This is a genomic window from Lolliginicoccus lacisalsi (assembly GCF_014841105.1).
In the GTDB taxonomy this organism is placed as follows: Bacteria; Actinomycetota; Actinomycetes; order Mycobacteriales; family Mycobacteriaceae; genus Lolliginicoccus; species Lolliginicoccus lacisalsi.
The window spans coordinates 57,672-115,342 of record NZ_JACYWE010000010.1 but is presented as its reverse complement, the minus strand read 5'-3'; the positions used below and the strand labels follow the sequence as shown (position 1 = coordinate 115,342).

The window sequence follows — 57,671 nt, the reverse complement described above, 5'->3', positions numbered from 1 at the left end:
CTAGCTCCACCACTGCGTGAGCAGCACCACAGCTCCGGTTGTGAGCACCAGCACACTCCAGGCCACCGCACCGAGCCCGTGCGCGCGGTCAGCGGCGATCTGCGCGGCGACGGCGATCAGCGCGCCGATGGCATGCCAGGCAACCGATGCCGCGCCCGGCCCCGCGATCTCCCAGTCCTCCGCGAGGAAGGCCACCAGCCCGACCGCGAGCGCGAGGGCCACGATGCCGCCAGCGACGATCCCCGATGCCCACCGCAGCAGCCGCACCGGCCAGGCAGCGCGCCGCCGGCCTGGCCGGGAGCCCGCTTCGGGATAGCGCAGGGGCGACTGTCCCGGGGCTGGCTGGCGACCTCCCGGCTGGCGGGCCCCAGGCTGGCGCGCCCAGTGCAGGGCATCGCGCTCGCCGTCGTCTCCGCGAGCGCCCTCTGTTGCCGGGTAGTACGCCACCGATTCCCCTTTCACGCGAGGCCTGCTCCGCTACCGCTGGATGACCGCGGCCCCCGATGCGCGCGCCACGAGCTCGTCGAACTGCTCCACGTCGGTGGTCCGCGCGCCCAGCGCGATGGTCTTGTTCCCGCCATGGTAGTCAGACGAGCCGGTCGTGATCAGGCCGTGGCGGGCCGCGAGGCGAGCCAGGATCGCAGCGTCCTCCTCCGCATGGTCGGGATGCTGGACCTCGAGCCCGGCGAGCTGGCCGGACTCCGCGAGCGAGCGGATGTGGTCGAGGTCGAGCACGCGCCCTCTCTTCCGCGCCAGGGCATGGGCGAGGACCGGCACTCCCCCGGCCGAGCGGACCATGGCGACGGCATCGTCGAGCCAGGTGTCGGCCATGCGCGCGTAGTAGGGGCCACGCGGCGAGGGGTGGTGGAGGAAAGCATCTCCGATCGTCTCCACGACGCCGAGATCAACGAGCGCGCGGGCGAGGTGGGGCCGCCCCACCACGTTCCCGGCGCCAGCAAGGATCGCGTCGGGATCGACAGGGATGCCATCGGCCCGCATGCGCTGGGCCATGAGCTGGATGCGCTCGCGCCGCGCGAGCTGGGGCCGTTTCCGCTCGGCCGCGAACGCGGCATGCCCGGGATCGAAGAGGTACGCCAGCAGATGGACCGCGACGGGGTAGCCGTCCGCGCCGTGGCCGAGGCAGGACATCTCCATGCCGCGCACGAGGGCGAGGCCCGCGGGCAGCGCCGCCTCGGCCTCCTGCCAGCCGGACGTGGTGTCATGATCGGTGATCGCGACCACATCAAGCCCTGCCCGCGCTGCCGCTGCGACGAGGCCCGCGGGGGTATCCGTGCCGTCGGAGGCGGTGGAGTGGGTGTGCAGGTCGATGCGCATCATCTCATTGTGCCCGCAGGGGCGTTCTCCGGCACCGGCTCAGGTGATGCGCACGGCTGAGCGGGCGGGATCAGTGGTATCGATGCCCGCCTCGGTCCACGCCTCGCGGAGCGCTCCCGCGCCCTTGATGCGCATCCAGGCTGCCTCGGTGGCGGTGATGGGCACGGCGTCGAGGAACTCCACGGGGCTGCTGGGCTCCGGCAGCTCCACGGGAGGCAGGATGCTGGGCCCGAGCAGGACCGCAGTGAACGCCGAGCCTGGCCAGAGCGGCTCGCTGAGATCGATGAGCGCGTCCTCGGCGAGGATGAGCCCCTCCACGGCCGGAGCAGCGGCGATGACGGCGAAGGACCGGAGCACCTCGTCCGCGCCGCCGCGCAGGCGCAGCACGATCTCGGCGCGCGGCCCCCGCAGCGGGTCAGCGAGCATATCGGCGGGGTCGCCCATGGGGCTCGCGCTGCACCCGCAACTCACGTAGTGCACCATGCGGCTCGCGGAGGGCCCGTAGCGCAGCACGGTGACTGGATCCACGCCGAGGAAGGTGACGGATGCAGCGGCTGGCTCGCCGAGATCGAGCGCCCTGGTGACGTGGGCGCGAACGAGCGCGGGCACATCGGGCCCCGAGCCGGTCGAACCGGGGCCTGTTGAACCGGGGCCTGTTGAACCGGGGCCTGTTGAACCGGAATGTGAGAAATCAGGAAAGCTCGGCATGCTGCTAGTGTGCGGCACCGCCAGAGAGCGACGCGAGCAGGTCCCGTCCCTTCTCCGCGGTGCGCGGGTCGCAGAGCACGTCATAGCGCCCCGCGACGAGCTGCATGGTGGATTGGAAGTCACGCTGCCCGCGGGAGGCCGCGTACTGCACCGACTGCATGACGACCCAGAACATGATGCCGAACGTGACGCCGGTGAGCAGCGCGCCCCATAGCTGCTCGGTGAACAGGCCGATGAGCAGCCCGATGAAGATGCCGATCCAGGCGCCCGAGACGACGGCGCCACCGATGACGCGCGGCCAGTTCAGGCGGCCGACGACGCGCTCGACCTGCATCAGGTCCACGCCGACGATCGTCACATCGCGCACGGGGAACTGATTATCGGACAAGTAGTCCACGGCCCTCTGGGCCTCGGCATAGGTGGTGTAGGAGCCGATCGGCCAACCGGTGGGGGGCGTGGGGAGGCCGAGCCGGGCGGCTTTGCTCAGGGGGCTGCTCATCGTTGTCTCCTCGATCGTGAGGGTCCGGCGCGCCCGTGGTCTCCCCCGGGCGTCGCGTCGCGCTGGTGCTGGTATGCACCCTTTAGTGTCTCAACGATCGGCGCAACCGGTTAGTGCCAGCCGTGGGTGAAATGTGATGGCCGTCCCGCTCGGGACCACTATAGTGATACAAGTAGTCTCACATACCTAACGACGCGGGAAGGCCGACCATGAAACCCCCACGCCCGATACGCTCGCTCCCCTCGCCCCGGAGCATCCTCGCGCTGCCCGGGCAGATCCTCGGCGCGCTCGCGCCCGGCCTCGGCAACCGCGCGTCCCCCGCCTCCGCGCCCGACATCACCTTCAGCCGCGAGTACGCGCACGCCCTCACCGAGCAAGCACGCATCGCCGCGACGCCGCAAGCCGTGATGGACGCCGTCACCGACCTCGCGCGCTTCTCGGAGCGGTTCACCCTCCACGCGAGCTGGCGCACGCCGCCGCCTACCAGCCTCACCACCGGCACCGTTCTCGCGCAGACCCTCCGGGTCCTCGGCACGCCCATCCGCATGGACTGGCACATCACCAGCATCAATCCGCGCACGCTCGTCCTCGAGGGCTCCGGCCCGCTCGGCACCCAGGCGGGAATCGGCGTGAGCGTCACCGGCGCGCCCAGCGACACCGCGACCCTCACCATCACCAGCGGATTCCACAGCGACTCCCTCAAGGGGCCGATGGGCTCGCTCGTCGCCCGCGCCCTCAACAACGCCACCAAGGACTCCCTCGCCCGGTTCCAGGCCATGCTCACCCACGGCGGCGACGCCCCCGCGCTCGCCGAGCGGCCTGCCCCCGCCATCCCCGCGGAACGGCCCGGGCCCATCCGCCATGACGCCAGCGGCACGCTCCTCGATCCCTGGACCCCCATCATCATCGGCATCGGCGAGATCACCCACCGTCCCGACGAATCCGGGCCCCGCTCCCCGCTCGAACTCGCCACCGCGGCCGCCCGGGAAGCGCTCGCCGACGCCGGCCTCGACGACTTGCCCGACACACCACGCACCCGCATCAGCGCGGTACCCAGCACCTCCTGGGCCTACGGCCCCCACCACGCCTCGCTCATCGCCACCGCGCTGGGCGCCCCCGGCGCCGACCTCGCCCAGTCCGCCCCGCTCGGCGGCGACGGCCCTCTCCGGCTCACCAACGCCGCCGCGACGGCCATCGCCCGCGGCGAGCTCGACCCCGCCCTCACCATCGGCGCCGAAGCCTTCGCCACCCTCGCCGAGCACGGCCCGCAGGACTGGGACGCCGACCACCAGTCCCCCTTCGCGCCCCTGCTGCTCGGCTCGGACAAGGAAGGGAACAACGCCGCCGAGGAAGCCGTCGGCCTGCTCGCGCCCGCCCCCATGTACGCCCTCATGGACAGCGCCCTGCGCGCCAGCCTCCAGCTCGACCCCCTCGAGCACACCACCCGCGAGGCACGGCTGTGGTCACGCTTCTCCGACATCGCCGCCACCAACCCCGCGGCCTGGCTGCCCGAGCCGCACACCGCCGAGCAGATCAGCACCCCCACCGCCCGCAATCGCCCCGTCGCCACCCCCTACACCAAGCTCATGACCGCCAACCCCGCCGTCGACCAAGGCGGCGCGATCCTGCTCTGCAGCGCCCACGCCGCCGAGCAGGCCGGCATCCCCCAGGACCGCTGGGTATTCCCCCATGCAGGCGCGCACGCCACCGAGGAATGGTTCGTCTCCGCGCGCGACGACCTCGCCACGATCCCCGCGATCAAGCGCATCGGCGACGCGCTGCGCGACCACATCGGCATCGAGCCAGCCAAGGCCGACCACATCGACCTGTACTCCTGCTTCCCCTACGCCGTGATCGCCGCCGCCCGCGAGCTCGACCTCGATCCGGCCGATCCGGCGCGCCCGCTCACCTGCACCGGAGGCCTCACCTTCGCGGGCGGCCCGCTCAACAATTACGCCACCCACGGGCTCGCCGGGGTCGTCCGCGCGGCCCGCCGCGAGCCCGGGAGCATCGGGCTCTCCACCGCGCTCGGCTGGTACGCCACCAAGCATGCCGCCACCGTGGTCTCCACCACGCCACCGGCCACCCCGTTCGCCGATATCGATGCCGCCGCCCGCTGGTCGCGCCCGCCCGCGCGCCCCGCCACCGCCGAGCAGGACGGCACCAGCATCATCGAGGCATGGACCGTCACGCACGGCTCCGACGGCACGCCCGACGCCGTCATCCTCTCCTCGCTCGACAGCAACGGCACGCGGATCCTCACCCGCTCCGCCGACCCCGCTGTCATCGGGCGCGCGCTCGCCGAGGACCTCATCGGCATGGACCTCATCCGGGACGGCGAGCAGGCCACCATCAGCACCGAGAACGGAGCAGGCTTCGCACGCGTGGCGGAGCACGCGCGCGGCACCCGCGTCACGCCTGCTCTCCTGCGCGAATGGAACGGCCCCGTCTGCACCCTCACCCTCAACCGGCCCCGCACGCGCAACGCGATCGATCTGGCTCTGGCCCTCGCCCTCGAGCAGGCCCTCGACGATGCCGAGGCCGATCCGCAGACCCAGGTGGTCATCCTCACCGGCTCCGCCGGCGACTTCAGCACCGGCATGGACCTGCGCGCCGCCGCCCGCGGCGAGTTCCCCGTCGCGCCCCGCCGCGGGCTGCTCGGCATCGCGGCCCTGCCCCCGGCGCTGCCCACGATCGCCGCGGTGGAAGGAAATGCCCTCGCCGGAGGGTTCGAGGTGGCGCTCGCGTGCGACATGATCGTCGCCGCCCGCGATGCCCGATTCGGGCTGCCCGAGCCTTCCCGTGGCCTCGTCGCCGCCGCGGGAGGGGTGCTCCGGCTCGCCCAGCGCATGCCCCGCGCCTCCGCGCTGGAGTTCACCCTCACGGGCGGCGAGATCCCGGCTGATCGGCTTCACCAGCTCGGCATCGTCAACCGCCTCACCAAGCCAGGGCAGGCGCTCCGGGAAGCACGCGAGCTAGCGGGTCAGATCGCGGCGAACGCCCCGCTCTCGCTCGCCCTGACGCGCCGCATCGTCGACGAATCGGCGGGGTGGCCCGCCGACGAGGCATTCGAGCGGCAATCCGACATCGCCTCGGAAGCGACCTTCTCCGACGATGCGCAGGAAGGCATGGCCGCGTTCGACGAGCGCCGGGAGCCTCGCTGGACCGGCCGCTGAGCTCGGGGCGGCCGCTGGTGTTCCGGGCTCGGGGCGGACCCGTTCGTGGCTGTGAGTATGCGATAAACGACAGCTCCCGAGCGTAAACCTGTCGTTCTTCGCACACTCGCGGTCCGGGCAGGCCTCGCCGCCGAGGCCTAGGCACGCGCGCGAGTCAGCCGAGGCCTACGCGCACTCGCGGAAGGCCAGCGTGCCGCTTACCGGTAGCCGGCGATCTCGTTGCTGTGGATACGGCCATGCCGCGAGCATTGCGCCCACCAGCCAACAGGATCGATCTGCACGATCATCCGGCGCCCGCACTGCCCGCAGTAGCGTGGCGGCTCGAGGCCGAGCTGCGCGGCGGTAGGAATGGCAGCATCGGAAGCCAGCTCAGCGCCGGTGTACACGCTGAAGCGCTGCTCGCCACCGAGGGGCCCGCCGTCGCGCGGGGCGATCTCCTTGGCGGCGGGGACCGATGCACCGCGGTCCCGCCGGGCGGGCACGCGAGGATCACCGGCTGTGCTATCCGGGATGCTTGTCATCGTCACCGCTGTGCCCTCCTGCTTGCCTGGAACAGCCCCCTGGCCACCATCAGCGGCCAGGGGGCTAGTACATCATGATCGTGCTAGATGGTGGCGTTGAGCGCCTTGATCGGCATCTCGAGCTCGCCGAGCAGATCGAGATCGGACTCGGCGGGGCGCCCCAGGGTGGTGAGGTAGTTGCCGACGATCACGGCGTTGATGCCGCCGAGCATGCCCTGCTTGGCGCCCAGGTCGCCGAGGGTGATCTCGCGGCCGCCGGCGAAGCGCAGGATGGTGCGGGGCAGCGCGAGCCGGAACGCGGCGATCGACTTGAGCGCCTCGGTCGCGGGCAGCACCTCGAGGTCGCCGAACGGGGTGCCGGGGCGCGGATTGAGGAAGTTCAGCGGCACCTCATCGGGCTCGAGATCGCCGAGCTGGGCGGCGAACTCCGCGCGCTGCTCGAGGGTCTCGCCCATGCCGAGGATGCCACCGCAGCACACCTCCATTCCGGCCTCGCGCACCATGCGCAGGGTGTCCCAGCGCTCCTCCCAGGAGTGGGTGGTGACGCCGTTCGGGAAGTGGGACTTCGCGGTCTCGAGGTTGTGGTTGTAGCGATGCACTCCCATCGCGGCGAGCTGGTCGACCTGCTCCTGGGTCAGCATGCCCAGCGAGCACGCGATCTGGATGTCGACCTCGTTGCGGATCGCCTCGATGCCAGCAGCGACCTGCGACATCAGGCGGGCGTCGGGTCCGCGGACCGCTGCGACGATGCAGAACTCGGTGGCGCCGCTCTTGGCGGTCTGCTTCGCTGCCTCGACGAGGCTGGGGATGTCGATCCATGCGCTGCGCACAGGGGACTGGAACAGCCCGGACTGCGAGCAGAAGTGGCAATCCTCGGGGCAGCCACCGGTCTTGAGGCTGATGATGCCTTCTACTTCGACCTCGGGGCCGCACCAGCGCATGCGCACGTCATGGGCGAGCGCGAGGAGCTCCTCCAGCCGATCGTCGGCAAGCTGGAGCACCTCGAGCACCTGCTCGGTGCGCAGCGGCACGCCACGCTCGAGCACTTGTTCCCGCGCGATCGCGAGAATGTCCGTGGCCGCGCCGGGCTCGCCTGTATCGGTGGTCTGAGCGGGTGCCTGGGTCACTGGGAGCTCTCCTCTTCGGTGTACTGCGCCGCACGATCCTATCCCTGGCCGCGCGGGTATCGGGGGCGACGGTCCGAGCACCTCGTGACCTGCCCCACGCCAATTCAGTGTGCCTTACCGTCTCACTAAAGTGTGAATGCCGCTGCCTACGTGTCGCGTCGATGCAGGTAGAAATCCTGGAATCGCGGTTCGATCCAGTGCCTCGCGGCGCTGGTGAAAGTGTCTCGCTCAGCGAGGGGCATGCCTGCTGGAATCACCCCGACGACGGGCACGCCGGTGACAGCGGAAAGGTCAGTCCGGTTGCAGCGCATGGCGAGGTCTGGCTCCGCGGGCCATGCTCCGATGACGATGCCCGCGATGGCTACCTCCTCGTGGCGCAGTGCCTCCGCCGTGAGCGCGGTGTGGTTGAGGGTGCCGAGCCCGGCCGCCGCCACGATCACTACGGGAGCGGCGAGCTCGCGGGCGACGTCGCGAAGGGTGAAGCCGTCCGCGCCAAGCTGCACGAGCACGCCACCCGCGCCCTCGACGAGCACGAGGTCATGCCGCGCCTCGAGCTCCCGCACTGACTCGAGCAGCTCCGCGAGACGCAGCGCTGGCCGGGAGGAGCGCCTGGCCGCGGTGAGCGGAGCGAGCGGCTCGGGATACCGGGCAAGCTCGACGGCGTGGATGCCTGGCACCCTGCGCTCGATCTCGGCGAGGTCGCCCGGCTCGCCGTCATCGATGCCGGTCTGAGCGGGCTTGCACACCGCGACGCTGGCTCCCGATCCAAGCGCGATGGCCGCGAGCACCGCGGTAGCGGCGGTCTTGCCGACCTCGGTGGAGGTTCCAGTGATGAGCAGGACGCTCAATGCGGCTCCCCTGCCCTGTCGTTGTCTAGAGGGGTCGTTGTCTAGCGGGGTCGTTGTCTAGCGGTTTTCGCCGAGCACGGCGCGCAGCACCTCGACCACGGTGTCGATCTCGTGCGTTGTGAGGTCGGCCCGCGCGGTCAGGCGCAGGCGCGAGGTCCCCGCGGGCACGGAGGGTGGCCGGAAGCAGCCCACCCGCACGCCGAGCGCCGCGCACCGTTCCGCCGCCGCCACCGCGGTAGCGGCATCGCCGAGCACCACGGAGACCACCGCGGACTCCGGGATCTCGGTGACGTCCGCCGCGGCGGCGAGCGCTCGCGCATGGTCGAGGACGGCGGTCGCCCGCTCCGGCTCGCGGCGCAGCACGCGCAGCGCCGCGCGCGCCGCGCCGACCGAGGCGGGGGCGAGCCCGGTGTCGAAGATGAAGCTGCGCGCGGTGTTGATGAGGTGGTCGCGCACCTTCTCGTCGGCGAGCACCATGCCGCCCTGGCTGCCCAGTGCTTTCGACAGGGTGAGGGTGATGATCACATCGGGCTCGCCGGCGAGGCCGCATTCCTGCAAGAGGCCCCGTCCACCGTCGCCGCGCACGCCGACCCCGTGCGCCTCGTCAGCGATGAGGACGGCGTCGGTGGCCCGGCAGATCGCGTGCATGGCGCGCAGCGGCGCGAGGTCCCCGTCGGCGCTGAACACGGAATCGGTGACCAGAAGGGCACGCTCCTCGTCACGCTCCTCGAGGGCGTCGCGCATCGCGTCGAGATCGCGGTGCGCGACGATCTCGGTGCGCGCGCGGGAGAGGCGGCAGGCATCGACGAGGGACGCGTGGTTGGTGCGGTCGGATACTACGAGGGTGTCGCGGTCGCTCAGCGCGGTCACCGCGCCGAGGTTCGCGGCGTACCCGGTGGCGAACACCAGGCCGGTGGCCGCCCCGGTGAACGCGGCGAGCTCCTGCTCGAGCTGCTGGTGCGCGTCGGTGTCCCCGGTGACCAGGCGTGATCCCGTGGAGCCCGCGCCCCAGGCCCGCACCGCCTCGATGGCACCGTCAATGACCTCGGGGTGCCGGGACAGACCGAGGTAGTCGTTGGAGGCGAGGTCGATCATCGCGTCGTGCTCGTGCCGCGGCCGCAGCACGCGCTGCATGCCCCGCTCCCGGCGCAGGGCCGCTGCGCCGTCGAGCCAGCCGAGTGGATCCACGGGGCCGCTCACGAGCCCGGCACGCTGGAGTGAGCAGCGGCCACCGCGACCATCGCTGTGGTGATCGCGGCGAGATCGCTGGAGGTGCTGATATAGGGCGGCATGGTGTAGACGAGCGTCCGGAACGGGCGCAGCCAGACCCCGTGCTCGAGCGCGATGTCGGTGGCGAGCTGCATATCGACGGGCTCGCGCATCTCGATCACCCCGATCGCGCCCTTGCTGCGCACATCAAGTACCCCAGGCAGTTCCCGGGCCGGGGCCAGGCCCGCCGCGAGGGCGCGCTCGATGTCCGCGATCGTGCTCGGCCAGTCCTGCTCGAGCAGCAGCTCGGTGGAGGCGACGGCGATGGCGCATGCCAGCGGGTTGGCCATGAAGGTGGGTCCGTGCATCAGGCCGCCCGCGGGAGAGGCACTGATGGTCCCGGCGATCTCGTCGGTGCACAGCACCGCGGCGAGCGTGAGGTAGCCGCCGGTCAGTGCCTTGCCGATGCACATCACGTCCGGCGCGATGCCGGTCTGCTCGATGGCGAAGAGGCTGCCCGTGCGCCCGAAGCCGGTGGCGATCTCATCGATGATCAGCAGCACGCCATGCTCGTCGCACAGGCGGCGCAGGTCGGCGAGATGGCCGGGATGGTGGAAACGCATGGAGCCGATGCCCTGCACGACAGGCTCGACGATGACCGCGGCGAGCTCGTTGGCGTGGGTGGAGATGAGCCGCTCGAGCTCGGCCGTGTAGGCGGGATCATGGTCGGCCGGGGGGCGCGGCGCGAACACCTGGGGGCGCAGCACGTCGGTCCACATGGCGTGCATGCCACCGTCAGGGTCGCACACGCTCATCGGGGTGAAGGTGTCGCCGTGGTATCCGCCCCGCCAGGTGAGGAGCTTGTTCTTGGCGGGCTTGCCGACGCTGCGCCAGTACTGGAGGCACATCTTGACCGCCACCTCGATGGAGACGGACCCGGAGTCGGCGAAGAACACCTTGGTGAGCGGCTCGGGGGTGATGTCGACGAGCAGCGATGCCAGGCGCGCTGCGGGCTCGTGGGTAAGTCCGCCGAACATCACGTGGGACATGCGGGAGATCTGCGCGCGCGCCGCCTCGTCTAGGCGGGGGTGCTGGTACCCGTGGATGACCGCCCACCACGAGCTCATGGCGTCGATGACCTCGCGGCCATCGGCGAGGCAGAGCCTCGTGCCGCGGGCGCTGTCGACGACCAGGGGCCGCGTCGTGGGAGGGAACGCGCCATACGGGTGCCAAACGTGGGCGGCGTCGGCCTCGCTGATCGCGCGGGCATCCCACTTCGCGACCTGTGTCTGTGCGTAGTCCACCACGATGCACGACAGTATCGCCGCGCGTGGCAGAAATCGAGCCACGAGGGCTCAGGCGCGGCGCAGGCGGCGCTGCATCTCGGTGCCGGGCAGCGCGAGCGGGAGCCCAGCCGCGGTGAACAAGGCCGTATCGAAGAACACATAGGCGTGGGCAAGCCTGCCCTGGCCATCGTGGTCGAGCACCTGGATCTGGAAGGCCTCCCAGCGGTCCCCGGGCGCGGCGATGTAGACGGCGAGCGCGGGCTGCGCGTTCATGATGACCGGGAGCGCGCTCAGCTCCCCGGGCCCGGCCGGGCACTGGATGTCGATCAGCGCACCGATATCGGCGGGACCCTGGTACCAGCCCACGAAGGGTGGCATCTCCCAGATAGCGTCCGCCGTGAACATCTGCACGATAGCGGGGATGTCCTTGCGCTCGAGGGCCGAGGCGTAGCGTCCGATCAACTCTCGGGTGGCCTGGTCATCGGGCTCCGCGAGGGTGTCCTCGTCGAGCGCGAGCTCCGCGAGGTGGGCGCGCGCGCGTTGCATGCTGCTATTGACCGAGGTGGTGGTGGTGCCCAGCGCGTCGGCGATCTCGCTGGCCTTCCATTGGAGGACTTCCTTCATGAGCAGGGCCGCGCGCTGCCGGGCCGGAAGGTGCTGCAGCGCAGCGATGAGCGCGAGCCGGACGCGGGCGTGCTCGGTGGTCGCGGTGGCGGGGTCGGCGCTGGTGCCAGCCGTCGGCCCGGGGAAGGGCTCGAGCCAGGGGATCTCGTGGCTCTGCTCGAGCAGCGCGCGGGGATCGCTGCGTTCCTGGCCGAGCCCGCGCGGCAGGGCGCGGGACTTGCGCGCCTCGCACATGGTCAGGCACACGTTGGTGGCGATCCGGTGCAGCCAGGTGCGCACCGAGGAGCGGCCCTCGAACGAGGAGTACGAGCGCCAGGCGCGGAGGTAGGTCTCCTGCACGGCGTCCTCGGCATCGTGGAAGGAGCCCAGCATGCGGTAGCAGTGCGCGAGCAGCTCCCGGCGCAGCGGCGCGAAGGCCTCGTCGAGCGCGCCAGCGGCTGGCCGGGAAGATCCATCCAGATGCTGATCCAGATTGGTCGACATAATGCATACGGTAGTCCGGCGGTCCGACGATTCTGGTGCTTCGCGAGGGTGATCACGAAATGTTCACCGGAGCCCGGCCCCGCGCGGTCATTGGCTACACGGCGTCAGCATGAACGGGCCCCAAGGTATCGTGAGTATTCGTTATGAACGCGCCGATCACGCGACGCCCCCTCACAGACACCCGGATGCCTGCTCCGGCCATGCAATACCGCTTGGATCTCGACGGGCTGCGCGGGCTCGCGATCCTCCTGGTCGTCGCCTACCACGTCTGGGCGCTCGGCGTCTCCGGTGGCGTCGACGTCTTCCTCGCCCTGTCCGGGTTCTTCTTCGTGGGCATGCTTCTGCGCACGATCCGGCGGGGCACCGATCTCTCCCCGCTGCCCGTGATCAAGCGGCTCGCCCGGCGCCTGCTGCCGGCGCTGCTGACCGTGCTCGTCGCCACCATGATCGCGACATACCTGCTCATCCCGTTCACGCGCTGGGACGAGATCGCGCAGCAGCTCCTCGCGAGCGCGGGCTACTACCAGAACTGGTACCTCGCCATCGCGGCCGGGGACTACCTCGCCGCCGACCCCTCCACAAGCCCATTGCAGCACCTGTGGTCGATGTCCGTGCAGGGCCAGTTCTTCCTCGGGACCCTCCTCGCCACCTACGCCACCGCGTGGATCGCGCAAGCCGTAGCGCGCCGCCACCCGCGCCGCCACATCTGGTCCGCCCGCGCCGCGACCGGAGTCATCCTTGCCGTCACCATCGCGTCGTTCGCCTACGCCGCCGTCCACGTCCTCTCGCGTCCGTCCTGGAACTACTACGACACCTTCGCCCGCACCTGGCAGCTCCTGCTCGGCGGGGCCATAGCCGCGCTCCTCCCCCTCATCCGCGTGCCCGCCGTGGCCCGTCCAGTCCTCGCCCTCGGCGGTCTCGCCGCCATCGCATCCACAGGCATCCTCCTCGACGGACGCGCCCAGTTCCCGGGCCCCTGGGCCCTCGTTCCGGTTCTCGGCGCGATCGCGATCATCATTGCCGGGGCGAACGCGACCCGCAGCGATCCCGTGCGCACCCTGCTGGGCAGCGGTCCGCTCGTGTGGCTCGGGTCCCTCGCCTACGCCTTCTACCTGTGGCACTGGCCGATCCTCATCTTCTACCTCATCCACACCACCAGGCCCACCGCGACGATCCTGGAAGGCCTAGCGATCATCGTGATATCGCTGGGCTGCGCGTGGCTCACCCTCCGCTTCATCGAGGCGCCGCTGCGCTACAGCCGACGCAATCCCGCGCCCAGCGAATCCCGCAGGCGCTGGAAGCGCCGCTCGACCTATCCCGCCGTCGGGCTCGGGCTCGCCACGGTCCTCATGCTCGCCGCCGCCGGTGGATGGCTCGGCTACATCGCCAACCGCGACTCCTCGCTCCAGGATCCGCCGGGCTCCCGCACGCACCCGGGCGCGCTCGCGCTCACCGACGCAGCGCCCGTGCCCGAGGCGCGGCTCTTCCCGGACCCCCTCGATATCGAGCGCGACCATCCGGTCACCGCCAAGGACAAGTGCATCGCCAACTACACCACCGCGGACCTGGTCATCTGCGAGTACGGTGACCCATCCGCCTTCCGCACCATCGCTCTGGTGGGCGGCTCGCATGCCGAGCAGTGGATCAGCGCGCTGCATCCCATCGGCCTCGCGCGCGGCTTCCGCGTCACCGTGATCGTCAAGATGGGATGCCCCATGTTCGACGAGCCCGATCCCCGCCATTTCGATGGGCTGCCCTATCCCGAGTGCCGCGACTGGAACCTCCGCCTCGCCGAGCACCTGATCGCCACCCAGCCCGACTTCGTCCTCACCAATAGCACCCGTCCGCTGCACGATGGCACCGGAGACTTCATCCCCGGCACCTACGTGGAGGCGTTCAAGGCACTCTCGCGCGCGGGGCTCAACATCCTCGGTCTCCGCGACAATCCCTGGCTGTGGCCCTTCCCCAATCCTGCTGAATGCCTGGCCGGGCGCAACACCCCCGAGGATTGCGGCGAGCCCCGCAGCAGCGTGCTGCGGGCCACCGACCCCGCGGAGGAGTGGGCCGAGCAGATCCCGGGCATGGTCGCGCTCGACATGTCCGATGCGATCTGCGGCCCTACCGCCTGCCGCGCGGTCGAGGGAAACATCGCGGTCTACCGCGATTTCAACCACCTCACCGCCTCCTACGTGCGCTCGATCATCCCCGAGCTCGACCGGCAACTCGGGGACGCGACCGCCTGGTGGTGAGACGATGGAGCGGTGAGCCTCCCTAGCCGACCCGGCCGACCATGCTTGAACAGCGTGTACTGGCCGCGCGCGGCCCCGCCCCGCTCGGGGCAGGACCCCGTGGCCGCGCTTGCCCGCCTCCGGGGCGATGCCGATGCCGTGCGTTGCTCCCACGTTGCCGTGCACCCGGTGACGATCCTGGGCGCGGGGGCGGACAGGATCAGGGCCCTCCTCGAGGAGCCTGGAACCGCGGCCCGGCTCCTCCTCGCGCTCCCCTCGCTCGCGGAGCTCGACGCGCTGCCAGCCCCCATCGAGCCCGCGGCGAGCGAGCTGCACCGGATGCTCGAGCAGGGACTGCTCGATGGCGTGATACTCACCGGGATCGGCACGGTCGATTCCCTCGCGGAGGCATCACAGCGCCTGCGGGCGCTCGTCGGCGAGCGGGGGCTCGTCCTCGTCCAGGCGCCCATGCCGCTGCCGCGCTCCGGCGGCCCCGCCCTGCCCGCCAGCATCGACGGCACGGTAGCGGTGGAGCTCACCCGCACTACCGCGGGCGTCCTCGCCGGGCACAATGGGCGTGCGCGGACCCTCGCCAAGCACTACGTGCCACGCTCGGAGTTCCACCTCATGCGCGCCCACGTCGCGCGGAACTGGCCCCGCACCCTCATTCCCGCCGGTGGCACCCCGCAGGCACGGCTCATCGATGCGCTCGGCCCCGGCAGCCCGATCATCACGGGCCAGCCAAGAACGCTCGGCACGCTGCTCTCGGCAGCGCTCGCCCTGCGCGCCGAGCGGCCCGAGGTCTTCGTGGGCGGCGAGTACGAGCCCTTGCAAGCCACTGGCCCCAGGCAGACCCACGTGGTGGGATTCGCGCGCGGCCGCGCGCACTCCCTGCCCGAAGCGATCTGTGTCGTCCTGCGATCGCTCAACCACGATATCCGCGCGGATATCGATGATGATCCCGAGGAGTGGTCGCGCACCCTGATCCGGTTCCCGCCCGGCACCTGGCATGACGTCACCACCGACCGGACGATCTACTGCGCCCCTGACGATCCCGGCGTCAGCATCACCGACGCGTTGCCCCGCGACGGCATGGCCCTGTACGTGCGTGGCGGCGAGCCCCAGCCGCCGCCACGCGAGCTACATCCCCGGGCGAGCTAGCGCACCGGGCGGCGAACCGTCATGGACGGAGCATGTTGCGCTGGATCAGCTCGCCCACTGCGGGCAGCGCCTGCACGACATGCTTGTGCGCCTGGCCGCGCAACTGGCCATACAGCTTCACCACGCTCCTGTACGAGGAGCCTGCCGCGCGGCGATCGACGACCGCGAGCAACGAATCCGCGGCCGAATGACCATGCTGCGCCAGGTACTGGCCGAAATCCTCGGTGCTGTCGGCCTGGAACGCATCCCAGTGCGGCTGCAGGTCCGCCAGGAAGTCAGGCAGCAGCGCCCGCAGCACCCCGTCGACGAACGTCGCGTGCACCGCGTTCACCGTCCGGTAGGCCCCCTTGATCACCATGCCGCCGGGGCCGCGCTTCGCCCTCACCTCGGCATCGAGCACCGCGCGCGCCTCTGCCACGAACGCGTCCTTGTTGCCCTGCGACAACAATTCCTCGCGCAACGATCCAGCCACCATGTCCTCCTTGTCGCGGCGGCGCCATCAGCGCCGGTCCCATCGGACAACCGTAGCGAATCACTCCGCTACCAGCACGGCGACAGGCCAGCGCGGTATGGGCGCCCTAGATCAGGTAGCGGAAGGCGGGCTTGCCTGGCTCGAGGCGCTCGACATCCATGCCGGACTTGCGGATTCGCGCGAGCAGCGGCGCGAGGCCCTCGCGATCCCCCAGCTCGATCCCGACGAGGGCGCCGCCGGTCTCGCGATTGTTGCGCTTGACGTACTCGAACATCGTGATGTCGTCGTCAGGCCCGAGGACCTGGTCGAGGAAGCGCCGCAGCGCGCCGGGCTCCTGCGGGAAGTTGACGAGGAAGTAGTGCTTGAGCCCCATGTGGACGAGCGAGCGCTCAAGGATCTCGCCATAGCGGGAGACATCATTGTTGCCCCCGGAGACGATGCAGACGATGTTCTGCCCGGGCTCGAAGGTCATCTGCTCAAGGGCAGCGGTGGCGAGGGCCCCGGCCGGCTCGGCGATGATGCCCTCGTTCTGGTAAAGGTCGAGCATGGCGGTGCACACGGCCCCCTCGTCGACCTTGATCAGGGAGAGGTCGCCGGGGCGGCTCGGGCGCGGCACGGACGCGACGAGCGGCAACGACGCGTGCGTGAGAGCGGTCGCCCCGGCCGCGGCGAGCACACCGTAGGTGAAGTCGCCGACGCGCCGCACGGCCGCGCCGTCGACAAAGGGGTCGATGTCACGGAGGGTGACCGGGCCGTGCGCGGCGAGGGCAGCGATCATCGAGGCCGCCCCAGCGGGCTCGGCTCCCACGATGGTGGTCCGAGGGGATCGTTCCCGCAGGTAGGTGGTCACCCCAGCGATGAGCCCGCCCCCTCCGACCGGCACGACGATGGCGTCGAGCTGACCGTCGAGCACCTCGAGGATCTCGGCGGCGATGGTGCCTTGGCCGGCAGCGGTGCGGGGGTCGTCGAAAGGTGGGATGAGCGTGGCGCCGGTCTGCTGGCAATCCTCGGCGGCGGCCGCGGCGGCCTCGTCGTAGGTGGGGCCGGTGATCTTGAGCTCGACGAAGCTGTTGCCGTGGGCGCGGATGCGATCGCGCTTCTGCTTCGGTGTGTTGGAGGGCAGGTAGATGCGCCCCTTGATGCCGAGGGCCTTGCAGGCGAGCGCCACTCCCTGCGCATGGTTGCCCGCGCTGGCGCAGACGACCCCAGCGCCACGTTCCTTGTCGGTCAACTGCACCATGAGGTTGTAGGCGCCGCGCAGCTTGTAGGAGCGGACTCGCTGGAGGTCCTCGCGCTTGAGCCAGATGTTGGCCCCGGTGATCTCGGAGAGGCGATCGCACCGCTCGAGCGGCGTGGCCGCGACGACGCTACCGATGCGTACCGCGGCAGCGTCGATATCGCCCGCGGTCAGCAGTGCCGGGGACGAATGGGCCGGGACATCATGAGCAGTTGACACTCGGTCCATGCTGCCATCCCGGGCGCACGGTTATCCAGTCGTTGGGCCGGCTGGCCGGATCCGTGACGCTTTCGGTAGTGATCCTGCCCGGGCCGCATCCGCCCCGGTGCGCGAGCTAGGTCCGCGGGGCGAGGACCAGGACGGGAATGATCCGGTCCGTCTTGGTCTGGTACTCGTTGTAGTCGGGCCACACCTCGGCGGCGCGCTGCCACCACAGCTCGCGCTCCTCGCCGTGGACCTCGCGGGCGTCATAGTCCTTGCGGACGGCGCCGTCCTGCAGCTCGACGTGCGGGTGGGCGATGATGTTGTGGTACCAGGCGGGGTGCCGGGGCGCGCCGCCCATCGAGGCGATGAGCGCGTACTCGCCCTCATGCTCGACGCGCATGAGGCAGGCCTTGCGCAGGTTGCCGCTGCGCGCGCCCTGCATGGTGACCACGACGACCGGCTTGCCGCCCATCGTGTTGCCGTCCGCGCCATCGCTGGCCTCGAAGGTCTCGATCTGCTGGCGGACGAAATCGGTGGCGGGCGGCTCGTAGGTTCCGGACAGGGGCATGGCGCGGGTCTCCTCGGTCGGCGGGGCGCTGGGGTCGGCGGGGTACTGGGGTTGGTTCGGTCAGGCAGGTCGGCTGGTCACCCGGTGGGGTCTGTGATCGTTCCGGTGAACAGGGGCGTACCGGTGGGCTGGTGCATGAGGACGAAGGCGAATGCCTGGTCGGCGCGGAAGGTGATCTGCGACTGCGGTGGCATGCTGGTCACCCCCGCGAGGCCAGTGACGGCCGCGGCCTCGGTGCCGGCCTCATCAACGGTGATGGTAGCGCGGTGGACGGCATCGCTGAGGGTGAACCCGGGACTGATCGCGTCGAGCCCGCCGAGGTCGGTGAGGCCGATCCTGTCGAGCGTATCGAGCAGGCCGGTGGTGGTGTCGATGCGGAACCGGGGCAGCGCGACCTGCGCGGACCGCTCCGTGCCGCCGCGCGCGAGCTCCTCGAGCATGGCTTCGGTGACCGCGGGCGGTGGGACGGTCTCATCGCTTGGATCGAGGGCGAGCCACAGCACGAGCTCGTCACCGCGGTAGGGCAGCGCTATTGCCGTCCAGCCCGGTGTCTCGACGTGCCGCACCCGAGCGTTCTGCTTGTTCATCATGGGTGTCGTCACGGTGGCTCCGCCGGGGCGGGTGAATTCCTCGTCGCTAGTCTCGTTCTCGCTGAACTGCACTTGCCATTCGGCCTTCATGTAGGTGGCGTTGGCAAGCACCGCGACGGTAGCGGGGTCGAGCTGATCGAACATCTCGGTGATGCGCCCGGCGGTATTGTCGCTGGCCCAATCGTTGAGGGCCTGCACCGCATCGCTGCTCGCGAAGTCAACCTGCTCGGGCCGGGCTTCGAAGTGGGCCGCGAGGGTCTCGGTGAACTCCCCGCCGAGATCAAGATCCTCGGCAACGAAGAGTCCCTGCGCGAGGGCCACGATGGTGGGCGCTGGTGCTTCATCGCTGCCGCGGGTGGCGCCGGGATCGGTGGGCTCGGGCGGCTCGGAGGTGGTGCCGATCGCGTCGAGCAGATCGCCGTACGCAGGCGCCGCGCCACTCGCGGGGTAACCGAACAGGGCGTCGAGCTGCTCCGCGGTGGCATCGCCTGCCCCGGCTCGGAGCATGGCGAACGCCGTCGCGATGCTCAGCGGCGAGTACACGGTATTGGCCGCGTCCTGGCTGGCCATTTCCTGGTTGAAGCGCTCGGTGAAGCGGTGGATCCCGTCGCGTGCTGCTTGCATCTCCGCGATGGCGCTGCCGGGGACGCCGCTCGGTGTCGCGGGCGTGGACTGATCGATCGATCCGCAGGAGGTACTCACGAGGAGAGCTGCCGCGGCGCCGAGCAGGGCGAGCCTGGCTGGTGCGATTGTGCGCATGTCCGCTCCCGTGCTGTGGGGTGACCTGGTCGTGGTTCCTATTACTACCCCAGGCAGCCTGGTCCGAGGAGCGCTTTGAGATCGCCCATGAGCGCGGAGGACGGGGCCACCCGGTAGCTGTCGTCGAGCTTGAGGGTGGTGATGCGGTCCCCTGCGAGGAGCCGCACATGCACGTCGGCGCCGCCAGGGTGACGGGTGAGGACCTGCTTGAGCGCGCCCACCTTGTCGGGCGTGCACAGCCGGGGCGGCATGGTCAGCGCGATGGGCTGGGCCACCCCTACGTCGGAGAGATCGGGGACGACGAGGTCATTGGCGATGATGGAAAGGCGGTCATCCTGGCGCTTGAGGCGTCCCTTGACCAGCACGATGGCGTCCTCGGTGACGTCCATGCCGTAGAGGGAGTAGGACTGCGGGAAGAACATGATCTCGATGCCACCTTCGAGATCCTCGAGCTGGGCAGCGGCCCAGGGCTGGCCGTTCTTGTTCACGCGCCGGGTGACCGAGGCGAAAATGCCGCCGACCGTGACCTGCGCGCCGTCCTTGATGGTGCCGTCGAGGATCGCGGTGATCGGGGTGTCGGTCTGCGCGGCGAGCAGGTGCTCGATGCCGTTGAGCGGGTGGCCGGAGACGTAGAGGCCGAGCATCTCGCGCTCGAGGGCGAGGCGATGCTTGGTGTCCCATTCCTCGTCCGGGACCTTCACCTCGAACACGCTGGTGACGTCCTCGGCATCGTCGCCGCCAAAGAGGTCGAACTGGCCCATCGCCTGGGCCTTCTTCGTGCTCATGACGGAATCGACGGCATCGGAGTGGATGTGCACGAGGCCCTTGCGGGGATGCCCCATCGAGTCGAACGCTCCGGCCTTGATCAGCGACTCGATGGCTTTCTTCCCGCAGGCGGCGGCCTCGACCTTGTTGAGGTAGTCGGAGAACGAGGTGTAGTGCCCCTTCTCGGTGCGGCCCTCGATGATCGCGGAGACGACGTTGGACCCGACGTTGCGGACGGCGCTCAGGCCGAAGCGGATGTCGTCGCCGACGGAGGTGAAGTTGCGCTCGGACTCGTTGACGTCGGGCGGGAGCACAGTGACGCCGATCTTGCGGCAGTCCGACAGGTAGATCGCTGCCTTGTCCTTGTCATCCCCGACGGAGGTGAGCAGCCCCGCCATGTACTCGGCGGGAAAGTTGGCCTTGAAGTAGGCGGTCCAGTAGGAGACGAGGCCATACCCGGCGGCGTGGGACTTGTTGAAGGCGTAGCCGGCGAACGGCAGGATCGTATCCCACAGCGCCTTGATGGCGGCCTTGCCGAAGCCGTTGTCCTGCATGCCCTTCTCGAAGCCCTCGAACTCGGCGGCGAGCACCTCGGCCTTCTTCTTGCCCATGGCGCGACGGAGGATATCGGCGCGCCCGAGGGAGTACCCGGCCACCTTCTGAGCGATCTGCATGATCTGCTCCTGGTAGACGATCAAGCCGTAGGTCTCCGAGAGGATCTCCTTGAGCGGCTCCTCGAGCTCGGGATGGATCGGCTTGACGGGCTGGCGGCCGTTCTTGCGGTCGGCGTAGTCGTTGTGGGCGTTCATGCCCATGGGGCCGGGCCGGTAGAGCGCGAGCACGGCGACGATGTCCTCGAACCCGGTGGGCTGCATGCGGCGAAGCAGGTCGCGCATCGCCGAGCCATCGAGCTGGAAGACGCCGAGGGTGTCGCCGCGGGCGAGCAGCTCGTAGGCCTTGGGGTCATCGAGGGCAAGGGTGTCGAGATCGATATCGATGCCGCGGTTGGACTTGAGGTTGTCGATGGCGTCACCGATGACCGTCAGGTTTCGCAGGCCGAGAAAGTCCATCTTGAGCAGGCCGATGGCCTCGCAGGAGGGATAGTCCCATCCGGTGATGATCGCGCCGTCCTGCGCGCGCTTCCACAGCGGGATCGCCTCCATGAGGGGCTCGGACGACATGATGACCGCGCACGCGTGCACGCCGGCATTGCGGATCAGGCCCTCGAGGCCGAGCGCGGTCTCGTAGATCTGGCGCACCTCGGGATCGTTCTCGATGAGGCCGCGCACCTCGGCGGCCTCCTTGTACCGCTCGTGCTGCGGATCCATGATTCCGTGCAGCGGGATGTCCTTCGCCATGATCGGCGGCGGCAGGGCCTTGGTGATCTTGTCGGCTACGCCGTAGCCGGGCTGCCCGAGCGTCACGCGCGCGGAATCCTTGATGGCGGCCTTGGTCTTAATGGTGCCGAAGGTGATGACCTGCGCGACACGATCACTGCCCCAACGCTCGGTGGCGTAGCGCACCATCTCGCCCCGGCGGCGATCGTCGAAGTCGATATCGATATCGGGCATGGAGACGCGCTCGGGGTTGAGGAACCGCTCGAACAGCAGGCCATGCGGGATCGGGTCGATGTTCGTGATGCCCAGCGCGAAGGCCACCAGCGAGCCCGCCGCCGAGCCGCGCCCGGGCCCCACCCGGATCCCGACCTCCTGGGCATGCCGGATCAGATCACCGACGACGAGGAAGTAGGCGGGGAAGCCCATCTGGTTGATGACGTCGAGCTCGTACTCCGCACGCCGGGTGTAGTGCTCGGGGACACCGGAGGGGAAGCGACGCTGAAGCCCTTCATGGACGCTGCGCCGCAGGAAGCTGGCCTGGGTCTCCCCCCCGGGCACGGGGAAGACGGGCATGCGATCGCGATGCTTCCACACCTCCTCGTACGACTCCACGCGCTCGGCGATGAGCAGCGTGTTGTCGCATGCCCCGGGCACCATGTCATCCCAGGCGGCGCGCATCTGCTCGGCCGACTTGAGGAAGTACCCATCACCGTCGAACCGGAAGCGCGTGGGGTCGCTGAGCGTCTTGCCGGTCTGCACGCACAGCAGCGCCTCGTGGCTCTTGGCCTGGTCCACCGTCACGTAGTGGCAGTCATTGGTGACGATCGGGGGGATGCCGATCTTGCGCCCCACCTCGAGCAGCCCGTCGCGCACCCGCCGCTCGATGGAGATGCCGTGATCCATCAGCTCGAGGAAGAAGTTCTCCTTGCCGAAGATCTCCTGCCACTTCGCCGCGGCCTCGAGCGCTTCCTTGTCATGGCCGAGCCGCAAGCGCACCTGCACCTCGCCCGACGGGCACCCGGTCGTGGCGATGATGCCCTCGGAATACTGCGCGATCAGCTCCGCGTCCATGCGCGGCCACTTGCCGAGCTGGCCCTCGATCGACGCCAGCGAGGACAGGGTGAACAGGTTGCGCAGTCCCGTCGCGTTGCGAGCAACCATGGTCATGTGCGTGTAGGCACCGCTGCCCGAGACATCATCGGACTTCTGCGACGGCTCGCCCCACCGGATGCGCTTGAGGTTGAACCGCGACTCGGGCGCCACGTACGCCTCGATCCCGATGATCGGCTTGATGCCCGCGCTCGTCGCGACATTGTAGAAATCGCTCGCGCCGAACATGTTGCCGTGGTCGGTCATGCCCACCGCGGTCATGCCGAGCCGCTGCGCCTCCGCGAACAACGGCTTGACCTTCGCCGCGCCATCGAGCATCGAGTACTCGGTGTGATTGTGCAGATGCACGAACGATCCATGCTGCGAACCAGCCACGTATGCCCCTCGGTCCCGCCGACTCCTGATGTGACGCCCCCACTCTAGGCGGGCGCACTGACACTTCGCATGCGCCTCGCCCGCCGCCCCCGGTAGCGGCGGACCAGGTCGGTGGTGAGGATCGCCAGCGCCAGCCAGATGATCGCGAAGCCAAGCCAGCGCGAGGCCGGCATGTCCTCGCGCAGCACGATCACGCCCCAGGCCATCTGCAAGCTCGGCGTGAGGTATTGCAGCAAGCCCATCGTCACCAGGGGCACGCGCTGCGCGGCCCCGGCGAACAGCAGCAGCGGGATCGCGGTCACCGGGCCTGCGGCGATGAGCAGCAGCACGTGCGGGGCGCCGCCATCGAGGAAGCTGCCCTGGCCGTGCAGGGCGAGCCAGCCCAGCACGATCAGCGCGAGCGGCGCGGCCACCAGCGTCTCCCCGGCGACGCTCTGCCGGGGATCGATCGGGATGAGCTTCTTCGTCACCCCATAGAGGGCGAAGGAGAACGCGAGGCTCAGCGCGATGTACGGCGGATAGCCATAGTCGAGGGTCAGCACGATCACCGCCAGCGCGCCGAGCCCGAGCGCCACGGTTTGGGCGCGCGAGAGGCGCTCGCGGAAGATGATCACGCCAATGAGGACGCTGACGAGGGGGTTGATGAAATACCCGAGCGCGGTCTCCACCACCCGGCCGCTGACAACGCCATAGATGTACATGCCCCAGTTGATGCTGATGAACAACGAGGCCGCCGCGACGAGCGCCCAATTCCGGGCACCCATCCGCAGCAGCGCCCTGCCCTGCCCCAGGAGCAGCACCACCACCAGCATGAGCAACATCGTCCACACGATGCGGTGCGCGAGGATCTCCACTGGCGCGGCGAACGCCAGCAGCCCGAAGAACGCCGGGAACAAGCCCCAGCAGGCGTAGGCCGAAGCCCCGAGAATAACCCCCTTGGGATCCTGCGACGGGGCCACGGGGCGCGTGGCAGGCTCGCTCATGCTCTATCGGGCCCGCACAGCGAAGGTGCCCCAGCGAGCATCAGCGGGCAACGCCTCGACGCTGGACACCCCGGGCCGGGCAGCCACCGCGTCCAGGGCGCTAGCGGGCCCGCGGACCAGAATGCCGATGATGCAGGCGCAACCCGCATCATCCGGCTCGGCGCCAAGGAGGGCGCGCTGCTCCCGCAGCAGCGACAGGCCGCGCGACACGCCGTCGCGGATACTCGCTCCCGAGTCGCCGCCGGGTGGGGGCGCTGGCAGGCTCACCGCGGGATCCCCGGGCAGCGCCTCGTTCCCGCCCACGCCGCCGTCAAGGATGATCCGCGAAGCCCGCGTGCCGGTCACCATCGCGGCCGCCGCCGCCGCGTCCACCGGCTGCTCCGGCAGCACGAGCGCCCAGCGCGGCTGGTTGATCCCGCCGTTGTCGAGCGTTGCCGCGGCCCGCTGCTGGTACTCGCCCACCGGCTCGCCCTCGGTCGGCCCGAGCGCGTCAGTGGCCACGGGCAGCGGCGGCACCGGATTGAGCGCACCGATCACCGCCGCGCCGACGAGCACCACGGCAAGCAGACCCACCGCGAGCAGCGCGTTGGTCGCCCGCTGGTGCATCAGTGCTCCCGCAGCACATCGAGAGCATGCTGCAAGTCCTCCGGATAATCGCTGGTGATCGTCATCCACCGGCCGTCCGCCGGGTGCGCGAACTCCAGGGTGCACGCGTGCAACCATTGCCGCTGCAGGCCCAGGCGCTGCGCGAGCCGAGGATCGGCACCGTAGGTGAGATCCCCGCAGCAGGGGTGCTTGATCGCGGAGAAATGTACCCGGATCTGATGGGTGCGCCCGGTCTCGAGATCGACACTGAGCAAGCTCGCCGCCTGGAAAGCCTCCAGGGTGTCGTAGTGAGTGACGCTGTGCTTGCCATCAGCGCGGACGGCGAACTTCCAGTCGTTGCTCCCGTGCCTGCCGATCGGCGCATCAATGGTGCCGCTGCTCGGATCGGGGTGGCCCTGCACGAGGGCGTGATACTGCTTCTTCACCGTGCGCTGCTTGAACGCGCGCTTGAGCAGGCTATAGGCGCGCTCGGACACCGCCACCATCATCACGCCGGAGGTGCCGACATCGAGGCGGTGCACGATCCCCTGCCGCTCCGGGGGGCCGGAAGTGGAGATGCGGTACCCGGCGGCGGCGAGCCCGCCAAGGACGGTGGGCCCCTTCCAGCCGACGCTGGCGTGAGCAGCGACCCCGACGGGCTTGTTCACCGCGACCAGGTCACTGTCGGCGTACAGGATGCTCATTCCCTCGACCGGCTCCGGCCGGTTCTCGGGCTCCCGGCGCGGCTGCGGCAGGTGGACCTCCAGCCACGCGCCGGCGTGGAGCTTGTCGGACTTTGCCACCGCGGCTCCGTCGACGAGGACCGCTCCCTCCTCGGTCATCGTCGCGATCACCGTGCGGGACAAGCCCAGCAGGCGCGCGAGCCCGGCATCGACGCGCATGCCCACGAGGCCATCGGGCACGGGCATCGAGCGCGTGTCCATCATGCGTCCTCCCCCTGTGCCCATTTCTCCTGGGCCGGTTTCTCTCGGGCCGGCTTCTCTCGGGCCGACTGCTCCGGGCCTGCCTCCGCCTCGTCAGCCTTGGCCGACCGGTAGCGCGTGCCATCCGGCTCCACGCCGAACACAGTGAGCAGCACGAGCAGGATGGCTCCACCGACGATCGCCGGATCCGCGACATTGAACACCGGCCAGACACTGCCATCGGGCGCCAGCAGGGACAGAAAGTCCACCACGTGCCCCTGGAAGCCGGCCGGCTCGCGGAACACCCGATCGACCAGGTTGCCCAGCGCGCCGCCGAGGATCGCGCCGAGGCCGATCGCCCACGGCAGTGATCGGATGCGTCGGCTTGCCACGATGATCACGACCGCGACGAGCAGCGTGATCGCCGACAACAGCCAGGTAAGGCCCGTGGCCATCGAGAACGCCGCGCCCGGGTTGCGGTGCAGCGTCAGGTACAGCAGCCCCCCGAGGAGGCGGACGGGCTCGCGATCCTCGAGGAAGCGTACGGCCAGGATCTTCGTGGACAAGTCGAGCGCGAGCACACCGAGCCCGAGGGCGATGATGGTGCGGGCGCGGCGCGGGCGGACCAGCGCGAGTTCGGTCGGTTGTTCGCTCACCCCCACATCATCCACTATCGGCGCAGCATCCTTCAACGTCGCGCGGGCCCGATCACAGCGAGCGGTAGGGAATAAGCCGGTTGGTGCATTAACCTCGCATTGTGGACCCACGTTCTCCCGATCCCGACCACCCCGCGGCGCGATCACCAGTTCCCCGCGGGCGCGCGGCGCACGGGGTTGCCCGGCGCCGAGGCCGCACATGGGGCACGGCAGTCCTCGGCCTGGTGCTCGCCGCGACCGCCGCGCTGCCTGCCGCGTGCGCCTCGAGCAGCGACGATGCCGGCGAGGCCCCCGCGGAGCGGGTCACGGTCACCTTGCCGGTGCCACCCACCACGGTGACGCTCCTCGACCCGGGAGCCGAGCCTCGTGGCGAGCTGGCCTATCAGTTCGCGCATGGCACCGAGTCGGAGCATCTCGTCACCGCGCGGTCCACGATCGCACAGGTTCTCGGTGGCGACCCGGAGCAGGATTTCTCGCGTCCCGAGGTGACGCTTCCGCTCACCGCCCGCATCGGCGCGAGCAACGCGATGGGCCAGAATGTCACCCTCACCGTGGGCGCCGCGACGAGTCCCGATGAAAACACCCGGTCCGCCCTGGACGACGCCCCGGGTTCGGAGGCGACGCTGCGCATATCGCCAAGCGGAGCGGTGCATGAGCTGACCCTGTCGCCCAGCCCGCAATCGAATGACACCGCCCGCGAGGCGCTCGAGCATGCAATGTTCCAGACCGTCTATGGCGTTGGGGTCATGCCCAGCGAGCCTGTCGGCCCCGGCGCTCGCTGGCTCATCGAGCAGCCCATCGAGAGCGCCACCGACATCGTGCAGTCAACCACGGTCACCCTGCTGGAGCGCACGGGCAACAGGATCGTGCTCGATGTATCGGTGAACCAGCAGCCGAGCCTCGAGTACTTCGACACGCCCGGTGCCGGGCGGCTGCTGGTCGATACGTTCTCCAGCAACGGCTCGGGCAGGATCACCATCGACCTGGCGCAGCCGCTGCCCATCTCCGGCCAGGTCGAGGTCCGCGGGGAGCAGCAGTATTCCGACCCGGCGACCGGCTTCACCCTGCAGCAGACCACGGGGATGGCCCTGACCTGGAGCCAGCCCTGACAAGCGCCCCCTCGCCCCGCTCACCGCGGCACGAATAGCAGCAGGCCCCACGAGCATGTCGCGGGGCCTGCGTGCATATCAGAGTTGTGCGCTGCGGGTGCCTCGGGGGCTAGGTCCTCAGCCGCACAGATCGGTCTCGAGCGCGAAGGACGTCACGAAGTTGCAGGCGTCGTCGCGGGAGAGCTTCCAGCGGCCGTCCTCGGCCACGAAGAACAGGCTGCCCGTGTTGGCTGGCTGATCGGGCGAGATCTGGAGGGTGAAGTTCGCGCTCAGCGTGCACTCGTCGAGCGGGAACACCGCATCCGGCGTGTCCGGGATCTCGTACTGGATGTCCGGGTTCTGGGCTGCCTCGGCGGACAGCTGCGCCCACAGCTCGGGATCGTCGCCGCCGCCCTCGATGAGCATGGCCTTCTCGTCCTCGGGCACGGCGGGATCAAGAGCCGCGTTCAGGATCTCAAGGAGCTCGGGGCCGGTAGGGATGTCACCCTCCGGAACCTCGCACTGCGCCGAGGGCGCCGCGTCGTTGGTCTGCTCTGGCCCGTCGGTGGTGCCACCGTCCTCGGATCCACAGGCGGTCAGCATCAGCGCTGGCGCGGCAATGCCCACGACCATGATGTTTCGCAATTTCAATGCAGCGTCCTTTGCATCTCGTCTCAGGTCAACCGCCTAGGTGCGGGCACCGAGGGGTGACACGGTCTGGCTCCCGCTCGATACTACTGGCTGTGCTGGCTCGTTCAATGCCGCACCACAAGTATCCACACGCGATTCTTACTTTTTCCCTTACGCGGCCAGGGGCTCGGCTAGCCCGCCTTGGTGACCAGCGCCCACGATCCGTCGCCCACATCACGATGGGTGCCGGGGACGATATCCGCGGCATCGGTGATGCTCAGCTCCGTGGCGAGGACCTCGCCCGCGATCAGGTCTCGATGGCGATCCGCCCAGCCGAGCCGGTGCGCCGGGACCGCGAGCTCGACGGTGATGCGATCAGAGATCGCCAGATCCAGGGCCCGGCGACATTCCTGGAGCTCACGGATGCGGTCCTTGGCCCAGCCCTCCGACTCGAGGTCCTCGGTGACCTCGAGATCCAGCACGACCAGCCCGGCCCCGCCGGGCAGGGCAGCGGTGGACTCCGGCTCGGCCGCGACCAGCCGCTGGGTGAACTCGCCGGGCTCCAGCACGATCCCGGCCGCGGTGACGGTCCCGTCCGCGTTGGCGGTCCAATCACCGGACTTGACGGCCCGGATGACGGTCTGCACATCCTTGCCGAGACGGGGCCCCGCGGCGCGGGCGTTCACGGCGAGCTCGAACCTGCCATGGATGTCGACATCGGTGGTCAGATCGATGTGCTTGACGTTGACCTCGTCGGCGATGATTCCCGTGAAGGGGCGCAGCCGATCGGCGTCCTCCGACGCGATGGTCAGCGAGGCCAGGGGCAGGCGTACCCGCAGCTTCTGGGCCTTGCGCACGCTGAGCACGGCCGAGCAAACGGACCGTGATTCGTCCATCGCCGCGACCAGATCCTCGTCGAGGGGCACCTCATCGGCCTCCGGCCAGTCCTGCAGGTGCACCGAATCGCCACCGGTAAGGCCGCGCCAGACGACCTCGCTCATCATCGGCAGCAGCGGCGCCGCGAGCCGGCACGTGAGCTCCAGGACGGTGTGGAGGGTGTCGAACGCCTCCGGGTCCGCGTCCTGCCCGTCCCAGAACCGGGCCCGGGAACGGCGCACGTACCAGTTGGTGAGAGCGTCGCTGAACAATCGCAGGGCGTCGCAGGCGGTGGCGATATCGTTGCTGTCGAGCGCCTCGGTCATCACGTCGCGGGTATCGCGCAGCTTCGCGAGGATGTAGCGATCCAGGACGTGCTGCGAGTCCGTGCGCCAGATAGCCTTCCGATCGGCGTAGAGCCGCAGGAAGCTCCAGGCGTTCCAGATGGGCAATTGGGCCTGGCGGACACCCTCGCGGATGCCCTGCTCGGTGACGATCAGGTTGCCGCCCCGCAGGATCGGCGACGACATGAGGAACCAGCGCATCGCGTCGGAGCCATCGCGGTCAAACACTTCATTGACATCGGGATAGTTGCCCTTGGACTTGCTCATCTTCAGCCCGTCATCGCCCAGCACGATGCCGTGCGCCACGACAGTACGGAACGAGGCCGAGTCGAAAAGGGCGGTCGCGAGGACGTGAAGGGTGTAGAACCAGCCGCGCGTCTGCCCGTTGTACTCGACGATGAAGTCCCCCGGATAGTGGCTCTCGAACCATTCGCGGTTCTCGAACGGGTAGTGCACCTGGGCGAACGGCATGGAGCCGGACTCGAACCAGCAGTCGAGCACCTCGGGCACGCGCCGCATCATCGACTTGCCAGTCGGATCATCCGGATTGGGGCGGACGAGCTCGTCGATCTGCGGGCGGTGCAAGTTGGCGGGCCGCACGCCGAAGTCCCGCTCGAGGTCGTCGAGCGAGCCGTACACATCGATGCGCGGATAGGCCGGATCATCGGACCGCCAGACCGGGATGGGGCTGCCCCAGTAGCGGTTGCGGCTGATCGACCAGTCGCGCGCGCCCTCGAGCCACTTGCCGAACTGGCCGTCCCGGATGTGCTCGGGAACCCAGGTGATCTGCTTGTTCAGCTCCACCATGCGGTCGCGGATCGCGGGCACGTCGACGAACCAGGACGAGACTGCCTTTTGCATCAGCGGGGGGTTGCAGCGCCAGCAATGCGGGTAGGGGTGGTCGTAGGTCTCGTGCCGCAGGAGGATCCCGGCGTTCTTCAGGTCCGCGATGATCGGCTTGTTGGCCTCGAAGACCTGCAGTCCGGCATAGGCGGGAACCTCGCTGGTGAACTCGCCGCGCTCGTTGACCGGGACGACCACCTCGATCCCGGCAGCGTCGGTGATCAGCTTGTCGTCCTCGCCGAACGCCGGGGCCATGTGGACGATGCCGGTGCCGTCGCTGGTGGTGACATAGTCAGCGGCGACGATCTGGTGCGCGTTCGGGCGGCCGACGAAGAACGAGAACGGTGGGTCGTCGGTGATGCCGAGAAGCTCGGCGCCCGTGTGGCGGGACACGATCTCGGGGTGCGTGCCCAGCTCGCGCGCGTAGTGCGCCAGGCGTGCCTCGGCCAGCAGGTAGCGCTCGCCGTCCGCCGCGCGCACCTGCACGTAGTCGATGCCCGGGTTCACCGAGATGGCGAGGTTCGACGGCAACGTCCAGGGCGTGGTCGTCCAGATCAGGGCGCTCGCGCCGTTGAGGATGCCGTCGCCGACCTTCGACTCGTGCAGCGGCATCGCCACCGTGACGGCGGGATCCTGCCGCATCTTGTAGACGTCATCCATCTTGGTCTCGGTGGCGCTGAGCGGGGTCTCGCACCGCCAGCAGTACCACAAGACCCGGAAGCCCTCGAAGATCAGGCCCTTGTCCCACAACGAACGGAACGCCCACATCACCGACTCCATGTAGTCGGTGTCGAGGGTCTTGTAGTCATTGTCGAAATCGACCCAGCGTGCCTGCCGCGTCACATAGTCCTGCCACTCCTGGGTGTAGCGCAGCACCGAGGTACGGCAGGCATCATTGAACTCGGCGATGCCCATCGAGTCGATCTCCGACTTGTGGGTGATGCCGAGCTGCTTCTCGGCCTCCACCTCGGCGGGCAGGCCATGGCAGTCCCACCCGAACCGGCGCTCGACCTTCTTGCCGCGCATGGTCTGGAATCGGGGCACGAGATCCTTGACATATCCGGTGAGCAGGTGCCCGTAATGCGGCAGGCCATTGGCGAACGGGGGCCCGTCGTAGAACACGAACTCCGGGGCGCCCGCGCGCTGCTCGATGCTGCGGCGGAACGTACCCTCGGCGTCCCACTGGGCAAGAACAGCCTTCTCGAGCTGGGGGAACCGTGGGGAGGCGTCCGCAGCACCGGGATAGGCGACCACGGGGTAGGTATCCCCGGGCGCTCCCGTTCCCCCAGGGGCTGGTCCCCCGGCGGCTCCGTCGCTCGCCGCGCTGCTGCGGCCTGCTGTGCTTCCGGTACCGGTGTTCGACACCACTCTGCTCCTCGTGCCTGCGGCCATGCGGCCTGCATGGTGTAGCCCTGGCACGGGGACGATGCGGGCATCCTGCTGCGCGCACCGCGGTACCACCCCGCTTGCGGGACGCACGTCCCGCCTCTCTGCACTGGCTATGACGGGCCATCCCGTTCGGTTCTACTAGGCCGACCACGCTGCTGCACGCTGCCTGAACGGCTGTTCTTCCGAAAGCTCCCCGGTGATCGCCGGATCAACGCCATTGCTCCGCCCGGCCCACCATGATCGATCACGAGGACCGGGAACGGCCTTGATGATACGGCACCCGGGCAGGTGCGTGCCACTGCCCGGGGCACCCTTGCCGCGCGCCTAGGAGGCGTTGTTGACGAGCCCTCGCTCCGCGACGGGATCCGCCGTGGCCGCGCGCTCGGGCTGTTCCGCGCCACCGGGGTGACCCTGCTGCGACGGCGCCCCCGAGGCCGTGAGGTCCTCGAGCTGGGCCTCGAGGTATGCCTTGCGCCGCACGCGGTACTCGCGCTCGAAAGTTCGCAGCTGGTTGATCCGCCCCTCGAGGGTCGAGCGCTGCTCAGCGACGGACGCGAGCAGGTCAGCGTGCTCTTTCTCGGACTCGGCCCGCAGCGCGTCGGCCTTCTCGCTCGCGCGCGAGACGATGAGGTCCGCCTTCTCGCGCGCATCGGTCACCATGGCCTCGGACTTGTCCCGGGCCTCGGTGGTCATAGCCTTGGCCTCCTCGCGCGCGCGGGTCAGCAGGGCGTCCGCTTCCTCCTGCGCGTCCGAGGTGACGCGGTCCGCGACCGCCTCGGCATGATCGATGATCTTGATGGCGCGGCCGCTGGGGGATTCCCGGCCCTCGGCGGCGGACTGGGCCTCCGCGACCGACTCCTCGAGGCTCGACACTCGCTCGGCGAGATGGGCGTTCTCCTCCCCGAGGCGCGTGAGCTCCTGCTCCACCAGATCGAGAAAGGCGTCGACCTCGTCCTCGTCGTAGCCACGCTTGCCCAGCGGTTGCTTCTTGAATGCGACGCTATGCACATCCGAAGGAGTAAGACGCATCTGTTGTACCTCGCCTTCCTCGCGCTCACCGGCGGGCACGGCACCACGCGCGAGCCCGTCCGGCACGCTCATGCCGATGATCCGGGCATCACCCTACGCGGCGCTGAACCGAATGGCCGTGATGACACTTCGAAGGATCGAGATTCCGATCAGCAGGATCAGTACCGACAGGTCGAGCCGCACGCTGCCCAAGGTCAGAGGCGGGATGAACCGCCGCAGGAAGCGGATCGGCGGGTCGGTCGACATGAAGATGAACTCGAGGATCACCACCACTGGACCGGATGGCCGCCAATCGCGGGCGAACATGCGGATGAACTCGACTACTACCCGCGCGATCAGCAGGAGCGAGTAGATGAAAAGCAGCGTGGAGAGCGCGTCCAGGATCAGCACCATGCCGTCACTCTGCCCGAATTCGCCGAAGGGAACAAACTCACGTGGTAGCCCGTCCGGCCCACCGTCACCGGCCCTGGTTCAGGCTGGTCTCCGCGATCCGGCGCCGATCCTCTGCCGAGACATCGATATCGGCCGGGGAGAGCAGGAATACCTTCGAGGCGACCTTCTCGAAGTTGCCGTTGAGAGCAAAAGCGCAGCCACCGGCGAAGTCGAGCAGGCGCTTGGCATCAGTGCCAGGCATGTCATTGAGATCCATGATCACCGGCACCCCGTCTCGGAACTGCTCGCCGATGGTGCGGGCCTCGCTGAAGTCGCGCGGGCGCAGGGTAGTGATCTTGGCGAGAACGCTGACGTCCTCCGCTGGTGGCGCCATCCTGCGATCGGGCTCGCTGCGACGCTGGGGGGCGACCGGCCGGGGGGCGGGCTGGATCCGATCGAAGTCCTCGACCGCTGGCGGCGGGGCCATCGGACGCATCTGGCGGGGGTCGCCGCCGAATCGGTCGCGCTCGTAGGGATCGCGCTCGAAGCCGCCCTGCTGCGGGAAGGGTGCGGGCTCGGGCCGCCGCTGCGCGGGAACGTAGGTGCCCGGCCGGTATCCGGTCGGCTCGTCGAATCGCCCGGGCGGCAGGTCACGACGGACGCGGCCGCGCTGATCCACATCGTCGACGTAGTCGTCCTCGTACTCCGCGGGGGGCACGAGAGCGAAGTACTCCTTGATCTTCTGCATTGCGCTCATGGATTGACCTTCCTGGGGCGACGAGGAGGCATGGCCTGGTCGATGGACGTGGCCCGGAACGGGCACCGTTCGAGGTGGCGGGGGAAGCCGGTTCACCATTGATGGTTACGGCGAGGTTATCGGCCTAGGCCCTAACAATGCGGTACCGACACGCACACAAGTCGATCCATGCCGTATTGCGATCGGGGCATCCGCCGACATTCCCGCCGAGAGCGTGGTAGCGAACGGGAAGGTCGCGACGAACCGATCGTGGGCCTCGCGCAGCCTGGCGAACTCCCGATCGGCGTCACTGCCCAGCGGGGGCACGGCCATGAGCCCGGCGAGCTCGAGCCCAGGAAGCCCGGCGACAAGCTCGCCGAGCCGGGGCAGGTCCTCGAGGCGGGCACCGCCGCGCTCCGGGTCGCCATCGAGGCTGGCCTGCAGGCAGATCCTGAGGCGGGCGCTGCGATCCTGCGCGTCGAGCGCGGTCTCCACCGCTCGGGACAGCGCCCGCGCGAGCTTCTCGTTATCCACCGATTGCACGACGGCCGCCCAGCGCGCGACACTGCTGGCCTTGTTGCGCTGGAGCCGCCCGATCATGTGCCACTCGATCGGCGCGCCCGGCTCCGCGAGCGCCAGCTCCCGTGCCTTCCCCTCCGCCTCCTGCGCCCGTGACTCACCGAGCTCGGTGCAGCCGAGCAATCGCAGGATCCTCGCATCGGATGCGGGAAAATACTTGGTCACGGGCAGGAGGTGCACGCTTTCCGCCGACCGGCCCGCGGCACGGCACGCCTCCGCGATGCGCTCGCGCTGGACATCAAGCGCGGCAGCGATCTCGCGGGCACGCGGGCTCTCCAGAAGATTGCTCACGAAGCGGCATCCTGCCAGATGACCGATGCAAGCCTTCCCGCCGGCGCCCCCCGGCGGTGGCTGAACAGATCCGCGCACTCGATCGTGCAACGCGGGTCGCGCCGGACGCGGGCGACGCCCAGGGCTACGAGCTGCTCCTCGAGGCCGTTGCGCAGATCGAGCGCGGGCGTTCCCCAGCGGGTCTCGGAGGCACTGCCGGGCAACCGGGCACTGACCTCGGCGCGCATGGTTCCGGGCACCTCGTAGCACTGGCCGCACGCTCCCGGGCCGAGGAATGCCTCGATCGCGCTCGCGGTGGCGCCGAGCGCCTCCATCGCGGCCACGGTTTCCCGCGCGATGCCCTCCTCGGCGCCCTTGCGCCCGGCATGCGCCGCAGCGATGATCCCGGCGGCGTGGTCCGCGAGCAGGATCGGTACGCAATCAGCGGTCAGCACGGCCAGGGCGAGCCCGGGCACGTCGGTGACCACCGCGTCGGTGCCGGGCAGCGCATTGCCGACCGGACCGCGCACGACCTCCACGTGGGTCCCATGCACCTGGTCCATCCAGACGATGCGGGACGGTTCCACCCGTATCAACAGCGAGAGACGCCGCCGGTTCTCGGTCACGAGATCCGGGGCGTCTCCCACGTGCACACCAAGGTTGAGGGATTCATAGGGGGCGGGCGACACTCCACCGTGGCGCGTGGTGACGAACTGGTGGATGGTCATTCGCGCTCCCCGTGGTTCCGCATGGCCTTGGCTCGATTGTGCCACCTGCCTTCGCGGCGCCGCGCGGTCCCGTAGCGTCAGCGCATGAAATCGGGGATGTCGAGGCCGTCCGGATCATCATCGATGTAGCCGTCGTTTCCGCGGCCGCGGCCCCGGCTGACTGGCACCTCATCGCGACGTCCCGGCATGTCGCCACGCCGACCGCGATCGGGCACGGATGGCAGATCGCCGCCGAAGCGACCACCGCGGCCCGCGCCGAACTCACGGTCCCGGCCCTGGCCGAGATCCGCCCCACCACGCCGGCCGGGCTGCTCGGCCTGTCGGCTCGCTGCCTGCCGCTGCGGCTCGCGCCGCTCGTCGCGGGCGCTGCGCGCTGAGGGGGCACCATCGAATCCCGCCGCGATGACGGTGATGCGAACCTCGTCGCCGAGCGAATCATCGATGACGGTACCGAAGATGATGTTCGCGTCGACGTGCGCGGCCTCCTCCACGAGGCTCGCGGCATCGTGGATCTCGAAGAGCCCGAGATCCGAGCCGCCAGCGATGGAGAGGAGCACGCCGTGCGCGCCGTCCATGGAGGCCTCGAGCAGCGGGGAGTTGATCGCTGCCTCGGCCGCCTTGACGGCACGGCCCTCGCCGCGGGAGGAACCGATGCCCATCAGTGCCGTGCCGGCACCGGACATCACTCCCTTGACGTCGGCGAAGTCGACGTTGATCAGGCCGGGGGTGGTGATGAGGTCAGTGATGCCCTGCACACCGTTGAGGAGCACCTCATCGGCTGATCGGAAGGCATCCATCAGGCTGACGGCCGCGTCGCCGAGCTGGAGCAACCGATCGTTGGGGATCACGATCAGGGTGTCGCAGGTCTCGCGCAGCGCGGCGATGCCGGCCTCGGCCTGGGCGCCGCGGCGCTTGCCCTCGAAGGAGAATGGCCGGGTGACCACGCCGACGGTGAGCGCGCCGAGCTTGCGGGCGAGGCTCGCGACGACTGGCGCGCCGCCGGTTCCGGTTCCACCACCTTCACCGGCGGTCACGAAGACCATGTCAGCGCCCTTGAGCACTTCCTCGATCTCGTTCTTGTGGTCTTCGGCAGCCTTGCGACCGACCTCGGGGTCTGCTCCGGCGCCGAGTCCTCGGGTGAGTTCTCGGCCGACGTCGAGCTTGACGTCGGCATCGCTCATCAGCAGTGCTTGTGCATCCGTGTTGATGGCAATGAACTCAACTCCCTTGAGTCCTGCCTCGATCATTCGGTTGACAGCGTTGACCCCACCGCCGCCGATGCCGACGACCTTGATAACGGCGAGGTAGTTGTGCGGGGGCGTCATGGGCTCTCGCCTTCCATGTGTCTTGCTCTATCAGCGTTCTACGGGACTTTCGGCAGGATTCTTGGGATCTAACCCTAAACCTCAACCATAGGGTTAGAGTTATGTCAAGTACCTGACTGCCGGAAACGCTAGGCATCACGGATGCGCAACGCCATTAGGCGCGCCGATACCGCTTGGTTATTTCTTCTTGCGGAAACGTTGTCCTCCGATCGGCGGGCACCCCGGCACCTCTACGAGCACGACGAGGCCCCCGCGCCACGATCTCGCGCGGGGGCCAGCAGCACCGATCAGCGAATCACCGGCAGGCTCGGGCTCGACACGTCATACACCTGGCCTGGCTGGGTCAGCAACGCCTGCGCCACCCGTGCCTTGTACGCAGAATCGCCAGCATCCCCCCAGATCACGGTCCTTCCATCGGACAGGGCAAGCCGCACATCGACCGGCGAGCCCGCACGAGCCTCCAGCACCATCGCCCGCAGCTCCCCCGCCAGCGACGCCAGCACATCCAGCGCGGCGCGCGTGGCCGGGTCGTCCTCGCCGGGCTCATCCGTGACCAAGCGCGGCAGCCCCTCCGGCGGCGGCTCCACCGCAAAGACAACACCCTCGGCGTCCATCAGGTGGGAACCGCCAGGAGCGTCGAAAAAGACGGCCGGCACGCGCTCGAGGATCTCGACCCGCAGCGTCGACGGCAGCGCCCGCGACACCCGCGCCTCCGCCACCTTCGGGATGCCAGCCACACGAGCAGCGACGTCATGGGTATCGACCTGCAGCAACGGCGTGCCGCCCGGAACGCCGATCACGCCCCGCACGGCCTCCTCGGGCACCGACGGCGCCGCCTGGACCTCGATCGAGCGCACCGACAGCAACGAGCTGAACCACGCCACCGCGAATCCACCCACCAGCAGGCCCACGACGAGGATTCCCGCCAGCACGAGCCGCCAGCGGTGCAGCACGGAACGCACTGCGTTCACCGGCCCTCCCGCGCGCCCTCGCCGGGGCGCGCGAGGTTGCGCCGGGACCTGATCCCGTCGAGGATCACCGGCCCCAGCATCGTCACATCGCCCGCGCCCATCGTCAGCACCAGGTCGCCCGGGCGCGCGATCCGCGCCACCTGCACCGGAAGCTCCGAGACATCAGGCTGGTAGTGCACCGGCCGCGTCACCTGCCGCGCGATGAGCTCGCCGGTGACGCCCGGCCGCGGCTCCTCGCGCGCTCCATACACATCGAGCACGATCACCTCGTCCGCGAGATCGAGAGCCGCGGCGAACTCCGTCGCGAAGATCTCCGTGCGCGAGTACATGTGCGGCTGGAAGATCACCACTACCTTGCCGGTCGGATACTCCGGCGCCGCGGCCCTCTCCTCGGCGATCATGTCCTGCGCGGCGCGCAGCACCGCCCGCACCTCCGTGGGATGGTGCGCGTAGTCGTCATACAACCGCACGCCGGCCTCCCGGCCCACGTACTGGAACCGGCGCCGCACTCCCCCGAATCCCTCGAGGCCCTCGAGCACCTCGGCGATGGGGGCACCGATCTCGCGCGCCGCGAGCAGGGCCGCGAGCGCGTTGAGCGCCATGTGCCTGCCTGGCACGGCCAGCCGCATGACCAGCGGCTCCTCGATCCCAGCCAGCCGGACCCGCCCGACACCGCCGCCATCGCGGGCCTCCCAGCCAAGCAGCTCCGCGCCCAGCTCCACGTCGCCAAGCGGCTCCTCGGTGGAGCCGTAGCCGATCACCCGGATCCCCCGGGCGGCCGTCCGCACGGCGAACTCATGCGCGCCAGGATCCTCGATGCACGCCACGACCACGCCGCCCTCGATCACCCGATCGGCGAACGAGTCGAAGATCCGCACGTACGCCTCGGCGGAGCCGTAGTAGTCGAGATGATCCGCCTCCACGTTGGTGACGATCGCTACCCGCGGCTCGTAGCGCAGCAAGGAGCCATCGCTCTCGTCCGCCTCGGCGACGAAGATGCCGCCCGTGCCATGGTGAGCGTTGGTGCCGGCCTCGTTGAGCTCGCCTCCGACCGCGAACGAAGGATCGAGATGGCAGTGCTGCAACGCCACCACCAGCAGCGACGTCGTCGACGTCTTGCCATGGGTGCCCGCGACGAGCACCGGGTCGCTGCCCTGCATCAACTGGGCGAGGACATCGGGCCGGTAGGTCGTGGGGATCCCACGGCGGTGCGCCTCGAGAAGCTCGGGATTGTCCTTCTTGATCGCGGCCTCCGTGCTCACCACGAGCGTGGGGCCGCCCTCGAGCAGGTCGAGCGCGGAAGCGTCGTGGCCAACGCGTACCGACGCGCCCCGGGCGCGCAGATCGAGCAGCACCCGGCTCTCCTTGGCGTCCGAGCCGGAGACCTCCGCGCCCCGAGCGATCAGGATCCGGGCGATGCCCGACATCCCGGCCCCGCCGATTCCGATCATGTGGACGCGCAGTAGCTGCTCGGGCAGCTCCGCGCCATTCGACCCCGTCATCCGACCTGTCCTCTCGCCACATCCATGACTATCCGCGCGACCTCGCCGGCCGCTGACCTGTGCCCCGCGCCCGCCGCGGCACGCCCCATCCGGGACAATCCCTCCGCATCAGTGAGCAACGGTATGACCGTATCGAGCACGTACTGCTTGGTGAGCTCGGCATCCTTGACGATGATCCCGCCGCCCGCGCCGACGACGGGGCGAGCGTTGAGCTCCTGCTCGCCGTTGCCGTGCGGCAGGGGCACGTACACCGCGGGCAGGCCCACCGCGGAGACCTCCGCGACGGTCATCGCGCCCGACCGGCACACCACCGCGTCGGCCGCGGCATAGGCAAGATCCATCCGGCTCAGGTACGGCACGGAGACGTATCGCGGGCCGCTGCTCGCTGCGGGCACATCCAGGCTGTTCTTCGGGCCGTGCGCATGGAGCACGCCGATCCCGGCCGCGGCGAGCTCCGGCGCCGCCGCCGACACCGCCTCGTTGAGCGACCGCGCGCCCTGGGAGCCGCCGAACACGAGCAGCGTCGGGGCATCGGGATCGAGGCCGAAATGCTCCCGGGCCTGCGCGCGCAGCGCGGGCCGGTCGAGCGAGGTTATCGAGGAGCGCACCGGGATGCCCACCATCTGCGCCTTCGGCAGGCCCGAATCGGGGAACGCGGTCAGTACCGCGGCAGCGCGCCGGGCTCCGACCTTGTTGGCGATGCCCGCGCTCGCGTTGGCCTCGTGCACCACGATGGGGATCCGGCGACGTCGGCGCATGATGCCCGGCCCGGCAGCTAGGTAGGCCGGAAGCGAGACGTAGCCGCCGAACCCGACCACGACATCCGCCCCGGCCTCGTCCATCGCTGCCCGGGTCTGCTTGATCGCGCGCCGCACCCGCAGGGGAAGATCGATCATCTGGCGCGATGGCTTCCGCGGCAACGGCACGGGCGGGATCAGCACGAGGGGGTAGCCCCGTTGCGGCACCAGAGTCGTCTCGAGCCCGCGCGCCGTGCCGAGCGCGGTGATGCGGATGCCCGGATCAAGCTCGCGGAGCGCGTCGGCCACGGCCATGGCCGGCTCGATGTGCCCCGCGGTGCCCCCGCCGGCGAGCACGACGGACAGCGGGGTCTTGCCTGTTCCGTTCACTGCGCTGAATCCTCCTCCACATCGATCACTGGTCCGCTAGTAGCCGCGCGTGCTCCGCCCGCGAGGCGGCTCCCGGTAATAGGGGTCGCGCTGGCGGGGATCGACGGGGCGGTGCGGTGCCCGCCCCCCACCGGGGTAGCGACGTCCCGGGGAGGCTCCGTTGCCGGGTACGGCAGGCCCATATCGATGGTCGCCGTGGAGATAGTCCGGGTACCGGGGGGCGCGTGCTGCTCCCCCGCGTCCAGGCGCAGCCATCGGCTGGCCCCCTCCGCGGTAGGGACCAGGCACGGAGGGCATCGTGTCCCACGGATCGTCGTGCATGGGCAGGCCGGCACCGCCCGCGTACGGATCGGGACGGCGTGGCGCGGGCCGGGGCGGGTGGTACTTCTCCGGGAGCGGCAGCCGCAGGAATCGCGGCACCCTGCTCCGCCGGGCCGCCACGTGCGCCGCCGCGATGGCCTCGGGCTCGTGCCGCGCCGCGTTGGCGATGATCCCGAACATGAACAGTGTCAGCACCGCCGACGTTCCACCGGCCGAGATCAGCGGCAGCTGCAGGCCCGTCACCGGGAGCAGCCCGACTACGTAGCCGAGGTTGATGAACGTCTGGCCGATCACCCACACCGTCGAGGTCGCGACGAATAGCCGGAGGAACGGATCCACCGAGCGTGCCGCAATGCGCAGCCCCGTATAGATGAACAAGCCGAAGAGGCCGATGACCGCGGCGGCACCGACGAAGCCGAGCTCCTCGCCAATGATGGCGAAGATGAAGTCATTGTGCGCCTCCGGCAGGAACTTCCACTTCGCGCGGCTCTGCCCGAGGCTCGTCCCGAAGAACCCCCCGTCAGCAAGGGCGAACTGTGACTGCCGGGCCTGGTAGCTTGCCCCGAGCGGGTCATCATCGGCGTTGAGGAACGACGTGAGCCGTCTCGTCCGGTAGCCCTCGGCGAACGCCATGACCACCGCGATCGACAGGATGGCGCCCACCCCCACCACGAAGTATCCCAGCGGCAGCCCCGCGAACCACAGCAGCGCGAGCAGGATGAAGAACAGCACCACCAGCGTGGAGAAGTCTGGCTGCAGCGCGACGAGGGTGAAGATGATGAGCGCGCCCGGCACGAGCGGGAACAACATGTCGCGCGAGCTGCGGGTCCGCACGGCGCGCTCTCCGAGGAGCACCGCGCCCCACAGCGCGAGGGCGATCTTCGCCATCTCCGAGGGCTGGAACGCAAACCCAGCGAACTGGAACCAGCTCCGCGCGCCATTGACGGTGACACCGATGCCGGGCACGAGGACGAGCGCGAGCAGCACCGTGGACACGACGACGCCCACGAAGGCCGTGCGCTTGATGAATCGCACTGGAAAGCGCAGCGCCAGGTAAAAGGCGATCCACCCGACCGAGACGAACATCATCTGCCGGATGAACATCGAGTACGCCGAGCCTGACCGGGTGTACTCGGACACGCTCGAGGCGGAGAGCACCATCACGAGCCCCAGGATCGACAGCAAGGCCGAGATCGACAGGACAAGGTGGAACGATGCCATCGGGCGATTCAGCCACGCCCCGAACCGAGCGGAGGCGGCACCGATCACGCCCGGCTGGGCAGAGCGCTGCGCGGTCATCAGGACTGGGTCCCCGCGGTGACTGCCTCGGCGAAGCTGCGACCGCGATGACCGTAATCGCGGAACATGTCCAGGGAGGCGGCAGCGGGAGCAAGCACGATAGCGTCTCCACGCTGGGCGAACACGCGCGCGGCAGCGACCGCCTGGTGCATCACCGCGTCCGCGATCGCCTCGCCGCCCTCGCGGCCGGGGAGCTCCAGCGCGGGCACGGGCGTGCTGCCCGGGTTGATCAGTGTCGCCGTCACGACTCCATCGTCGCCTGCCGCGACCTCGACGACCGGAACCTCGGGGGCGTGTCGCTGTATTGACTCGATGATCGCGGCGCGATCGGCGCCCATCACAATCGCAGCAGCGAGCCTCTCCCGGACGACGGGCACCAGGTCCTCCACCGAGGCGCCCTTGAGCAAGCCGCCCGCGATCCACACCACGCGGTCATAGGTGGTGAGCGATGCTTCCGCGGCATGCGGATTGGTCGCCTTGGAGTCGTCGACATAGCGGATGCCCTCCACCGTGGCGATGATCGCGTTGCGGTGCGGGCCGGTCTCGTGCGAGCGCAAGCCTTCGGCTATCGCGCTGGCCCCGATGCCGATCGCGCGGGCGAGCGCTGCCGCGGCGAGCCCATCGAGCAGGCCGGGACGGCCACCTGGCCGCACCTCCGCGGCGGGCAGCAGCACCAGATCGTCCGCGAACGCGCGATCAACGAGATAGCCGTCCTCGATGCCCAGCTCCCCCGCGGCGGGTGCTCCCAGCCGGAAGCCCACCACGCGCCCTGCGGTCGCGCGATCACCAAGCTGGCCAGCCACCGGGTCATCGAGGCCCAGCACGCCCACATCGCCAGTGACGGCCTGCAGCTTCGCGACGGTGTAGGAGTCCATCCCGCCGTGCCAGTCGAGATGGTCCTCGGCGATGTTGAGGATCACCCCGGCCGCGGGGCGCACCGACGGCGCCCAGTGGAGCTGGAACGAGGACAGCTCGATGGCGAGCACGTCATTGCGCTCGCCGGGCTCGTCATCCGTGCCCGCGGCGAGGGCGTCGAGCAGGGGCAGCCCGATGTTGCCGCAGGCAGCGCTGCGCAGGCCCGCGGCCCGCAGGATCGACTGGACCATGGTGGTCGTGGTGGTCTTGCCGTTGGTGCCGGTTATGGCCAGCCACGTGCGGGCCGGGCCGAGGAGGCCCGACTGGTCCAGCCGCCAGGCGAGCTCCACATCGCCCCAGACGGGGATGCCGCGCTCGGCGGCCGAGACGAGCAGGGGCGCGTCGGGACGCCATCCCGGGCTGGTGACCACCAGGCGGGTGCCGTCGAGCGCCGCGGCGGGAACATCGTTGGGGCCGGCGAGGAGGATACCGGTGGCGCCGAGTGCCACGGCCGGATCGAGAGCGGCCTGCCGGGTATCGACGATGCGGACATCCGCGCCGAGGCGCAGCAGGGCACGGACCGTGGCGAGGCCGGAGACGCCAGCTCCCGCCACGGTGACGGCCACGCCACCGAGCTCATTGATGGAAGGCTCGCTCATGGGTCACAGGCCTCCTGATGTCGCGACCCACTCGCCGTAGAACAGGCCAATGCCGAGCGCGCACGCGATAGCGGTGAGCAGCCAGAACCTGATGATGACGGTGGTCTCGGCCCAGCCGCCGAGCTCGAAGTGATGATGGCACGGGGCCATGCGGAACACTCGTCGTCCGGTGGTGCGGAAGACGGCGATCTGGATGACGACGGACAGGAACTCCGCGACGAAGATCGCACCGATGATGATCATGAGCAGCGCCGTGCTCGTGGTCAGGGAGACGCCAGCGATGAGGCCACCGAGCGCGAGGGAGCCAGTGTCGCCCATGAAGATCTTGGCTGGCGCGGCGTTCCACCACAGGAAGCCGATGCACGCGCCGCCCGCCGCCGCGCACAGGATGGCGATGTCGAGCGGATCCCGCACGTGGTAGCAGCCCGCGGTGATCTCGTTCGCGCACGAGTTGCGGTACTGCCAGAAGGTGATGATGACATAGGCGCCCACCACCATCGCAGTCGTGCCCGCGGCGAGGCCATCGAGGCCGTCGGTGAAGTTGACCGCGTTCGACCAGGCAGTGACCACGAAGTACACGAAGATGATGAACAGCAGCACGGACATCGACATCGTGGAGATCTCGCGCACGTACGAGAGGTTCGGGCTCGCCGGGGTGAGCCCGTCCGCGTTGCGGAACTGCAGCAGCAGCGCGCCGAAGATCAACGCGGCGGTGAGCTGGCCCACCAGCTTCGAGGTCTTGTTGAGGCCGAGGTTGCGCTGCTTGCGGATCTTGATGAAGTCATCGAGGAAACCGACACCACCGAGCATCGTGGTGAGGCCGAGCACCACTATGCCCGAGGCTGTCGGCCCATCGCCATCGAGCCCGAAGCCGAACAGGTGGGAGCCAAAGTAGCCAACCCAGATGCCCACGACGATGGCGATGCCGCCCATCGAGGGGGTGCCACGCTTGGACTGGTGCGACTGCGGTCCCTCGACGCGGATCTCCTGGCCAAACCCCTGCTTCGAGAGGATCCGGATCAGCACCGGGGTCAGCAGGATGGAAACCGCGAGGGCCAGCCCGCCCGCGATCAGGATCTGTGTCACTGGAGGTTCTCCGTTCCGTCCGCGGATTCAGTGGCAGGAGCTGCCGGGGCATCAGCCATCAAGGCCTCCGCGACCGTCCACAGGCCCACCGCCTTCGACGCCTTGACCAGGACGATGTCCCCCGGCGCGAGCTCGTCGCGCAGGATGGCGAGCGCCGCTTCGGGATCGTCGACGAGCTGTGATTCGTTGTCCCACGAGCCCTCCATGACAGCGCCCTGGTGCATCGCGTGCGAGGGGCGTCCGGTGCCCACCACGAGCAGCTTGTCGATGAGCAGGCGCACCGCTTGCCGCCCGATCCGGTCATGCTCGACAACGGAGTCGTCGCCGAGCTCCCCCATCTCGCCGAGCACGGCCCAGCACCGCCGCCGCTGCTTGCCGCCGCGGCCCATCGTGACCAGTGCCTTCAGCGCGGCGCGCACTGAATCCGGGTTGGCGTTGTACGAGTCGTTGATGACGGTCACGCCATCCGCGCGCTCGGTGACCTCCATGCGCCGGCCCGATGCACCCTTCGCGCCCGCCAGCGCGTCCGCCACCTGGTGCAGCGTGGCGCCGCACTCCAGCGCCACGGCGGCCGCGCAGAGCGCATTGGTCACGAGGTGCTCGCCATGCACGGCGAGCCGGACCGGGATCTCCCCGTCCGGGGTGACGAGCCGGAACGTAGCGCGGGCCTGCTCATCAAGGGTGAGGTCGGCGGCGCGCACGTGCGCCCTCTCCGACTGACCGACGAGCACGACCCGGGCCGAGGTTCGCTCGGCCATCGCGGCCACGAGCGGATCATCCGCGTTGAGGATCGCGACACCGCCCTCCTCCGCCGGGGGAAGCGACGCGGGCAGCTCCCCCTTTGTCCGGGCGATCATCTCGCGGCTGCCGAACTCACCGAGATGGGCGGTGCCGACGTTGAGCACCACGCCGATCCGCGGCGGCGCCGTCTCCGCGAGAGCCGCGATGTGGCCCGGGCCCCGGGCTGACATCTCCAGCACGAGGAAGCGAGTGTCCCCGGTAGCGCGCAGGGCCGTCCAGGGATGACCGATCTCGTTGTTGAACGAGCCAGGCGGCGCGATGACCGCCCCCAGCGGCGCCAGCGTCGCGGCGATCAAGTCCTTCGTCGACGTCTTGCCCGCCGATCCCGTCACCCCGACCACGGTCAGGCCGTGATCGCGGGCTAGCGCGTCCACGCTGCCCCGGGCCAGCCGCGCGAATGCCGCGAGCACTGCCGCGCCCGACCCATCGGTGTCGTGCTCCAGCGCCATGGCCGTGCCCGCCCACTCCGCGCCCTGCTGCTCCGTGGCGGGCGGGGCGACGATGGCTGGCACGCCGACCGGGCGCGCGGCGAGCACAGCGACGGCACCTGCCTCGACAGCGCGTGCCGCGAACTCGTGCCCGTCGACCGAGGCGCCGGGCAGCGCGAGGAACAGATCGCCCGGCGTGACCTTGCGGGAATCGAACTCCACGGCACCGGTGACCTCGACGGTCTCGTCGGGCACGTCATGCAGCTCGCCACCTACGGCTTCCGCGATCTGCCGCAGCGTCATCGGGATCATCGCGGGTCCCCGCCCGCCGGGGCCGCGAGGATCTCATCGATCGCCTCGGCCAGCACCACCCTGTCATCGAACGGCTGCTTCACGCCCTTCACTTCCTGTCCCCATTCGTGGCCCTTGCCCGCGACCACTACAACGTCATCGCCCACGCCCTGGGCGTGGATCCAGCGCACCGCCGCGACGATGGCCGCGCGGCGATCGCTGATCTCCTCGATGATCGCGCGCTCGGCCGCTGGCACGCCCTGCGCCCCGGCGACCATCTCCGCGCGGATCATCTCGGGCTCCTCGTCGCGGGGATTGTCGTCGGTCACCAGGAGAAGGTCGCTGCCCCGGGCAGCGGCAGCCCCCATGGGCCCGCGCTTCCCGGCGTCCCGATTGCCGCCCGCGCCCAGCACCAGGGCGATCTTGCCGCGGGCCTGCCCGCGCAGCGTCGCCAGCACCGCCTCCACCGCTCCGGGCTTGTGCGCATAGTCCACGACAGCGAGGAACGGCTGGCCACGGTCGACCCGCTCCATGCGGCCCGGCACCTGCACAGTCTGCAGTCCTCGTGCCGCGGCGGCGGGATCCACCCCGGCGGCCTCGAGCAGCGCGAGCGCCAGCAGCGCATTGGCGACGTTGTAGCGGCCCGGCAGCAGCACCGTGACGGGATACTGCTCGCCGGAAGCGGTCTCGGCGACGAAGGACTGCACCCCGACCCCCGTGACCTCGGGGGCCCGCGCCACCCAGTTGGCGGGCTGGCCACCAGCTGAGACGGTGGTGACCTCACCGATCGCGCGCTCGGCCATGCGGCCGCCCCAGTCATCGTCGACGCAGATCACCGCGCGAGCAGGTGCTGGACGCGCCCGACCATCGAAGAGCTGCGCTTTGGTGCCGAAGTAGTCGTCGAGGTCCTTGTGGAAGTCAAGGTGATCCTGGGAAAGGTTGGTGAACCCCCCTACCGCGAACCGGCATCCGTCCACGCGCCCGAGAGCGAGCGCATGGCTGGACACCTCCATCACGACGTGGCTGATGCCGCGCTCGGCCATCACGGCGAGCAATGCCTGCAACTGGGGTGCCTCGGGCGTGGTGAGCGCGCTGGCGACGGGCTCGCCAGCGATGCGAGTCTCGACCGTGCCGATCAACCCCGCCTTGTGCCCCGCCGCGGCGAGGCCGCCCTCGACGAGGTAGGCGGTGGTCGTCTTGCCCGAAGTGCCGGTGATCCCGATCAGGGTGAGCTGGTCGGAGGGATTGCCGTAGATCCGCGCTGCCAGGGTGCCCAGCACCGAGCGGGGCGCATCGTGGAGCAGGATCGGCACCGTCGCCCCGGCCTGGGTGATCAGTTCCGCGCCGGAGGTGTCGGTGAGGACCGCGATCGCTCCGTGCTCGACGGCCTGGTCGACGAACGCGGCTCCGTGGGCCCGCGCCCCGGGCAGCGCGGCGAACAGGTCACCGGGCCGGATGTCCTGGGCGCGCAGTTCCACTCCGGTCACGGCCACATCCTCGGGCGCCGGAGCCCCGTTGCCCTCGATGGTGGCGCCCGCGAGGCCTGCCAGCTCGGTCAGCGGAACGGGGGCCAGAGTGGTGGGGCGCGGGGTCCTCGCGTGCTGTCCGTGTGCCACGTGCCCGCTCCTCTCGATCCGCTGCGTCGTGCTGTCCTGGCATGGGCCGCGCGCGTGCCCGGCATTGCGAAACGTTACCGTCCCGGCTCGCCCCCCACACAGCGCCTGGGGTAATCGACGGAATCGTCACGATGTCTTGTGCCCGTGCTGCTCACAGTCCTGGCGCGCTGGTGTCGAGAACGAGCCGGGGAGCCTCGGGCGAGAGCGGCACGTTATCGCGCTGGAGCAGCCAGGAAGCGACCGTGCTGAACAGCGGGGCCGCCGATCGTCCGCCACCTCCGTCGACGCCGCGCACTGGCGCGTCGAGCATGATCGAGATGACGTAGCGAGGGTCGTCTGCGGGAACCATCCCGGCAAAGGTGATCCAGTGCAGCGAATCCGAGTAGCAACTGCACGAGGGGTCGACCTGCTGGGCGGTGCCCGTCTTGCCCGAGATCTGGTAGCCGGGCACGGCGGCGGACCACCCTGTTCCCTGCTGGTATCCCATGGGGTCGGACTGGACGACGCTACGGAACATGTCGCGCACGATCCGGGCCGTCTCGGGGCTGACCACCTCCACCGGCTCGGGCGGCGCCGGCTCGGTCCGGGTGCCCGACGGATCCACGACAGCATTGATGATCCGCGGCGGGATGCGCACGCCATCATTGGCGATCGCCTGGTAGATGCCCGACATCTGCAGCAAGGTCATCGACATTCCCTGCCCGATGGGCATGTTCGCGAAGGTGCCGCCGCCCCAGGTGTCGAGGGGCGGGACCATGCCCACGCTCTCGCCGGGCAGCTCGATGCCGGTGGGCAGGCCCACGCCGAAGCGCCACAGCATCTCCGCGAATCGTTGCTCGCCGATCCGCTCCGCCAGCATCAGCGTGCCCACGTTCGACGACTTCCCGAACACGCCCGTCGTCGTGTAGGGCACCACGCCGTGCTTCCAGGCGTCCTTCACGGTGACACCGGCCATCTCGATCTCGCCATCGACCTGCAACACCTCATCGGGAGAGGTGAGGTCGTCCTCGATCGCAGCGGCGGCCGCGACGATCTTGGCCACCGATCCAGGCTCGAATGGTGTGCTGACCGCGGGGTTGCCCAGCACCGAGACCTGGTTCTCCGGCGCCGAGAGGCCGAGCAACGGATTGAACGTGTCGTCATTGGCGATGGCGACCACCTCGCCGGTGGTCGCGTCCTGCACCAGGATGGAGCCAGCGCGCGCGCCGGACAGGTCAACCGCCATCTCGATCTGCTGCTGGGCGAAGAACTGCACATCGTTGTCGATGGTCAGCTCGATGGTCACGCCGTCCTCGGCAGGCACCACATCGCGCGTGCTGCCAGGGATCACAGCACCGTCCTCGCTGCGATCGTAGGTGCGGGAGCCATTGCGCCCGGCGAGCTGCGCATCCATGGATCGTTCCAGGCCAAGCAGCCCATGGCCGTCCCAGCCGGTCGATCCGACGATATTGGCGGCCAGCGCTCCACCTGGGTACTGACGGATATCCTGCCGCTCGGCGCCCACCTCGGGAAACTCCTCGCGGATGGCGGTGGCGTCGGCCGGGTCAACGTTGCGCGCGAGGTAGACGAAGGTGACGTCGCTGAGGAGGAGACGGCGCAGAGCACGTTCGGTGACACGTCCGTCGAGCGCCTCGGAGACGCCGCGGGCGATCTCGCGCAGCCTCGTATCCGGATCGGGCGCGTCGGGGTCGATCTCCTGCTGCTGCTCGAGCTGCTCGCGGATGCGCTGCGGCTGGAAAGTCAGCGCGCGCGCCTGGGTGGTGAACGACAGCATGGCACCATCACGATCAGTGATCGCGCCCCGCTTTGCCGGGTCGACAAGCGAGACCGTCCGCTGCATCGCGGCCTGCTCCGACAGCCTGCTCGCCGAGATCCCCTGGATATTGATCAATTGAAGGATGATCAGCCCCAGCGCCATGAACATGGCTAGCCCAGCGATGCGATAGCGCGGCCCCGCGGTCGCACCGCGAGCGATGCTTCGCCTGGGTCGCTTGGATCGTGATCGGTGTGCTTGTGGACGGGCAGTCGTCACGGTTGCTCTGCGCTGTTCTCCGGTGGTTGGTTCGCTGCGTTCGGGGAGCCCTCCGGCCCGGGATCAACAGGGTTCAGCGTCTCCACGGGCGCACCGTCGACGTCCAGCGCGGGAAGCTGCCCGGGCGTGGGCAGCTCATCAACGGGGATCGGCACCATTACCTCGAGCTCGCGCTCCGCCGACCCCGACCGAGGACCGGTCTCGGACGGATTCGCGGGCTCGATATTGAATGGTGGCAGGGGCGAGCCCGAAGCAGCTTTAGGCTCGCCGTGGAGGGTCACGGTTCCGTCCGCGGCGACCGCGAGGTACGCCGGGGTGGATGCTGGGATCATGCCGAGCTCGCCCGCCGCCTGCGCGAGCGCCGGGGCAGATCGGCCGAGCGCGACATCGCGGAAGAGAGCCTCCCGTGTCTCGGAGAGCTTCTTCGTCTCGAGCTTGGCACCGGAAATCTGGTACGCCTGCTGCGCCGCCTGGGTGGACAGCAGCAACGTGAGCGCGAGCCCCGCGACGAGCATCGCGAGTATCAGCGCGACGCAGGGGATGCGGCTCGCCTGGCTCCGCACCACGTTGGCTAGCTGGGCCCGTGATCTCCCCGGCGAGCCACTGTCCCTGCTGGAGCGGCGCTCATAGGCGCGCCGAGCAGCCGGGGAGAGCCCCGAGCCGGGACCGGAGCGGTTGCCGCGCCGCGGGGATTCCTTGCGCTTGCGTGGCGGGGTGAAGGTGGTCATGCTTCTCTCCTTGCGATCCGTTCAGCGGCCCGGAGCCTCACGGGCACGGCTCGTGGATTGGATGCAGCTTCCGATTCGCTCGCCCGCTCCGCGCCGCGCGTGAGGAGGCGGAACTCGGGCCCCGCGCCCGGGAGCTCCACGGGCAGTCCCGGTGGAGTCCGCGAGGCGCACCGCTCGGCGAGCGCCCGCTTGACGATGCGATCCTCGAGCGAGTGGTAGGACATGATGGCGATGCGGCCGCCGGTGCGAAGAGCGTCGAGTGCTGGCCCTAGCACGCCGTGCAACGCATCGAGCTCCCCATTGACCTCTATCCGCAGCGCCTGGAACGTGCGCTTCGCGGGGTGCCCGCCGGTTCGCCGCGTGGCGGCCGGGATCGCTCGGTAGAGCAGCTCCACGAGCGGGCCGCTGGTGGTGAATGGTTCCTGCGCGCGCTGCTTGACGATCTCCGCGGCGATGCGCCGCGCGAACCGCTCCTCGCCGTACGCCGAGAGGACCCGCGCGAGGTCGGCCGCGCTATAGGTATTGACGACGTCGGCCGCCGTCAGCTCCGAGGTGGTGTCCATTCGCATGTCGAGCGGAGCGTCCGTGGAGTAGGAGAAGCCCCGGTCCTGCTCATCGATCTGCATCGAGGACACCCCGAGATCGAGCAGCACCGCCGACACCCCGGAACCCTCGATGCCCGACTGCCGCAGGGCGTCCTCGATGCCATCGAAGCGGGTATGGACGAGGTGGACCCGGTCGCGGAAGGGGCGCAAGCGCTCGCCAGCAAGCCGCAGGGCGTTCGTATCGCGATCCAGCCCCACGAGTACCAGGCCCGGGTACTCGACGAGGAACCGCTCGGCATGGCCGGCCAGGCCGAGCGTTCCATCCACCAGCACCGAGCCGGGCGCATCGATCGCGGGGCCAAGCAGCTCGATGGCCCGGTCCGCCATGACCGGGAGATGGCGCTCGGCGGTATCGCGATGATGCTCGGGCATCGGATCGCTCATGCACGCTCCTACACGAATCAAGGCGGGGGTGTCGCTGAAGGCTCGGGGCACACGACATGGTGGTTCACCACCACTAGCAGCACCTGCATCGTGTGCGGCGTGGTCCCCATCCGGTGGAAGCACCTGGCGTTGGGGAAGTACGTCAGGGGCCCTACCGGATAGAGGCCACGCCGCACCTGGCTGGTCGCTATCGGCTCATGTGCCAATAGGGGCATCATTCACTGCAGTCGCTACAAGATCTCTTTCAGCACCTCGTCCGCAGCCGTCGAGTAGCCCTCCTCGTTGTCCGACAGATAGCTTTCCCACGCTGTGGAATCCCAGATCTCGATGAACTCCACCGAGCCGACCACAACGCACTCCTTCTGCAGGCCAGCCCACCGGCGATGCGCCGGGGAGATGCTGATCCGCCCTTGCGCATCAAGGTGCTGCTCGTCCGCGCCCGCAGCGAGTCCACGAATGAACGCGCGCGCGCTCGGATCGCTCCTCGACATCGACGCGGCCTTGCGCGCGAGATCGAGGAATTCGGCACGCGGGTAGACAGAAAGACTGTGATCCTGGCCCTTGGCCACCATCACCCCTCCTGCCAGTAGTTCCCGGAACCGAGCCGGTAGCGTCAACCGTCCCTTGTCATCAAGCTTGGGCGTGTACGTGCCGAAGAACACGCTGTCGGCACCTCCTCCACGTGCAAGCCCAGGTGATTCACCCTCGTGTACCACCGGCCACCACGTTACCCCACTTTCCCCCACCTGCAATCAATTACAGACGTGTTGCTGATGAAAACGCGGGGATATCCTCAGCTAGCGCGGCCGCGGCATGGTGGGGGGATCGAGTCGGCCGCTCGTGGTCGCCGCTCCAGCCCGCCCACCTGCGGCGCTGTGCGTGCCCGGCGGCGCGGCTGAGCGTGGGGAAGCCCGTACAGAGTGCTTCGGAGCGACGCCTCTGTGCAGAAAAGGACAGCTCCAGCGCGCAGAGCTGGCGCGTTTCGCGCTTTCGCGCCCAGGAGGTCACCCGCGCCCGGGAGGCCTGCCCGCCCGGGAGGCGTACTCGCGCCCCGGACCGCCGACCGTCAGGTGGGGGGAAGTGGGGAACCCAGCCCTGGTGCCCGGGCAAACGAAACCGGGCCCAGCTGAAATAGCTGGACCCGGATTGAACGTGACCTTCTTGCTGGCGCGGCGGCCTACTCCTCGAAGCGCTTGCGGAATCGCTCTTCCATCCGCTCCGAGAAGCTGCCTGACGCACGCTTCGGTGGCTTCTTCCCAGGCTTGCCAGGCGGCTGCGCGGGAGCCTCTGGCTTGTCGCCAGAATTCGCATCCGGCGAATCATGCTTGCCTAGCAGCGCCCAGACGCCGGTACCGAACATCACAAGGAAGCCCAGGAAACTGACGGCGGGAAAGCCTCCTACCATCAGGACCGGCAGGGCGAGCCCGGCGATGAGCAGGACAAGACCGACGGCGAACAGCGCGATGAATTGCATGCGCCGCCGCGTCGACGGGCCTCGGGTTCCAGCGGAGCGCACCTGGGAGGCAAACTTCGGATCCTCCGCGTAGAGCGCGCTCTCAATCTGCTCGAGCATTCGCTGCTCGTGCTCGGAGAGTGGCACGGTCCCTCCCCCGCACTTGATGGTGAAAGCCGCACCGGTGGTGGCGGCGGGCTCCTGATTCGGACAAGAACTTACCACTATGATAAGGCGTGGCGCGGCCACTTACCACACGGATGACCTGTGCGATTTGTCGCACCCATGACAAATCCACCGCGGGACCGCTCCTCGTGCCCCTCCAACGGCCCGGCCGGGGCCTTCCCCCCGCGCTCCGGGCAACATCGACGTGGCGGTGAACCGCATCGATGAACTCGCCAGCGAGCCCGAACAACGCATCGGCCTCCGCCGCCGTCACCGGTCTCGCGCTGCCAGCATCGACGATGGCGCGCCGAGTCGAGTAAGGGGCGATCCGCGCTACCCAGTCATCCCACGGATGACCTTCCGCCGCGAGCGTCGCCCAGGCGCTCGTGGGGCGCCGCCGCCTGCTCCGCGGGACGCTGAGAACGATCACCGCGCCCGCGGCGCGCAGCGTGGCGAGGTACGAGGCGCGGAACCGTTCCTCCGCGGTCTCCGCGAGCCCTGCTTCCGCGCAGAACGCATCAGCCCGCTTCAGCATCGATCTGGCCTGCGCGCTAGTGGGCGCCGGGCCTCCAGGGCCCGTGCACGACGACAACCTTCGGCGCGTTTCCGGACGCATCCGCCAACCTCCTTCCCGCCGGGCACTCCGGCGCGCAACGATCGCGAAGCCCGCCAAGCACCCAGTAGGATCAACCAAGAGCCTGGGGCCGACGGTCGAGTCGCGATCCAGCGCAACGAGCTGCGGCATCGAACCCATGTTCGATACAACTACGATAACGCGCAGGCCTGACAATTTCCCGTGTCCATGACCCGCCTCCCGAGGACCGCAACCGCAGTGCAGCAGCCGTATGTCTCCGATCTCACCCCGGCACAGATGCGCGAGCGCCTCCACGAGGCGCTCACGATCTATGTCCGCGCCATGGGTTATCCCGCATCCGTCGCCCGGCGCCGAGCCCCGATGTGGGCGGAGCACGCGCTGCGCCCCGGCTGGCGCGCCGCCGCCGTCCTTGCCCCGCACGGCAAGCAGGACCATGATCCCCGCCATGGCACGCTCATCGGCATCGCCTACGGCTACACGGGTTCCCGCCAGCAATGGTGGTACGAGCAAGTCCATCGCGGCCTCTCCCGCGCCCATGGCAGCGTGGCGGCCGAGGAGATGCTCGCTGACTACTTCGAGCTCACCGAGCTGCACATCCACCCCTCCGCCCAGGGGCACGGGCCCGGTGACGCCCTGCTCGGCCAGCTCCTCGCCGGGTGTGACGCGTCCCGGGTCCTCCTGTCCACTCCCGAGGTGGGGGGCGAGTCCAACCGCGCCTGGCGGCTCTACCGCCGGCGCGGATTCGAGGACGTCCTGCGCGAATTCCGGTTCGACGGGGATCCGCGCGCCTTCGCCGTGCTGGGCCGCGCCCTGCCGCTCGCGGCGAGCACCGCATAGGCTCGGGCATCGTGAGCGACGCCATCATCATTGGATCCGGCCATAACGCCTTGATCAGCGCCTGCTACCTGGCTCGAGCCGGGTGGTCCACCACGGTCCTCGAGCGCGATACCGTCATCGGCGGCGCGGTTTCGACAGTGGAACTGTTCCGGGGCCATCGGGTCGATCGGGGATCGTCGGCGCACCTGATGATCCGCCACAGCGGGATCATCGAGGAGCTCGAGCTGGCCCAGCACGGGCTGCGCTACCTGGAGTGCGATCCCTGGGCGTTCGCTCCCGCCGAGCCTTCCACGGGACAGCCTGGCATCGTGTTCCACCAGGACCTCGATGCCACCTGTGAATCGATCGACCGAGCCTGCGGGGCACGGGACGCGCGCGCCTACCGAGCCTTCGTGCACGACTGGGCTCCGCGCAGCCAAAAGGTGATGCGCGCGTTCGCGCGCCCGCCAGCACCATCCTCGCTGATCAGGTCGTTCTGGGGCCTGGATACCGACGGCGACCCCGCCCAGCTCTCGCGCGACTTCCTCGCCAGCGGGGATGCGCTGCTCGACTACTACTTCGACAGCGAGCGGCTGAAGGCAGCGCTCTCCTGGTTCGGCGCGCAGTCCGGCCCGCCGACATCCGAGCCTGGCACCGCGCCGATGGTGGGATTCGCGGCACTCATGCATGCCCTGCCACCGGGGCGCGCGGTCGGCGGCAGCGGCGCGCTCACCGAGGCTCTCGCGGCGCGCCTGCGCGAGGATGACGGGCAGATCCATCGCGGGGATGCCGTCGACTGCCTCGAGCGAGAGGGCCACGACTGGATCGCCACCACAGCGTCCGGCAAGCAGCATCGTGCCGCGACAGTAATCGCTGGCTGCCATGTGCTGACCACGCTGGAGATGCTCGCCCGCGGCGGCTACGACGCGCGGCGGATCGAGACCTGGCGGCGCCGCATCCGGGTGGGCCCGGGGCTCGGCATGGCGGTGCGCCTGCGGTCCTCGGCCCTGCCCTCGTACCCATCGGCGGGGCCCGCCGGGGACACGGTGCTCGCGGGCCTGCAGCTCCTCGCCACGGATCGATCCCACCTGCGGCGGGCCCATGGCGCGATGCTCGCCGGGGACCGCGCCGAGCGGCCCGTCGCCCTGGCGATGACCTTCAGCGCGATCGACCCCACGCTGGCTCCGCCCGGGGAGCACCAGCTCACCCTGTGGTCGCAGTGGCAGCCCTATGCGCTGCGGGGACATGACTGGGATGACGTCGCCGAGCAGGAGTCCGACCGGATCATCGCTGAGCTCGAGCGCTACGCCCCCGGCCTGTCCGAGGGGTTGCTCGACCGCTACATCCAGACCCCCAAGTCACTGGCCAGCGAGCTCGGCCTACTCGGCGGCAACGTGATGCATGTGGAGATGGGGCTCGACCAGATGATGCTGTGGCGACCCGTGCCGCCGCTCGCGCGGCATCGGGTCCCGGCCGCTCCCGGCATGTACATCACCGGGGCCTCGACCCATCCGGGCGGGGGCGTCTCCGGGTTCAGCGGCCGCAGCGCCGCGCGGCTGGCGCTGCGCGATGCACGCTTCGGAGGCGCCCGGAACCGGCTCGCATGGCCGCGGTGAGCATTGCCCGGCTGGGCGGGATGGCGGTGGCGCTCGCGGTCGCCGCCGTGCTTGCCCAGATCGCCTTTCCGCTGGCCCAAGGCGGCGTGGCCGATGCGGTGACCGCGCTCGTCGTGGTGCTCCTCGCGGGCGCGGCGCTGGTGCACGCCCTCGCCTCGCGCGGTGTTGTGTTCGCTCTCGCGCTGCTGGTCGGCGCGGCCGGCGGTGGCCTCGCCGCGGAGGCCATCGGCGTGGCGACCGGTTTCCCGTTCGGTTGCTACGAGTACGCCCTCGATCGGCTGGGGCCCGCCATCGCCGACGTCCCGGTGATTGTCCCGCTGGCCTGGGTGGGCGGTAGCTATCCGGCGTGGTGCGCGGCATCGGCTGTGGTGTCCGCGCTGCCCCGTGGCCGCCAGTGGATGCGGGTTCCGCTCGCGGCCGCCACCATTGTCGCGTGGGACCTGTACCTCGACCCGCAGATGGTCACGGCCGGCTACTGGACATGGTGCGCGGGCGGCCCTTCGCTGCCAGGGTTCCCTATTCCCTTGTCGAACTACGCGGGGTGGGCACTGGTCGCCGTGTGCATCGCCACTCTCCTCGCAGTAGCCGACCGGGGCCCCGCTCCCACGCCCCGGGCCCGGATGCGGCGCGACGCTCCCCCGCTCGCGCTGTTTGCCTGGACGTGGCTGGGTTCCGCCGTCGCGCACCTGGTGTTCCTGCCTGACCTGCGCCTTTCCGCGGCCTATGGATTCGTCGGCATGGCCATCACGGGCGTGCCGCTGCTTCTTGCCGCTCGTCGCATCCGGCCCTGGAGATCACGGATCCATGGCGAACCCCCCGACCCTAGCGCGCGACGCTCGAACAACCTGGCACGATAGCCCTGTGTCTCAAACCGCATTGCCTCGGCGCGCGCGTACCGCCGTCGCCACGTTGCTGCTCGCCACGCTCGCCCTGCTCCTCTCCGGATGCCTGCGAACTGAGGTCGACGTGAGCATCAATAGCGATGACCGTGTATCGGGACGGATGATCGTTGCCCAGCGAGGGGGGGACGATGACACCGTCGGGCCACAGCTGCGGATCCAGGACTCCCTGCGCACCCGGGCGCGGGTGCAGCCGTGGACCGATGAGGGCTTCGTGGGCAGCGAGCTCATCTTCAGCGATCTCAGCTTCGCCGACTTCCGGCAGCTCGCGCTGACCAGCAGCGACGTCCCCGGCAGCTTCGATGTCCGCCTTACCCGCAATGGCTCGGACGTGACCCTCACCGGGCGCGCTGACCTGCGGAACATCGGCGATGGCGCGCAGATCCGCATCTCGGTGACGTTCCCTTCCTCGGTGGAATCCACCAATGGGGATCAGACCAGCAATCGCTCGGTGACCTGGACCCCCTCGGCCGGGCAGCTATCGACATTCCGTGCCGAGACGAGGTACACCGACCCGAACACCCGCAGCTTCGCGGGCTGGGCAGGGTTCGTGATTGGCGCCAGCGTCGCCGCCGCCGTCGTGGTGGGAGCGCTCTCGTGGTTCAGCCGGAACCGGTCCCCGAAGCCGGGCGACCTCGTTCACTGACGTGCTGCCGCAGCGATGGCTCGCAGCGATCGGGGCGTCCACCGCGGCCGGCCTCCTCGCCATCGCGGTTGTCAACGCTGCCACCGCCCCCCGGGCTCGCCCCGGAATCGGGCGCCGCCGCCCCGTGTCGGTCTGCATTCCAGCACGGAACGAGCGCCACACCCTCCCCTCGCTGATCATGGACCTCCAGCAGCAGGACACGAGCCACGACTTTCGCGTGCTCATCCTTGACGACGCGTCCACGGATGGCACGGGCGCGGCTGCGCTCGAGGCTATTGGCAGCGACCCGCGATTCGAGCTTCGCGCGAGCGAGGAGGAACCGCCTCCGGGGTGGGTCGGCAAGCAGTGGGCATGCCAGCGCCTCGCCGAGCACGCGATGGCGCGCCCGGGCGTCCTGCTCTTCCTCGATGCCGATGTGCGCCTCTCCCCGAGCGCGGTCGACTCGGCCGTGCTGGCGCTCGAGTCCTCCTCGGCGGACCTCGTCAGCATCTGGCCATTCCAGGCCGCCGGCAGCCTCGTCGAGCACCTGATCCAGCCGTTGCTGGCGTGGTCCTGGCTCGCGTTGGTACCGGTGCGACTGGCGAACGAGAACCTCCGCCCCTCGCTCTCGATCGCGTGCGGCCAGTTCATGGCTACCAGCACCGATGCCTATCGGGCGGTCGGTGGCCATGCGCGCATTCGCGGATCCCTCGTCGATGATCTCGACCTCGCGCGCGAGTACCGCGCGAAAGGTCGCAAGACCGCTGTCGTGCTGGGTGGACCGGCAGCGAGCTGCCGCATGTACTGCAGCGCGCGCAC

General features: G+C 69.5%; 50 protein-coding genes (1 of these 50 only partly in view). 9 read left to right on the top strand and 41 right to left on the bottom strand.

Annotation, left to right across the window (positions count from 1 at the left end):
• The 4 genes from HT102_RS15000 to HT102_RS14985 form a co-directional block, all read right to left on the bottom strand.
• Nucleotides 1-462 (bottom strand): hypothetical protein, encoded by a 462-nt coding sequence (locus tag HT102_RS15000; RefSeq protein ID WP_192040245.1) that lies wholly within the window; start codon nt 460-462, stop codon nt 1-3.
• A gap of 15 nt (nt 463-477) precedes the next feature.
• Nucleotides 478-1,335 (bottom strand): PHP domain-containing protein, encoded by an 858-nt coding sequence (locus tag HT102_RS14995; RefSeq protein WP_192040244.1) that lies wholly within the window; start codon nt 1,333-1,335, stop codon nt 478-480.
• 39 nt (nt 1,336-1,374) lie between these two features.
• Nucleotides 1,375-1,944 (bottom strand): suppressor of fused domain protein, encoded by a 570-nt coding sequence (locus tag HT102_RS14990; protein ID WP_333473485.1) that lies wholly within the window; start codon nt 1,942-1,944, stop codon nt 1,375-1,377.
• Nucleotides 1,945-2,047: 103 nt separating this feature from the next.
• Nucleotides 2,048-2,542 carry a general stress protein gene (locus HT102_RS14985; RefSeq protein ID WP_192040242.1) on the bottom strand — a complete coding sequence of 165 codons (495 nt, stop codon included), beginning with the start codon at nt 2,540-2,542 and terminating at the stop codon, nt 2,048-2,050.
• A gap of 209 nt (nt 2,543-2,751) precedes the next feature.
• Between HT102_RS14985 and HT102_RS14980 the strand changes: the two genes are divergently transcribed.
• Complete coding sequence (locus HT102_RS14980) at nt 2,752-5,718, top strand: crotonase/enoyl-CoA hydratase family protein (RefSeq protein WP_192040241.1); 2,967 nt, start codon at nt 2,752-2,754, stop codon at nt 5,716-5,718.
• Nucleotides 5,719-5,915: 197 nt separating this feature from the next.
• Here the strand turns inward: HT102_RS14980 and bsaP are convergent, their stop codons facing one another.
• The 6 genes from bsaP to HT102_RS14950 form a co-directional block, all read right to left on the bottom strand.
• On the bottom strand, nt 5,916-6,239 hold the full coding sequence (bsaP, locus tag HT102_RS14975) for a biotin synthase auxiliary protein BsaP (RefSeq protein ID WP_225443760.1): 324 nt from the start codon (nt 6,237-6,239) through the stop codon (nt 5,916-5,918).
• A gap of 83 nt (nt 6,240-6,322) precedes the next feature.
• On the bottom strand, nt 6,323-7,366 hold the full coding sequence (bioB, locus tag HT102_RS14970; protein WP_192040240.1) for a biotin synthase BioB: 1,044 nt from the start codon (nt 7,364-7,366) through the stop codon (nt 6,323-6,325).
• Between the two features lie 146 nt (nt 7,367-7,512).
• Nucleotides 7,513-8,214 carry a dethiobiotin synthase gene (gene bioD, locus HT102_RS14965; protein ID WP_192040239.1) on the bottom strand — a complete coding sequence of 234 codons (702 nt, stop codon included), beginning with the start codon at nt 8,212-8,214 and terminating at the stop codon, nt 7,513-7,515.
• Nucleotides 8,215-8,271: 57 nt separating this feature from the next.
• A complete protein-coding gene (locus HT102_RS14960) occupies nt 8,272-9,348 on the bottom strand; it encodes an 8-amino-7-oxononanoate synthase (RefSeq protein ID WP_192040276.1) in 1,077 nt (358 codons plus the stop codon).
• Nucleotides 9,349-9,410: 62 nt separating this feature from the next.
• On the bottom strand, nt 9,411-10,730 hold the full coding sequence (locus HT102_RS14955) for an adenosylmethionine--8-amino-7-oxononanoate transaminase (RefSeq protein WP_333473484.1): 1,320 nt from the start codon (nt 10,728-10,730) through the stop codon (nt 9,411-9,413).
• Nucleotides 10,731-10,778: 48 nt separating this feature from the next.
• The gene (locus HT102_RS14950) at nt 10,779-11,816 is read right to left on the bottom strand and encodes a sigma-70 family RNA polymerase sigma factor (RefSeq protein ID WP_192040238.1); all 1,038 of its coding nucleotides are present in this window, start codon (nt 11,814-11,816) and stop codon (nt 10,779-10,781) included.
• A gap of 200 nt (nt 11,817-12,016) precedes the next feature.
• Here HT102_RS14950 and HT102_RS14945 point away from each other — a divergent pair, with 200 nt between their 5' ends.
• Together HT102_RS14945 and HT102_RS14940 are read left to right on the top strand one after the other, a co-directional pair.
• The gene (locus HT102_RS14945; protein ID WP_192040237.1) at nt 12,017-14,065 is read left to right on the top strand and encodes an acyltransferase family protein; all 2,049 of its coding nucleotides are present in this window, start codon (nt 12,017-12,019) and stop codon (nt 14,063-14,065) included.
• A gap of 54 nt (nt 14,066-14,119) precedes the next feature.
• Nucleotides 14,120-15,205, top strand: coding sequence for a hypothetical protein (locus tag HT102_RS14940; RefSeq protein WP_192040236.1), 1,086 nt, complete (start codon nt 14,120-14,122; stop codon nt 15,203-15,205).
• A gap of 19 nt (nt 15,206-15,224) precedes the next feature.
• Here the strand turns inward: HT102_RS14940 and HT102_RS14935 are convergent, their stop codons facing one another.
• The 9 genes from HT102_RS14935 to lspA all read right to left on the bottom strand — a co-directional run bounded on the left by HT102_RS14935 (nt 15,225) and on the right by lspA (nt 25,769).
• The gene (locus HT102_RS14935; RefSeq protein WP_192040235.1) at nt 15,225-15,680 is read right to left on the bottom strand and encodes a DUF6918 family protein; all 456 of its coding nucleotides are present in this window, start codon (nt 15,678-15,680) and stop codon (nt 15,225-15,227) included.
• A gap of 103 nt (nt 15,681-15,783) precedes the next feature.
• A complete protein-coding gene (ilvA, locus tag HT102_RS14930; protein WP_192040234.1) occupies nt 15,784-17,142 on the bottom strand; it encodes a threonine ammonia-lyase IlvA in 1,359 nt (452 codons plus the stop codon).
• Between the two features lie 106 nt (nt 17,143-17,248).
• On the bottom strand, nt 17,249-17,686 hold the full coding sequence (locus HT102_RS14925) for a nitroreductase family deazaflavin-dependent oxidoreductase (RefSeq protein WP_192040233.1): 438 nt from the start codon (nt 17,684-17,686) through the stop codon (nt 17,249-17,251).
• A 77-nt stretch (nt 17,687-17,763) separates the two neighbouring features.
• The gene (locus HT102_RS14920) at nt 17,764-19,035 is read right to left on the bottom strand and encodes a serpin family protein (RefSeq protein WP_192040232.1); all 1,272 of its coding nucleotides are present in this window, start codon (nt 19,033-19,035) and stop codon (nt 17,764-17,766) included.
• A gap of 44 nt (nt 19,036-19,079) precedes the next feature.
• Nucleotides 19,080-22,622 carry a DNA polymerase III subunit alpha gene (dnaE, locus tag HT102_RS14915; protein ID WP_333473483.1) on the bottom strand — a complete coding sequence of 1,181 codons (3,543 nt, stop codon included), beginning with the start codon at nt 22,620-22,622 and terminating at the stop codon, nt 19,080-19,082.
• Between the two features lie 44 nt (nt 22,623-22,666).
• Entirely contained in the window at nt 22,667-23,605 is a 939-nt protein-coding gene (gene rarD / locus HT102_RS14910; RefSeq protein WP_192040231.1) for an EamA family transporter RarD, read from the bottom strand.
• Between the two features lie 3 nt (nt 23,606-23,608).
• The gene (locus tag HT102_RS14905) at nt 23,609-24,211 is read right to left on the bottom strand and encodes a hypothetical protein (protein WP_192040230.1); all 603 of its coding nucleotides are present in this window, start codon (nt 24,209-24,211) and stop codon (nt 23,609-23,611) included.
• Nucleotides 24,211-25,137 (bottom strand): RluA family pseudouridine synthase, encoded by a 927-nt coding sequence (locus tag HT102_RS14900; protein ID WP_192040229.1) that lies wholly within the window; start codon nt 25,135-25,137, stop codon nt 24,211-24,213. The genes HT102_RS14905 and HT102_RS14900 overlap by 1 nt, the downstream gene beginning before the upstream one ends.
• On the bottom strand, nt 25,134-25,769 hold the full coding sequence (lspA, locus tag HT102_RS14895) for a signal peptidase II (RefSeq protein ID WP_333473482.1): 636 nt from the start codon (nt 25,767-25,769) through the stop codon (nt 25,134-25,136). Before lspA ends, HT102_RS14900 begins: the two co-directional genes overlap by 4 nt.
• A gap of 101 nt (nt 25,770-25,870) precedes the next feature.
• Here lspA and HT102_RS14890 point away from each other — a divergent pair, with 101 nt between their 5' ends.
• On the top strand, nt 25,871-26,878 hold the full coding sequence (locus HT102_RS14890; RefSeq protein WP_192040282.1) for a hypothetical protein: 1,008 nt from the start codon (nt 25,871-25,873) through the stop codon (nt 26,876-26,878).
• A 117-nt stretch (nt 26,879-26,995) separates the two neighbouring features.
• On the opposite strand, the gene HT102_RS14885 is transcribed toward HT102_RS14890, so the two are convergent.
• The 22 genes from HT102_RS14885 to HT102_RS16450 form a co-directional block, all read right to left on the bottom strand.
• Entirely contained in the window at nt 26,996-27,508 is a 513-nt protein-coding gene (locus HT102_RS14885) for a hypothetical protein (RefSeq protein ID WP_192040227.1), read from the bottom strand.
• Nucleotides 27,509-27,678: 170 nt separating this feature from the next.
• Nucleotides 27,679-30,942, bottom strand: a complete 3,264-nt coding sequence (gene ileS / locus HT102_RS14880; RefSeq protein WP_192040226.1) for an isoleucine--tRNA ligase — start codon at nt 30,940-30,942, stop codon at nt 27,679-27,681.
• 321 nt (nt 30,943-31,263) lie between these two features.
• Nucleotides 31,264-32,040 carry a DivIVA domain-containing protein gene (locus HT102_RS14875; RefSeq protein ID WP_225443735.1) on the bottom strand — a complete coding sequence of 259 codons (777 nt, stop codon included), beginning with the start codon at nt 32,038-32,040 and terminating at the stop codon, nt 31,264-31,266.
• Nucleotides 32,041-32,061: 21 nt separating this feature from the next.
• On the bottom strand, nt 32,062-32,358 hold the full coding sequence (locus tag HT102_RS14870) for a YggT family protein (RefSeq protein ID WP_408611373.1): 297 nt from the start codon (nt 32,356-32,358) through the stop codon (nt 32,062-32,064).
• Nucleotides 32,359-32,425: 67 nt separating this feature from the next.
• Nucleotides 32,426-33,097: a cell division protein SepF gene (locus tag HT102_RS14865; RefSeq protein ID WP_192040224.1), complete on the bottom strand. Its 672-nt coding sequence runs from the start codon at nt 33,095-33,097 to the stop codon at nt 32,426-32,428.
• Nucleotides 33,098-33,202: 105 nt separating this feature from the next.
• Nucleotides 33,203-33,946, bottom strand: coding sequence for a YggS family pyridoxal phosphate-dependent enzyme (locus tag HT102_RS14860; protein ID WP_192040223.1), 744 nt, complete (start codon nt 33,944-33,946; stop codon nt 33,203-33,205).
• Nucleotides 33,943-34,653 (bottom strand): peptidoglycan editing factor PgeF, encoded by a 711-nt coding sequence (pgeF, locus tag HT102_RS14855; protein WP_192040222.1) that lies wholly within the window; start codon nt 34,651-34,653, stop codon nt 33,943-33,945. The genes HT102_RS14860 and pgeF overlap by 4 nt, the downstream gene beginning before the upstream one ends.
• A 77-nt stretch (nt 34,654-34,730) precedes the next feature.
• The gene (gene ftsZ / locus HT102_RS14850) at nt 34,731-35,978 is read right to left on the bottom strand and encodes a cell division protein FtsZ (RefSeq protein WP_192040221.1); all 1,248 of its coding nucleotides are present in this window, start codon (nt 35,976-35,978) and stop codon (nt 34,731-34,733) included.
• A gap of 287 nt (nt 35,979-36,265) precedes the next feature.
• On the bottom strand, nt 36,266-36,949 hold the full coding sequence (locus HT102_RS14845) for a cell division protein FtsQ/DivIB (protein WP_333473481.1): 684 nt from the start codon (nt 36,947-36,949) through the stop codon (nt 36,266-36,268).
• Complete coding sequence (gene murC / locus HT102_RS14840) at nt 36,946-38,451, bottom strand: UDP-N-acetylmuramate--L-alanine ligase (protein ID WP_192040220.1); 1,506 nt, start codon at nt 38,449-38,451, stop codon at nt 36,946-36,948. The genes HT102_RS14845 and murC overlap by 4 nt, the downstream gene beginning before the upstream one ends.
• Nucleotides 38,448-39,578, bottom strand: coding sequence for an undecaprenyldiphospho-muramoylpentapeptide beta-N-acetylglucosaminyltransferase (gene murG, locus HT102_RS14835; RefSeq protein WP_192040219.1), 1,131 nt, complete (start codon nt 39,576-39,578; stop codon nt 38,448-38,450). Before murG ends, murC begins: the two co-directional genes overlap by 4 nt.
• Nucleotides 39,579-39,614: 36 nt before the next feature.
• Nucleotides 39,615-41,120: a putative lipid II flippase FtsW gene (gene ftsW / locus HT102_RS14830; protein WP_333473480.1), complete on the bottom strand. Its 1,506-nt coding sequence runs from the start codon at nt 41,118-41,120 to the stop codon at nt 39,615-39,617.
• A 77-nt stretch (nt 41,121-41,197) separates the two neighbouring features.
• Entirely contained in the window at nt 41,198-42,712 is a 1,515-nt protein-coding gene (gene murD / locus HT102_RS14825) for a UDP-N-acetylmuramoyl-L-alanine--D-glutamate ligase (protein WP_192040217.1), read from the bottom strand.
• 3 nt (nt 42,713-42,715) lie between these two features.
• Nucleotides 42,716-43,798 (bottom strand): phospho-N-acetylmuramoyl-pentapeptide-transferase, encoded by a 1,083-nt coding sequence (gene mraY / locus HT102_RS14820; RefSeq protein ID WP_192040216.1) that lies wholly within the window; start codon nt 43,796-43,798, stop codon nt 42,716-42,718.
• Nucleotides 43,795-45,339 carry a UDP-N-acetylmuramoyl-tripeptide--D-alanyl-D-alanine ligase gene (locus HT102_RS14815; protein ID WP_192040215.1) on the bottom strand — a complete coding sequence of 515 codons (1,545 nt, stop codon included), beginning with the start codon at nt 45,337-45,339 and terminating at the stop codon, nt 43,795-43,797. Before HT102_RS14815 ends, mraY begins: the two co-directional genes overlap by 4 nt.
• Nucleotides 45,336-46,934, bottom strand: coding sequence for a UDP-N-acetylmuramoyl-L-alanyl-D-glutamate--2,6-diaminopimelate ligase (locus tag HT102_RS14810; RefSeq protein ID WP_333473478.1), 1,599 nt, complete (start codon nt 46,932-46,934; stop codon nt 45,336-45,338). Before HT102_RS14810 ends, HT102_RS14815 begins: the two co-directional genes overlap by 4 nt.
• 151 nt (nt 46,935-47,085) lie before the next feature.
• Nucleotides 47,086-48,858 carry a peptidoglycan D,D-transpeptidase FtsI family protein gene (locus HT102_RS14805; protein WP_192040214.1) on the bottom strand — a complete coding sequence of 591 codons (1,773 nt, stop codon included), beginning with the start codon at nt 48,856-48,858 and terminating at the stop codon, nt 47,086-47,088.
• 104 nt (nt 48,859-48,962) lie between these two features.
• Entirely contained in the window at nt 48,963-49,694 is a 732-nt protein-coding gene (locus HT102_RS14800) for a hypothetical protein (protein WP_192040213.1), read from the bottom strand.
• On the bottom strand, nt 49,691-50,683 hold the full coding sequence (rsmH, locus tag HT102_RS14795) for a 16S rRNA (cytosine(1402)-N(4))-methyltransferase RsmH (RefSeq protein WP_192040212.1): 993 nt from the start codon (nt 50,681-50,683) through the stop codon (nt 49,691-49,693). The genes HT102_RS14800 and rsmH overlap by 4 nt, the downstream gene beginning before the upstream one ends.
• 230 nt (nt 50,684-50,913) lie before the next feature.
• The gene (gene mraZ, locus HT102_RS14790; protein ID WP_192040211.1) at nt 50,914-51,345 is read right to left on the bottom strand and encodes a division/cell wall cluster transcriptional repressor MraZ; all 432 of its coding nucleotides are present in this window, start codon (nt 51,343-51,345) and stop codon (nt 50,914-50,916) included.
• Between the two features lie 515 nt (nt 51,346-51,860).
• Nucleotides 51,861-52,283: a DUF3040 domain-containing protein gene (locus HT102_RS14785; protein ID WP_192040210.1), complete on the bottom strand. Its 423-nt coding sequence runs from the start codon at nt 52,281-52,283 to the stop codon at nt 51,861-51,863.
• Nucleotides 52,240-52,836 (bottom strand): SAV_6107 family HEPN domain-containing protein, encoded by a 597-nt coding sequence (locus tag HT102_RS16450; RefSeq protein WP_192040209.1) that lies wholly within the window; start codon nt 52,834-52,836, stop codon nt 52,240-52,242. The genes HT102_RS14785 and HT102_RS16450 overlap by 44 nt, the downstream gene beginning before the upstream one ends.
• A gap of 267 nt (nt 52,837-53,103) precedes the next feature.
• On the opposite strand from HT102_RS16450, the gene HT102_RS14775 reads away from it, so the two are divergent.
• The 5 genes in view from HT102_RS14775 to HT102_RS14755 are tightly spaced (at most 11 nt apart) and all read left to right on the top strand, a layout consistent with a single transcriptional unit that may run on beyond the window.
• Nucleotides 53,104-53,733, top strand: a complete 630-nt coding sequence (locus HT102_RS14775) for a GNAT family N-acetyltransferase (protein ID WP_192040270.1) — start codon at nt 53,104-53,106, stop codon at nt 53,731-53,733.
• Nucleotides 53,734-53,744: 11 nt separating this feature from the next.
• Nucleotides 53,745-55,328, top strand: a complete 1,584-nt coding sequence (locus HT102_RS14770) for a phytoene desaturase family protein (protein ID WP_192040208.1) — start codon at nt 53,745-53,747, stop codon at nt 55,326-55,328.
• Nucleotides 55,316-56,185, top strand: a complete 870-nt coding sequence (locus HT102_RS14765) for a carotenoid biosynthesis protein (protein WP_192040207.1) — start codon at nt 55,316-55,318, stop codon at nt 56,183-56,185. The genes HT102_RS14770 and HT102_RS14765 overlap by 13 nt, the downstream gene beginning before the upstream one ends.
• Before the next feature lie 4 nt (nt 56,186-56,189).
• Complete coding sequence (locus HT102_RS14760) at nt 56,190-56,873, top strand: LppM family (lipo)protein (RefSeq protein ID WP_192040206.1); 684 nt, start codon at nt 56,190-56,192, stop codon at nt 56,871-56,873.
• 1 nt (nt 56,874) lies between these two features.
• Nucleotides 56,875-57,671, top strand: the 5' portion of a protein-coding gene (locus tag HT102_RS14755) for a glycosyltransferase (protein WP_192040205.1). The gene runs 349 nt beyond the window's last position; 797 of the gene's 1,146 nt are visible here — the first part of the coding sequence; its start codon is at nt 56,875-56,877; its stop codon lies off the right edge, out of view.

Bases quoted from the DNA above. Each gene is read 5' to 3' on its own strand.
- ilvA (WP_192040234.1), bottom strand. From the start codon at position 17,142: ATGGACCGAGTGTCAACTGCTCATGATGTCCCGGCCCATTCGTCCCCG.
- ftsZ (WP_192040221.1), bottom strand. From the start codon at position 35,978: ATGACGCCCCCGCACAACTACCTCGCCGTTATCAAGGTCGTCGGCATC.
- HT102_RS14815 (WP_192040215.1), bottom strand. From the start codon at position 45,339: ATGATCCCGATGACGCTGCGGCAGATCGCGGAAGCCGTAGGTGGCGAG.
- HT102_RS14960 (WP_192040276.1), bottom strand. From the start codon at position 9,348: ATGCAGCGCGTGCTGCGGCCGCGGCACGAGCACGACGCGATGATCGAC.
- HT102_RS14765 (WP_192040207.1), top strand. From the start codon at position 55,316: ATGGCCGCGGTGAGCATTGCCCGGCTGGGCGGGATGGCGGTGGCGCTC.
- HT102_RS14800 (WP_192040213.1), bottom strand. From the start codon at position 49,694: ATGACCACCTTCACCCCGCCACGCAAGCGCAAGGAATCCCCGCGGCGC.
- HT102_RS14865 (WP_192040224.1), bottom strand. From the start codon at position 33,097: ATGAGCGCAATGCAGAAGATCAAGGAGTACTTCGCTCTCGTGCCCCCC.
- HT102_RS14805 (WP_192040214.1), bottom strand. From the start codon at position 48,858: ATGTTCATGGCGCTGGGGCTGATCATCCTTCAATTGATCAATATCCAG.
- HT102_RS14985 (WP_192040242.1), bottom strand. From the start codon at position 2,542: ATGAGCAGCCCCCTGAGCAAAGCCGCCCGGCTCGGCCTCCCCACGCCC.
- rsmH (WP_192040212.1), bottom strand. From the start codon at position 50,683: ATGAGCGATCCGATGCCCGAGCATCATCGCGATACCGCCGAGCGCCAT.
- ileS (WP_192040226.1), bottom strand. From the start codon at position 30,942: ATGGCCGCAGGCACGAGGAGCAGAGTGGTGTCGAACACCGGTACCGGA.
- murD (WP_192040217.1), bottom strand. From the start codon at position 42,712: ATGAGCGAGCCTTCCATCAATGAGCTCGGTGGCGTGGCCGTCACCGTG.
- HT102_RS14900 (WP_192040229.1), bottom strand. From the start codon at position 25,137: ATGATGGACACGCGCTCGATGCCCGTGCCCGATGGCCTCGTGGGCATG.
- murC (WP_192040220.1), bottom strand. From the start codon at position 38,451: ATGACGGGGTCGAATGGCGCGGAGCTGCCCGAGCAGCTACTGCGCGTC.
- HT102_RS14920 (WP_192040232.1), bottom strand. From the start codon at position 19,035: ATGCGCACAATCGCACCAGCCAGGCTCGCCCTGCTCGGCGCCGCGGCA.
- pgeF (WP_192040222.1), bottom strand. From the start codon at position 34,653: ATGACCATCCACCAGTTCGTCACCACGCGCCACGGTGGAGTGTCGCCC.
- HT102_RS14905 (WP_192040230.1), bottom strand. From the start codon at position 24,211: ATGCACCAGCGGGCGACCAACGCGCTGCTCGCGGTGGGTCTGCTTGCC.
- bsaP (WP_225443760.1), bottom strand. From the start codon at position 6,239: ATGACAAGCATCCCGGATAGCACAGCCGGTGATCCTCGCGTGCCCGCC.
- HT102_RS14925 (WP_192040233.1), bottom strand. From the start codon at position 17,686: ATGCCCCTGTCCGGAACCTACGAGCCGCCCGCCACCGATTTCGTCCGC.
- HT102_RS14935 (WP_192040235.1), bottom strand. From the start codon at position 15,680: ATGGTGGCTGGATCGTTGCGCGAGGAATTGTTGTCGCAGGGCAACAAG.
- rarD (WP_192040231.1), bottom strand. From the start codon at position 23,605: ATGAGCGAGCCTGCCACGCGCCCCGTGGCCCCGTCGCAGGATCCCAAG.
- HT102_RS14950 (WP_192040238.1), bottom strand. From the start codon at position 11,816: ATGTCGACCAATCTGGATCAGCATCTGGATGGATCTTCCCGGCCAGCC.
- HT102_RS14995 (WP_192040244.1), bottom strand. From the start codon at position 1,335: ATGCGCATCGACCTGCACACCCACTCCACCGCCTCCGACGGCACGGAT.
- HT102_RS14775 (WP_192040270.1), top strand. From the start codon at position 53,104: ATGACCCGCCTCCCGAGGACCGCAACCGCAGTGCAGCAGCCGTATGTC.
- HT102_RS14875 (WP_225443735.1), bottom strand. From the start codon at position 32,040: ATGAGCGTGCCGGACGGGCTCGCGCGTGGTGCCGTGCCCGCCGGTGAG.
- HT102_RS16450 (WP_192040209.1), bottom strand. From the start codon at position 52,836: ATGCTGAAGCGGGCTGATGCGTTCTGCGCGGAAGCAGGGCTCGCGGAG.
- ftsW (WP_333473480.1), bottom strand. From the start codon at position 41,120: ATGGCATCGTTCCACCTTGTCCTGTCGATCTCGGCCTTGCTGTCGATC.
- HT102_RS14980 (WP_192040241.1), top strand. From the start codon at position 2,752: ATGAAACCCCCACGCCCGATACGCTCGCTCCCCTCGCCCCGGAGCATC.
- HT102_RS14945 (WP_192040237.1), top strand. From the start codon at position 12,017: ATGCAATACCGCTTGGATCTCGACGGGCTGCGCGGGCTCGCGATCCTC.